51 protein-coding genes and 1 tRNA gene (2 of these 52 cut by a window edge) are annotated in these 56,635 nt (G+C 69.8%); 25 read left to right on the top strand and 27 right to left on the bottom strand.

All coding sequences use genetic code 11. From position 1 onward, the window contains the following. Positions 1–17: the start of a carbon-nitrogen family hydrolase gene (locus OG741_RS20795; protein ID WP_405600006.1), read on the bottom strand. Its footprint begins 781 nt before the window's first position; only the first 17 of its 798 coding nucleotides appear in the window; its start codon is at positions 15–17; its stop codon lies beyond the left edge, outside the window. Positions 18–180: 163 nt separating this feature from the next. On the opposite strand from OG741_RS20795, the gene OG741_RS20790 reads away from it, so the two are divergent. Then, the gene (locus tag OG741_RS20790; protein ID WP_405600004.1) at positions 181–1,005 is read left to right on the top strand and encodes a maleylpyruvate isomerase family mycothiol-dependent enzyme; all 825 of its coding nucleotides are present in this window, start codon (positions 181–183) and stop codon (positions 1,003–1,005) included. Between the two features lie 38 nt (positions 1,006–1,043). Here OG741_RS20790 and OG741_RS20785 read toward each other — a convergent pair whose 3' ends face one another. Both OG741_RS20785 and OG741_RS20780 read right to left on the bottom strand, forming a co-directional pair. Then, positions 1,044–2,345: a nitrate/nitrite transporter gene (locus OG741_RS20785; protein ID WP_405600002.1), complete on the bottom strand. Its 1,302-nt coding sequence runs from the start codon at positions 2,343–2,345 to the stop codon at positions 1,044–1,046. Continuing rightward, on the bottom strand, positions 2,342–2,983 hold the full coding sequence (locus OG741_RS20780) for a GntR family transcriptional regulator (RefSeq protein ID WP_405600000.1): 642 nt from the start codon (positions 2,981–2,983) through the stop codon (positions 2,342–2,344). The genes OG741_RS20785 and OG741_RS20780 overlap by 4 nt, the downstream gene beginning before the upstream one ends. Positions 2,984–3,230: 247 nt before the next feature. Between OG741_RS20780 and OG741_RS20775 the strand changes: the two genes are divergently transcribed. Further along, entirely contained in the window at positions 3,231–4,154 is a 924-nt protein-coding gene (locus OG741_RS20775; protein WP_405605677.1) for a D-alanyl-D-alanine carboxypeptidase family protein, read from the top strand. Between the two features lie 72 nt (positions 4,155–4,226). Here the strand turns inward: OG741_RS20775 and OG741_RS20770 are convergent, their stop codons facing one another. Genes OG741_RS20770 through pdhA (OG741_RS20760) form a run of 3 tightly spaced genes read right to left on the bottom strand, consistent with a single transcriptional unit; the run spans position 4,227 to position 7,770 of the window. Further along, positions 4,227–5,624, bottom strand: coding sequence for a dihydrolipoamide acetyltransferase family protein (locus OG741_RS20770; protein WP_405599998.1), 1,398 nt, complete (start codon positions 5,622–5,624; stop codon positions 4,227–4,229). 14 nt (positions 5,625–5,638) lie between these two features. After that, a complete protein-coding gene (locus tag OG741_RS20765; RefSeq protein WP_266480306.1) occupies positions 5,639–6,619 on the bottom strand; it encodes an alpha-ketoacid dehydrogenase subunit beta in 981 nt (326 codons plus the stop codon). Positions 6,620–6,621: 2 nt separating this feature from the next. After that, positions 6,622–7,770: a pyruvate dehydrogenase (acetyl-transferring) E1 component subunit alpha gene (gene pdhA, locus OG741_RS20760; RefSeq protein ID WP_324991173.1), complete on the bottom strand. Its 1,149-nt coding sequence runs from the start codon at positions 7,768–7,770 to the stop codon at positions 6,622–6,624. 561 nt (positions 7,771–8,331) lie between these two features. On the opposite strand from pdhA (OG741_RS20760), the gene OG741_RS20755 reads away from it, so the two are divergent. Next, entirely contained in the window at positions 8,332–9,339 is a 1,008-nt protein-coding gene (locus tag OG741_RS20755) for a phosphotransferase (protein WP_266480311.1), read from the top strand. A gap of 31 nt (positions 9,340–9,370) precedes the next feature. On the opposite strand, the gene OG741_RS20750 is transcribed toward OG741_RS20755, so the two are convergent. Further along, complete coding sequence (locus tag OG741_RS20750) at positions 9,371–10,888, bottom strand: protein kinase domain-containing protein (protein ID WP_405599994.1); 1,518 nt, start codon at positions 10,886–10,888, stop codon at positions 9,371–9,373. Positions 10,889–11,249: 361 nt separating this feature from the next. Between OG741_RS20750 and OG741_RS20745 the strand changes: the two genes are divergently transcribed. The 5 genes from OG741_RS20745 (at position 11,250) to OG741_RS20725 (ending at position 18,845) form a co-directional block, all read left to right on the top strand. Then, positions 11,250–12,869, top strand: coding sequence for a protein kinase domain-containing protein (locus tag OG741_RS20745; RefSeq protein WP_405599991.1), 1,620 nt, complete (start codon positions 11,250–11,252; stop codon positions 12,867–12,869). Positions 12,870–13,782: 913 nt separating this feature from the next. After that, a complete protein-coding gene (locus OG741_RS20740; RefSeq protein WP_405599989.1) occupies positions 13,783–14,454 on the top strand; it encodes a PadR family transcriptional regulator in 672 nt (223 codons plus the stop codon). Positions 14,455–14,595: 141 nt separating this feature from the next. After that, positions 14,596–15,336 carry an ABC transporter ATP-binding protein gene (locus tag OG741_RS20735; RefSeq protein WP_324991218.1) on the top strand — a complete coding sequence of 247 codons (741 nt, stop codon included), beginning with the start codon at positions 14,596–14,598 and terminating at the stop codon, positions 15,334–15,336. After that, the gene (locus OG741_RS20730) at positions 15,333–18,194 is read left to right on the top strand and encodes an FtsX-like permease family protein (protein ID WP_405599987.1); all 2,862 of its coding nucleotides are present in this window, start codon (positions 15,333–15,335) and stop codon (positions 18,192–18,194) included. The genes OG741_RS20735 and OG741_RS20730 overlap by 4 nt, the downstream gene beginning before the upstream one ends. A 108-nt stretch (positions 18,195–18,302) precedes the next feature. After that, positions 18,303–18,845, top strand: a complete 543-nt coding sequence (locus tag OG741_RS20725; RefSeq protein ID WP_323136057.1) for a bacterial proteasome activator family protein — start codon at positions 18,303–18,305, stop codon at positions 18,843–18,845. Positions 18,846–19,546: 701 nt separating this feature from the next. Here OG741_RS20725 and OG741_RS20720 read toward each other — a convergent pair. From OG741_RS20720 to pdhA (OG741_RS20695), 6 genes are all read right to left on the bottom strand, one after another. Then, positions 19,547–20,533 (bottom strand): NAD(P)H-quinone oxidoreductase, encoded by a 987-nt coding sequence (locus OG741_RS20720; RefSeq protein ID WP_405599985.1) that lies wholly within the window; start codon positions 20,531–20,533, stop codon positions 19,547–19,549. Between the two features lie 59 nt (positions 20,534–20,592). After that, the gene (locus OG741_RS20715) at positions 20,593–21,975 is read right to left on the bottom strand and encodes a molybdopterin molybdotransferase MoeA (RefSeq protein ID WP_405599983.1); all 1,383 of its coding nucleotides are present in this window, start codon (positions 21,973–21,975) and stop codon (positions 20,593–20,595) included. Further along, on the bottom strand, positions 21,972–22,898 hold the full coding sequence (locus OG741_RS20710) for an NTP transferase domain-containing protein (RefSeq protein WP_405599981.1): 927 nt from the start codon (positions 22,896–22,898) through the stop codon (positions 21,972–21,974). Before OG741_RS20710 ends, OG741_RS20715 begins: the two co-directional genes overlap by 4 nt. Positions 22,899–22,993: 95 nt before the next feature. Then, positions 22,994–24,400, bottom strand: coding sequence for a dihydrolipoamide acetyltransferase family protein (locus tag OG741_RS20705; protein ID WP_405599978.1), 1,407 nt, complete (start codon positions 24,398–24,400; stop codon positions 22,994–22,996). Beyond that, a complete protein-coding gene (locus tag OG741_RS20700; RefSeq protein WP_328673802.1) occupies positions 24,400–25,404 on the bottom strand; it encodes an alpha-ketoacid dehydrogenase subunit beta in 1,005 nt (334 codons plus the stop codon). Before OG741_RS20700 ends, OG741_RS20705 begins: the two co-directional genes overlap by 1 nt. After that, positions 25,401–26,540, bottom strand: a complete 1,140-nt coding sequence (pdhA, locus tag OG741_RS20695; RefSeq protein WP_405599974.1) for a pyruvate dehydrogenase (acetyl-transferring) E1 component subunit alpha — start codon at positions 26,538–26,540, stop codon at positions 25,401–25,403. The genes OG741_RS20700 and pdhA (OG741_RS20695) overlap by 4 nt, the downstream gene beginning before the upstream one ends. Before the next feature lie 205 nt (positions 26,541–26,745). On the opposite strand from pdhA (OG741_RS20695), the gene OG741_RS20690 reads away from it, so the two are divergent. After that, a complete protein-coding gene (locus OG741_RS20690) occupies positions 26,746–27,267 on the top strand; it encodes an Lrp/AsnC family transcriptional regulator (protein WP_405605675.1) in 522 nt (173 codons plus the stop codon). A gap of 37 nt (positions 27,268–27,304) precedes the next feature. Here OG741_RS20690 and OG741_RS20685 read toward each other — a convergent pair whose 3' ends face one another. Then, positions 27,305–27,898 (bottom strand): TetR/AcrR family transcriptional regulator, encoded by a 594-nt coding sequence (locus OG741_RS20685; protein WP_361902197.1) that lies wholly within the window; start codon positions 27,896–27,898, stop codon positions 27,305–27,307. Then, complete coding sequence (locus OG741_RS20680; protein WP_405599972.1) at positions 27,895–29,412, bottom strand: 3-hydroxyacyl-CoA dehydrogenase; 1,518 nt, start codon at positions 29,410–29,412, stop codon at positions 27,895–27,897. Before OG741_RS20680 ends, OG741_RS20685 begins: the two co-directional genes overlap by 4 nt. Positions 29,413–29,535: 123 nt before the next feature. Between OG741_RS20680 and paaN the strand changes: the two genes are divergently transcribed. Continuing rightward, positions 29,536–31,212: a phenylacetic acid degradation protein PaaN gene (gene paaN, locus OG741_RS20675; RefSeq protein ID WP_405599969.1), complete on the top strand. Its 1,677-nt coding sequence runs from the start codon at positions 29,536–29,538 to the stop codon at positions 31,210–31,212. Positions 31,213–31,323: 111 nt separating this feature from the next. Here paaN and OG741_RS20670 read toward each other — a convergent pair whose 3' ends face one another. From OG741_RS20670 to OG741_RS20660, 3 genes are read right to left on the bottom strand one after another with little or no spacing between them, the layout of a single operon-like run. After that, positions 31,324–31,977: a TrmH family RNA methyltransferase gene (locus OG741_RS20670; RefSeq protein WP_405599966.1), complete on the bottom strand. Its 654-nt coding sequence runs from the start codon at positions 31,975–31,977 to the stop codon at positions 31,324–31,326. Continuing rightward, positions 31,974–33,170, bottom strand: coding sequence for an HTTM domain-containing protein (locus OG741_RS20665; protein WP_405599964.1), 1,197 nt, complete (start codon positions 33,168–33,170; stop codon positions 31,974–31,976). The genes OG741_RS20670 and OG741_RS20665 overlap by 4 nt, the downstream gene beginning before the upstream one ends. Next, the gene (locus OG741_RS20660; protein ID WP_405599962.1) at positions 33,167–33,994 is read right to left on the bottom strand and encodes a DUF5819 family protein; all 828 of its coding nucleotides are present in this window, start codon (positions 33,992–33,994) and stop codon (positions 33,167–33,169) included. Before OG741_RS20660 ends, OG741_RS20665 begins: the two co-directional genes overlap by 4 nt. 114 nt (positions 33,995–34,108) lie before the next feature. On the opposite strand from OG741_RS20660, the gene paaA reads away from it, so the two are divergent. The 6 genes from paaA (at position 34,109) to OG741_RS20630 (ending at position 38,911) form a co-directional block, all read left to right on the top strand. Continuing rightward, complete coding sequence (gene paaA, locus OG741_RS20655) at positions 34,109–35,074, top strand: 1,2-phenylacetyl-CoA epoxidase subunit PaaA (protein ID WP_405599959.1); 966 nt, start codon at positions 34,109–34,111, stop codon at positions 35,072–35,074. Continuing rightward, positions 35,071–35,361: a 1,2-phenylacetyl-CoA epoxidase subunit PaaB gene (gene paaB / locus OG741_RS20650; protein WP_142214685.1), complete on the top strand. Its 291-nt coding sequence runs from the start codon at positions 35,071–35,073 to the stop codon at positions 35,359–35,361. Before paaA ends, paaB begins: the two co-directional genes overlap by 4 nt. Further along, positions 35,358–36,074, top strand: coding sequence for a 1,2-phenylacetyl-CoA epoxidase subunit PaaC (gene paaC, locus OG741_RS20645; RefSeq protein WP_405599957.1), 717 nt, complete (start codon positions 35,358–35,360; stop codon positions 36,072–36,074). Before paaB ends, paaC begins: the two co-directional genes overlap by 4 nt. Beyond that, on the top strand, positions 36,068–36,571 hold the full coding sequence (gene paaD, locus OG741_RS20640; protein WP_405599955.1) for a 1,2-phenylacetyl-CoA epoxidase subunit PaaD: 504 nt from the start codon (positions 36,068–36,070) through the stop codon (positions 36,569–36,571). Before paaC ends, paaD begins: the two co-directional genes overlap by 7 nt. Beyond that, positions 36,572–37,627: a 2Fe-2S iron-sulfur cluster-binding protein gene (locus OG741_RS20635; protein ID WP_405599954.1), complete on the top strand. Its 1,056-nt coding sequence runs from the start codon at positions 36,572–36,574 to the stop codon at positions 37,625–37,627. A gap of 126 nt (positions 37,628–37,753) precedes the next feature. Beyond that, the gene (locus tag OG741_RS20630; protein ID WP_405599952.1) at positions 37,754–38,911 is read left to right on the top strand and encodes an acyl-CoA dehydrogenase family protein; all 1,158 of its coding nucleotides are present in this window, start codon (positions 37,754–37,756) and stop codon (positions 38,909–38,911) included. A 16-nt stretch (positions 38,912–38,927) separates the two neighbouring features. Here OG741_RS20630 and OG741_RS20625 read toward each other — a convergent pair whose 3' ends face one another. The 3 genes from OG741_RS20625 to OG741_RS20615 all read right to left on the bottom strand — a co-directional run bounded on the left by OG741_RS20625 (position 38,928) and on the right by OG741_RS20615 (position 41,752). Continuing rightward, positions 38,928–39,272 carry a rhodanese-like domain-containing protein gene (locus OG741_RS20625; RefSeq protein WP_266480375.1) on the bottom strand — a complete coding sequence of 115 codons (345 nt, stop codon included), beginning with the start codon at positions 39,270–39,272 and terminating at the stop codon, positions 38,928–38,930. A gap of 74 nt (positions 39,273–39,346) precedes the next feature. After that, a complete protein-coding gene (locus OG741_RS20620) occupies positions 39,347–40,180 on the bottom strand; it encodes a hypothetical protein (protein ID WP_405599950.1) in 834 nt (277 codons plus the stop codon). Between the two features lie 33 nt (positions 40,181–40,213). Further along, positions 40,214–41,752, bottom strand: a complete 1,539-nt coding sequence (locus tag OG741_RS20615; RefSeq protein ID WP_405599948.1) for a DUF2252 domain-containing protein — start codon at positions 41,750–41,752, stop codon at positions 40,214–40,216. 209 nt (positions 41,753–41,961) lie between these two features. On the opposite strand from OG741_RS20615, the gene OG741_RS20610 reads away from it, so the two are divergent. Further along, on the top strand, positions 41,962–42,384 hold the full coding sequence (locus OG741_RS20610; protein WP_405599945.1) for a MarR family winged helix-turn-helix transcriptional regulator: 423 nt from the start codon (positions 41,962–41,964) through the stop codon (positions 42,382–42,384). A 223-nt stretch (positions 42,385–42,607) separates the two neighbouring features. Here OG741_RS20610 and OG741_RS20605 read toward each other — a convergent pair whose 3' ends face one another. Beyond that, entirely contained in the window at positions 42,608–43,276 is a 669-nt protein-coding gene (locus OG741_RS20605) for a response regulator (protein WP_405605673.1), read from the bottom strand. Between the two features lie 37 nt (positions 43,277–43,313). Further along, the gene (locus OG741_RS20600; protein ID WP_405599944.1) at positions 43,314–45,008 is read right to left on the bottom strand and encodes a sensor histidine kinase; all 1,695 of its coding nucleotides are present in this window, start codon (positions 45,006–45,008) and stop codon (positions 43,314–43,316) included. A 296-nt stretch (positions 45,009–45,304) separates the two neighbouring features. Here OG741_RS20600 and OG741_RS20595 point away from each other — a divergent pair, with 296 nt between their 5' ends. Both OG741_RS20595 and crcB read left to right on the top strand, forming a co-directional pair. Continuing rightward, entirely contained in the window at positions 45,305–45,652 is a 348-nt protein-coding gene (locus OG741_RS20595) for a DUF190 domain-containing protein (RefSeq protein ID WP_405599942.1), read from the top strand. Next, positions 45,649–46,023 (top strand): fluoride efflux transporter CrcB, encoded by a 375-nt coding sequence (gene crcB / locus OG741_RS20590; protein ID WP_405599940.1) that lies wholly within the window; start codon positions 45,649–45,651, stop codon positions 46,021–46,023. The genes OG741_RS20595 and crcB overlap by 4 nt, the downstream gene beginning before the upstream one ends. 54 nt (positions 46,024–46,077) lie before the next feature. Here the strand turns inward: crcB and OG741_RS20585 are convergent, their stop codons facing one another. After that, the gene (locus tag OG741_RS20585) at positions 46,078–46,977 is read right to left on the bottom strand and encodes an aminoglycoside phosphotransferase family protein (RefSeq protein ID WP_405599937.1); all 900 of its coding nucleotides are present in this window, start codon (positions 46,975–46,977) and stop codon (positions 46,078–46,080) included. Positions 46,978–47,316: 339 nt separating this feature from the next. After that, positions 47,317–47,400, bottom strand: a tRNA-Leu gene (locus OG741_RS20580). Between the two features lie 313 nt (positions 47,401–47,713). On the opposite strand from OG741_RS20580, the gene OG741_RS20575 reads away from it, so the two are divergent. The 6 genes from OG741_RS20575 (at position 47,714) to pknB (ending at position 55,754) form a co-directional block, all read left to right on the top strand. Next, the gene (locus OG741_RS20575) at positions 47,714–48,571 is read left to right on the top strand and encodes an FhaA domain-containing protein (RefSeq protein ID WP_405599934.1); all 858 of its coding nucleotides are present in this window, start codon (positions 47,714–47,716) and stop codon (positions 48,569–48,571) included. A gap of 10 nt (positions 48,572–48,581) precedes the next feature. Further along, a complete protein-coding gene (locus OG741_RS20570; RefSeq protein ID WP_266480513.1) occupies positions 48,582–49,094 on the top strand; it encodes an FHA domain-containing protein in 513 nt (170 codons plus the stop codon). Positions 49,095–49,223: 129 nt separating this feature from the next. After that, positions 49,224–50,723: a PP2C family protein-serine/threonine phosphatase gene (locus OG741_RS20565; RefSeq protein WP_405599931.1), complete on the top strand. Its 1,500-nt coding sequence runs from the start codon at positions 49,224–49,226 to the stop codon at positions 50,721–50,723. Between the two features lie 25 nt (positions 50,724–50,748). Beyond that, the gene (locus OG741_RS20560) at positions 50,749–52,164 is read left to right on the top strand and encodes an FtsW/RodA/SpoVE family cell cycle protein (protein WP_405599929.1); all 1,416 of its coding nucleotides are present in this window, start codon (positions 50,749–50,751) and stop codon (positions 52,162–52,164) included. Next, complete coding sequence (locus OG741_RS20555; protein ID WP_405599927.1) at positions 52,161–53,627, top strand: peptidoglycan D,D-transpeptidase FtsI family protein; 1,467 nt, start codon at positions 52,161–52,163, stop codon at positions 53,625–53,627. The genes OG741_RS20560 and OG741_RS20555 overlap by 4 nt, the downstream gene beginning before the upstream one ends. A gap of 168 nt (positions 53,628–53,795) precedes the next feature. After that, positions 53,796–55,754 (top strand): Stk1 family PASTA domain-containing Ser/Thr kinase, encoded by a 1,959-nt coding sequence (gene pknB, locus OG741_RS20550; RefSeq protein WP_405599925.1) that lies wholly within the window; start codon positions 53,796–53,798, stop codon positions 55,752–55,754. A 144-nt stretch (positions 55,755–55,898) separates the two neighbouring features. On the opposite strand, the gene OG741_RS20545 is transcribed toward pknB, so the two are convergent. Further along, positions 55,899–56,573, bottom strand: a complete 675-nt coding sequence (locus OG741_RS20545; protein ID WP_405599923.1) for a class E sortase — start codon at positions 56,571–56,573, stop codon at positions 55,899–55,901. A 56-nt stretch (positions 56,574–56,629) separates the two neighbouring features. Then, positions 56,630–56,635, bottom strand: the 3' portion of a protein-coding gene (locus tag OG741_RS20540; protein ID WP_405599920.1) for a class E sortase. 1,206 nt of this gene lie beyond the right edge of the window; 6 of the gene's 1,212 nt are visible here — the last part of the coding sequence; its start codon lies beyond the right edge, outside the window; it ends in the stop codon at positions 56,630–56,632.

Below are 56,635 nucleotides of genomic sequence, written 5' to 3'. Positions count from 1 at the left end.
ATGAGAGAGGCGCGCACACTACCACCGTCCTGGCATTCGAGCCGTCAACGCGGGCCTACGATCGTCACACGAAAGCACTGCCGGGGTGCCGTCCGGCAGCGTAACTTAACTGCCGAGCCTCCCACGCAGCCCAGCAGTCAGCAGCCCAGCCCGCGTACCGCAGAACCGCCGAGGGGTCCCGTGACCGTCCATCCCAGCCTCCAGACCTACGCCGACGCCTGGACCCACTCCATCGAATCGATAGCAGAGCTGGTGCAGCCGCTCGTGGAAGGCGAGTGGAACCGGCCGACGCCGTGTCCCGCCTGGTCGGTCCGCGATGTCGTCTCGCACGTCATCGGCATGGAGTGCGAGATGCTCGGCGATCCCCGGCCGATCCATACGCTGCCGCGCGATCTCTACCATGTGCAGAGCGAGTTCGCCCGCTACATGGAGATGCAGGTCGATGTGCGCCGGCACCACACGGCGCCGGAGATGACCTCGGAGCTGGAGTACACGATCATCCGGCGGGCCCGTCAGCTGCGGAACGAGAGCCGCGCCCCCGACACCATGGTCCGTGCCCCGCTCGGCGCCGAGCAGACCCTTGAACTCGCCATGCGGATGCGGGCGTTCGACACCTGGGCGCATGAGCAGGATCTGCGGGTGGCGCTCGGCAAGCCGGGCAACCTCGACTCCCCCGGCGCGTATGTCGCGCGGGACTGTCTGCTCGAAGCCCTGCCGAAGGTCGTCGCCAAGGACGCGGGTGCGCCCGCGAATTCGGCGGTCGTCTTCGATGTGCACGGTCCGGTGGAATTCCTGCGCACGGTCCGGGTGGACGCGGACGGCCGCGGCACGGTGGACGGCGCGCCCTCGCTCGGGCCCGTCGTGACCCTCGCCATGGACTGGGAGACCTACGTCCGCCTGGCATGCGGGCGGGTGCGGGCGGCCGCGGTGCAGGACCGGGTCAAGGTGGACGGGGACGCGGAGCTGGGCGCGGCGATCCTGCGGGAGTTCGCGGTCACGCCGTAGCCGAGGAGCCGGGCGCGCGCGGCAGGCGGTCCGTGCCGTCACGCCGGTACGTGCACGGCCTCCACCCGGCTCGCCACCAGCCGTTCCCGCTCCCGCCGCACCGTGCGCGCCCGCAGCCGCAGGATCTGCCCGATCCCGACGGCCTCCAGCACGAACACCGACGAGAACGCGATCCGGTAGTTGTCGCCGGTCGCGTCCAGCAGCACCCCGACCGCCAGCAGTGTCGTCATGGAGGCCACGAAGCCGCCCATGTTGACGATGCCCGACGCCGTCCCCTGCCGTTCCGGGGGATTGGCGGGGCGGGCGAAGTCGAAGCCGATCATCGACGCGGGCCCGCATGCCCCGAGCACCGTGCAGAGTGTGATCAGCAGCCACATCGGGGCAGGGTCGCCGGGGTACACGATGGTGGCGGCCCATACGAGTGCGGTCGCCCCGACTGTGCCGAGAGCGAGCGGGACCCGGGCCGCATGGTGGCGCGCGATGATCTGCCCGTACACCAGGCCCACCACCATGTTGGAGAGCACCACCAGGGTGAGCAGTTCGCCCGCCGTCTCCCGGGACAGGCCCTGTGCCTCGACCAGGAAGGGCATCCCCCACAGCAACAGGAACACCATCGCGGGGAACTGGGTGGTGAAGTGGACCCACAGGCCGAGTCTGGTGCCGGGCTCCCGCCAGGACAGGGCGATCTGCTTGCGTACGAAAGCAGATCCGGCGTGCCGGGCGGGCGGTGGCTCATGGCCCTCGGGGTGGTCGTTGAGGAAGAGCACGAGCAGGACGAGCACGACCAGTCCGGCCGCCGCGCTGCCCGCGAAGGTGGCGGTCCAGCCCAGGCCGTGGAGCATCCGGGCGATGACGATGGTCGAGACGAGGTTGCCCGCCATCCCGAAGAGCGCGGCGACCTGCCCGATGAGGGGTCCGCGCCGCGCCGGGAACCAGCGGGTGCCGAGCCGCAGCACGCTGATGAAGGTCATCGCGTCGCCGCAGCCGAGGAGCGCACGCGAGGCGAGGGCCGTGCCGTACGAGGGGGAGAACGCGAAGCCCAGCTGCCCGGCCGTGAACAGCACCACGCCGATGGTGAGGACCTTCTTGGTGCCGAGGCGGTCGACCAGCAGGCCGACGGGTATCTGCATCCCCGCGTACACGAGCAGTTGGAGGATGGAGAAGGTGGACAGCGCGGAGGCGTTGACGTCGAAGCGGTCGGCGGCGTCGAGTCCGGCGACGCCCAGGGACGTACGGAAGATGACGGCGACGAAGTAGACGGCGACGCCGATGCCCCAGACCGCGGCGGCCCGCCGTCCGCCGGGTGGATCCCCCGGCAGGGTGGCGGCGCAGGCGCTCACCGGACCTCGCCCCGCGCCAGGTTGCTGAACCAGCCGACGTGGCGGTGGACGAGGGCGGCCGCCGCGTCCGGGTCTCCGGCGCGCAGTGCCTCAAGGATCTCGCTGTGCTCGGCGACGTTCTTGGCGATCCGGTCGGGGTGGGAGTGCATGACGGCGACGCCCATCCTCAGCTGCCGGTCGCGGAGTTGGTCGTAGAGGCGGGAGAGGATCGCGTTGCCCCCGCTGCGGACGATCTCGGCGTGGAAGCAGCGGTCGGTGACGGCGACGGCGGCCAGGTCGCCCTCCTCGCCCTGTCGCTTCTGCTGTTCGAGGAGCTCTTCGAGGCGGGCGATCAGCTGCGGCGAGGCCGGTACGGCCTTGCGGGCGGCGTGCTCCTCGACCAGCATCCGGGTCTCGACCACATCGGCGATCTCCTGTGCGGAGACGGCGAGGACGAGGGCGCCCTTCTTCGGGTAGAGCTTGATCAGCCCTTCGACCTCCAGCTTGAGGAGCGCTTCGCGGACGGGGGTGCGCGATACGCCGACGGCGTCGGCCAGTTCGCCCTCGGTGAGGAGGGTTCCGCCCTCGTAGCGGCGGTCGAGGACGGCTTGCTTGATATGGGTGTAGACGCGGTCTGCGGCAGGGGCGGCGGCGGGCATGCGCACAGCTTAGATACAACACAGGTGCATCAGGAAGTCTGGTCCACGATGCAGGACGGGCAAGGGGTTTGGGCGCCTGGAACAAGAAGTTCGCAACTTCCGTACATCCATTCGCTCCGCTCACGAGTCTCATGTCGGGACCCTGTTTTCCCTGGGCCCCATCGACTGTGAAAGTCACGGGACTTAACGGACTTTCGCCGCAAACGCGACTATCGGAGCGTTCCCTTTGATACTCAAAAGCAAGGGCCTGCGCAGAGCCGCCGGCGTCGCCCTCGCCGGCGGCCTGCTGTTGGCGGCCTCGCCCCTGGCCACAACCGCCCAGGCGGCGGTGCCGATCCCGACGATCAGCGCCAAGGGCGGCTTCCTTCTCGACCAGGCGGACGGCAAGCCGGTCTACGGCAAGGCCAACAACACCCGCCGCCAGATCGCGAGCACGACGAAGCTGGTGACGGCCATCACGGTCCTCACCCAGCCCGGCGCGGACCTCACCAAGAAGGTCACCGTCAAGCAGGCGTACCGGGACTACGTCGTCCGGCAGGGCGCGAGCACCGCGGACCTGCGCACCGGTGACAAGCTGACCGTCCGTCAGCTGCTGTCCGCGATGATGCTGCCGTCCGGCTGCGACGCCGCGTACGCCCTCGCCGACGCCTACGGCACCGGAACGACGACCGCCGCCCGCACGTCTTCGTTCATCGGCAAGATGAACGCCAAGGCCAAGCAGCTCGGCCTGGTGAACACGCACTTCGACTCGTTCGACGGAATCTCCGCGGCGGGCGCCAACTACTCCACCCCGTGGGACCTGGCGAAGCTCGCCCGTCACGCGATGAGCAGCGCGACCTTCCGCGATGTCGTCAAGGCCACGTCGTACAAGACCGTCGCGACGACGAGCACCGGCGCCACCCGCACGTACACCTGGTACAACACCAACGCGCTCCTCGGCTCGTACAGCGGGGCCATCGGCGTGAAGACCGGCACCGGCACGGCTGCCGGCCCCTGCCTCGTCTTCGCCGCCACCCGCGGCACGAAGACCTACGTCGGCGTCGTCCTCGCCAGCTCCAGCGTCACCGAGCGCACCAAGGACGCGGCGAAGCTGCTGGACTTCGGTTTCGGCTCCACCACCGCCCAGACGATGACGGTTCGAACGCTCCCGGCCGGCGCGCAGCGCGACTGACGCACCGCTGAGAACACGAGGTCCCGTGACGCATCGCGTCACGGGACCTCGGTTTTCCGGGCCGTCGGGCCGTCAGGCCCAGGTGATCAGCCGCTTGGGCTGCTCCAGGATCGCCGCGACGTCCGCGAGCACCTTGGAGCCCAGTTCCCCGTCGACCAGCCGGTGGTCGAAGGAGAGCGCGAGCGTGGTGACCTGCCTCGGCTTGACCTTGCCCTTGTGGACCCAGGGCTGGAGCTTGATCGCGCCGACCGCGAGGATCGCGGACTCGCCCGGGTTCAGGATCGGCGTACCGGTGTCGACGCCGAAGACGCCCACGTTGGTGATCGTGACCGTGCCGCCCTGCATGGCCGCGGGAGTGGTCTTGCCCTCGCGGGCGGTGGAGACCAGCTCGCCGAGTGCCTGCGCCAGTTCGGGCAGGGTCTTGTCGTGCGCGTCCTTGATGTTCGGCACGATCAGACCGCGCGGCGTGGCCGCGGCGATGCCCAGGTTGACGTAGTGCTTCTGCACGATCTCCTGGGCGGCCTCGTCCCAGGCCGCGTTGACGGCGGGGTTGCGCTTGATCGCGACCAGCAGCGCCTTGGCGATCAGCAGCAGCGGATTGACCCGCAGCCCCGCCATGTCCTTGTCGGCCTTGAGCTCGTCGACGAGCTTCATCGTCCGTGTCACGTCGAGCGTGATGAACTCCGTGACATGCGGCGCGGTGAAGGCGCTGCCGACCATCGCCGCCGCGGTGGCCTTGCGTACTCCCTTGATGGGGATACGGGTCTCCCGGGCGCCCGCCACGACAGGCTCGGGTGGGGGCTGCGCGGCGGGCTCGGCCCGGACCGGCGCGGGCGCCGGAGCCGGGGCGGCCGCCGCGTGGACGTCCTCCCGCGTGATGACTCCGTCGGGCCCGGTCGGGGTGACCGTCGCCAGATCGATGCCCAGGTCCTTGGCGAGCTTGCGGACCGGGGGCTTGGCGAGCGGGCGGGCCGGGCCGGTGACGACGCCGTGGCCGTTCATCTCGGCCTGGATCGCGGACGCCGCCGCGGCCTGCTCCGGGACGGCGGGCGTGCCCTTGCGGGCGCGGCGCTTGGTGGAGGTCTCGGCGACGCCGTAGCCGACGAGGACGGGCGTACGGCCCTTCGGCTCGGCCTCCTCGGCCGGCGCCTCGGCGGGCGTCTCGACGACGGGGGCGGCAGCGGCGGCCGGGGCCGCGTCACCGCTGCCCGGCGCCACGTCGATCGTGATGATCGAGGTGCCGACATCGACGGTCGTGCCCTCCTCGAAGCGGAGCTCGTGCACCACGCCGTCGTACGGGATCGGCAGCTCGACGGCCGCCTTCGCCGTCTCGACCTCGCAGACGACCTGGCCGTCCGTCACCGTGTCTCCGGGCTGGACGTACCACTTGAGGATCTCGGCCTCGGTGAGTCCCTCGCCCACATCGGGCATCTTGAACTCTCGGAAGCGGAGCGAAGTGTCTTGAGTCATGGTCACGGCACTCCTCAGTACGCGAGCGAGCGGTCGACGGCGTCCAGCACCCGGTCAAGTCCCGGAAGGTACTCCTCCTCGAGCCGTGCCGGCGGGTAGGGGGCGTGGAAGCCTCCGACCCTCAGCACCGGGGCCTCCAGGTGGTAGAAACACCGCTCCGTGATGCGAGCGGCGATCTCCGCGCCGGAGCCGTAGAAGACCGGGGCCTCGTGGACGACGACGAGCCTGCCCGTCTTCTCCACGGAGGTCTGGATGGTGTCGAAGTCGATCGGGGACATCGAGCGCAGGTCGATGACCTCCACCGACTTGCCCTCGTCGGCGGCCGCGGCAGCCGCCTCCAGGCAGACCTTCACCATCGGACCGTACGCCACGAGCGTGAGATCCGATCCCGCCTTGACGACGCGGCCCTTGTGCAGCGGGCCCGGGATGGCCTCGGTGTCGACCTCGCTCTTGTCCCAGTAGCGCCGCTTCGGCTCGAAGAAGATGACCGGGTCGTCGCTCTGGATCGCCTGCTGGAGCATCCAGTACGCGTCGGAGGAGTTGGACGGCGAGATGACCTTGAGGCCCGCGACATGCGCGAACAGAGCCTCGGGGGACTCGCTGTGGTGCTCGACCGCGCCGATGCCGCCGCCGTAGGGGATGCGGATGACGACCGGCAGCTTGATCTTGCCGAGCGCGCGGGCGTGCATCTTCGCGAGCTGCGTGACGATCTGGTCGTACGCGGGGAAGACGAAGCCGTCGAACTGGATCTCCACGACGGGCCGGTAGCCGCGCAGCGCGAGACCGATCGCCGTGCCGACGATGCCGGACTCGGCGAGCGGGGTGTCGATGACCCGGTCCTCGCCGAAGTCCTTCTGCAGTCCGTCGGTCACCCGGAAGACGCCGCCGAGCTTGCCGACGTCCTCACCCATGATCAGGACCTTGGGGTCGGTGTCGAGTGCCTTGCGCAGCGACTCGTTGAGCGCCTTGGCGAGGGGAAGCTTCTGTACGGCCATGATTAGTTGCCCTCCTCGGCGAAGGACGCCTGGTACGCGAGGAACTGGGCGCGCTCCTCGTCGACGAGGGCGTGCCCGTCGGCGTAGACATTCTCGAAGATCGCCAGATGGTCCGGGTCGGGCATGGCCCGCACTGCCTCACGCACCCGCTTGCCGAGCGTCTCGCTCTCCTCCTCCAGGGAGGTGAAGAACGCCTCGTCGGCGTGGCCGGCGTTCTCCAGATACGTACGCAGCCGCAGGATCGGGTCCTTGGCCTCCCAGGCCTGGCGCTCCTCGTCCGCACGGTACTTCGTCGGGTCGTCCGAGGTGGTGTGCGCGCCCATGCGGTAGGTGAACGCCTCGACCAGGGTCGGGCCCTCGCCGCGGCGGGCACGCTCCAGCGCGGAGCGGGTCACGGCGAGGCAGGCGAGGACGTCGTTGCCGTCGACGCGGACGCCGGGGAAGCCGTAGCCCTGGGCGCGCTGGTAGAGCGGCACACGGGTCTGCTTCTCGGTCGGCTCGGAGATCGCCCACTGGTTGTTCTGGCAGAAGAAGACGACCGGGGCGTTGTAGACCGCGGAGAACGTGAACGATTCCGCGACGTCGCCCTGGCTGGACGCGCCGTCACCGAAGTACGCGATCACGGCGGAGTCGGCGCCGTCCTTGGCCACGCCCATGGCGTAGCCGGTGGCGTGCAGCGTCTGCGAGCCGATGACGATCGTGTACAGGTGGAAGTTGTTGGTGGTGGGGTCCCAGCCGCCGTGATTCACACCGCGGAACATGCCCAGCAGATTGGTCGGGTCGACCCCGCGGCACCAGGCGACGCCGTGCTCCCGATAGGTCGGGAAGACATAGTCGTCGTCGCGCAGCGCCCGGCCGGAGCCGATCTGGGCGGCCTCCTGGCCCAGCAGCGACGCCCACAGACCGAGCTCGCCCTGCCGCTGAAGAGCGGTGGCCTCGGCGTCGAAGCGCCGCGTCAGGACCATGTCCCGGTACAGCCCGCGCAGCTCGTCCGGGGTCAGGTCGATCTCGTAGTCCGGGTGCTCGACGCGCTCACCCTCGGGCGTCAGCAGCTGTACGAGCTGGGGCTCAGAACTCTGCGGCTTCTTCGCGGCGCTCACGCGCTTGCTGCTGCGTCGCGGTTTGCGCGCGGCAGTGCTCTCCACGGTCACGTGCGTGCTCCTCCGTCGGTCCGGCCCCCGGGGTTGCCGGTGTGGCCAGTGCGGCTCGCCTATTTCCGTACCCGTGCACGGGGTGGGTGCCGCTCGGCCGGGAATCAGGCGTGACAGGTGCCCCGGCGAGCGCCTGCCAAAGGCACGTTACCCAGTGGGTCGCACTCCTGCGAAACCCCACTTGACCTGCGATTTTGCTTGGATTTCCAAGTAAATCGAGAAATGCGGGAACAACCACTGGTCACAGCCTTGCAGGCCGCCGGAACACCGGCACGTTATCCCGGGCACCCCGGGCACGGGAAGAGTAGATGTGTGACACCCCTTTCGTACGCGAAGAGGTAAAAATCATCGTATTCCAAGGCAATGAGCTGCTGACGGCGCACGGGACGTGGCGGCCTTCCGCCGCGTACGCGGCCGGCGCCCGGTGCCACCGACGCCCTCCGGTCAGGGGGTCACCCGTTCGGGTTCCCATACACCGAGCCACGGTTGTCCACCGCACAGATGCTGGATTATCCCGAAGAGCATCCCGCCGGCCACGCTGCGTGATCTAACATCTGGCGAGTGCCGCGCTCATCTGCAACTGCCCCACCCGTCGGTGTCCTGCTGCGCCGTTACGAGAACCCGGGCGAACCACTCTCCTGCGAGCCCGTCACACAAGGGCTCCTCAACCGCGGCTACCGGCTCGCCACCACCCGTGGCGCGTACTTCCTCAAGCACCATCTCGACGGCGACCACGAGGCCATCGCCCGCCAGCACCGGGCCACCCAGCGGCTGCAGGAGCTCGGCGTCCCGGTCGCCCCGCCCGTCGAGGACGCCCACGGCGACACGGTCGCGGTGATCGGCGGACGGTGCTACGCCCTGCACCCGTGGATCGAGGGACGGCACCGCGACGGCGCACAGCTGACGACACCCCAGTCCCGGCGGCTCGGCTCCCTCCTCGGTCTCGTCCACACCTGCCTGGAGCGGGTCATGGAGGTGGACGCCACCCACCGCGGCCGGCACGAGAGCGCCGACCCCGAGGAGACCTTCGCCCTCATCGACGAACTGCTGGCCCTCGCGCGCGCCGCCCGCCCCCGGGACGCCTTCGACAACCTGGCCGAGCGCAGGCTCCTCGAACGGCGCGCGCTCCTGGAACGCCATGCCGACCGCAGACCGCCTCCGGCCTCCCCGGGCTGCTGGGTGCACGGCGACTTCCACCCGCTGAATCTGCTCTACCGGGGCGCGGAACCGGCCGCGATCGTCGACTGGGACCGGCTGGGGGTGCACCCGCGCGCTGAGGAGGCGGTGCGGGCGGCGGCGATCTTCTTCGTCCAGCCGGCCGGTGAGCTGGAGCTGGGGAAGGTACGGGCGTACGCGCGCGCCTACCGCCGGGCGGCGGGCGCGGACGCGGCGGAACTGGCGGCGGCGGTGCACCGGGTGTGGTGGGAGCGGCTCAACGACTTCTGGATACTGCGCTGGCGCTACCAGCTGCACGACCGAAGGGCCGACCCGCAGTTTCCTGCGGCGTCGGCCCTGGCGGTGTGGTGGACGAGGGAGTACGAGGCGGTACGGGACGCCTTCGCCGGCTGAGGCCCCGCGAACGAAGCCCCCTGAGTGTCCGTCAGCCGGATCCCGGGTCGGCCGGGTTCCCCGTCTGACCGTCCGTCGGATCCGCGGTCGTCGGCTGATCCGTGGGATCTGTCGGCTGATCCGTCGGATCCGTCGGCTCGTCCGTCGGCTCGGTCGTCGTCGGCTCCTGCGAAGGCGTCTCCGGGTCGCTGGGCGTGACCGACGGCGTGTAGGAGGGCGACCACGACGGCTGCTGCTCGTCGCCCGTCGGGTCGGTCTCCTCGCTCTGCTCGGTGTCCTCCTCCGTCGGCGTCGGCGTGGTGTCCGGCGTCGACGGGGTCTCGGAGACCGTCGTGGTGGGCTTCTGGTCCGTGCCGTTGCCGTTCGCCTTGTTCAGCGCGAACGCGACACCACCGGCGATCGCCAGCACGGCGAGCACCGCGAGAAGCCACATCTTGCCCCGGCCGCCGCGGCGGTCCCGGTCGTCCCTACCGCCGTCGTAGCCGCCGTCGTTCGGGTTCATCGGAGGCAGGATCGGACTCTGCGAGGTCTCGCCGTGCACCGGGTGGTGCACCGCGGTCGGCGCGGTCGTCCCCATCGCCGGCGTGAATCCGCCCTCGTGCAGGTCGACGGGTCCGGTGTTCCAGGTACCGGTGTGGCTGCCCTGCTGGTGAAGCATCTGCAGCCCGTACTGCACCAGGCCGCGCATCTCCTCCGCACTCTGGAACCGGTCGTCCGGGTCCTTCGCCAGCGAGCGCATCACCAGTCCGTCGAGCTCCGGCGGCACCACGTCCGAGACCTCGGACGGCGGCGACGGAATGTCCTGGACGTGCTGATAGACCACCGACAGCGGCGTCTCACCGGTGAACGGGGGCCGCAGAGCGAGGAGTTCGTAGAGCAGACAGCCCGTCGCGTACAGATCGGACCGGTGGTCGACGGCCTTGCCCAGCGCCTGCTCGGGGGAGAGGTACTGCGGCGTGCCCATGACCATGCCGGTCTGGGTCATCGTCGACTGCGCGCCGTGCAGAGCGCGCGCGATACCGAAGTCCATCACCTTCACCGCGCCGGAGTGGGTGATGATGACGTTCGCGGGCTTGATGTCGCGGTGCACGATGCCGTGCTGGTGGGAGTACGCGAGCGCCTCCAGCACACCGGAGACGATGATCAGCGCCTGCTCGGGCGGCGGGGCCTCCGCGTTGAGCAGCAGGTCGCGGATGGTGCGCCCTTCGACGAGCTCCATCACGATGTACGGGACGGTCTGCTTGCCGACCACATCCTCGCCGGAGTCGTACACCGCCACCACCGCATGGTGGTTGAGGCCGGCGACCGACTGCGCCTCGCGCGTGAAGCGGGCCTTGGAGACCGGGTCCTCGGCGAGATCGGAACGGAGCAACTTGACGGCGACCGTGCGGCCGAGCCGTACGTCCTCCGCCGCGAACACCTCGGCCATGCCGCCGCGTCCGAGCGGGTGCGTCAGGCGGTAGCGGCCGTCGCCGACCAGTCCGCCGACGCCCCAGTTGTCCGCCGCACCCGGCACTCCGCCGCCGCCTGCTTCGGGTTCGGGTGCCATCAGTCCTCGCCGTCGTATCTGTCCGCGTGCACTGTGTGTACTGTGCGTGCGGGTGTTCGCTGTAGTCCTCAGGGGTCCTCTGCCACGTCACGCTACAGCCTTCGCGGGGCGCGCCGGTTCGAGAGTGACCGGCCATCCAACCGCTGCCGCCGCGGCCGCGCAAATTCCATGCGGTTCCTGTAACGCTTCCGAGTCTCTTCTTGTGCGTACGGTCACGGAACGGGCACCCGGCTTGACGTGTCTGCGCCCTCGGGCAGACTTGGCCCGTAATTACGGATCACGGGAACGCGGATCGCAGGCATCGCGGGCATTGCGGGCAAACGCGGGCATCGCGGCCTTCGCGCCGAGGGGGAAGCAGAGCATGAGCCACGACGGCGCACAGGGCCGCTATGCGGGAGGTTCGGTCGCCGGCGGGCGCTATCAGCTCCGCGACCTGCTCGGCGAGGGAGGCATGGCCTCCGTATATCTCGCGTACGACGCGGCGCTCGACCGCCAGGTCGCCATCAAGACGCTGCACACCGAGCTCGGACGCGAGCAGTCCTTCCGTGAGCGGTTCCGGCGCGAGGCGCAGGCCGTCGCCAAGCTGTCGCACACCAACATCGTCTCGGTCTTCGACACCGGCGAGGACGAGCTCGACGGTTCGCTGATGCCGTACATCGTCATGGAGTACGTCGAGGGCCAGCCGCTCGGATCCGTACTGCAGGCGGACATCGCGCAGTACGGCGCGATGCCGGCCGACAAGGCGCTGAAGGTGACGGCCGATGTGCTGGCCGCGCTGGAGACCAGCCACGAGATGGGCCTGGTCCACCGCGACATCAAGCCCGGCAACGTGATGATGACCAAGCGCAATGTCGTGAAGGTCATGGACTTCGGCATCGCGCGCGCCATGCAGTCGGGCGTCACCTCGATGACCCAGACCGGCATGGTGGTGGGTACGCCGCAGTACCTGTCGCCCGAGCAGGCGCTGGGCCGCGGTGTGGACGCGCGGTCCGACCTCTACTCCGTCGGCATCATGCTGTTCCAGCTGCTGACCGGCCGGCTGCCGTTCGACGCGGACTCGCCGCTGGCGATCGCGTACGCGCATGTGCAGGAGGAGCCGGTCGCTCCCTCCACGATCAACCGCTCCGTCACCCCGGCGATGGACGCGCTGGTCGCACGGGCACTGAAGAAGAACCCGAACGAGCGTTTCCCCAGCGCCGCCGCGATGCGCGACGAGTGCGCGCGGGTGGCGAGCGCCGGGCAGACGGGCGCGCCGGTGATCATCGGCGGCGCTCCGACGACGAGTGGCGCGGGGGTGGGTTCGGCGGTCTTCCCGCCGCTGGACCAGTCGACTCCGGCACCGCAGAGCGTGCAGACGCCCTACCAGCCGGGCCCGTACGGCCCGCCGACTCCGGCACCCGCGCCTGCTCCGGCGCCGCACTACGGGTACCCGCAGACGCCTGCCCCGGTACCGGCCTACCAGGCGCCCGCTCAGGGGATCTCGACGCCGCCTCCGTACTCCATCGCTCCGCAGACCGCGGTCCCGGGCGGCAGCGGCGGCAAGCGGAACATGCCGGTCATCGTGGGCGCCATCGTGGTGTCCCTGCTGGCGGTCGGCGGCCTGATCACGGCGATCGCGCTGAACAACGGCGACTCCGGCGGCGACAACGCCGGCGGGGATCCGAGTGCGAGCGAGTCGGCGGATGCGGACGGGGCTCTGGCGCCGGACCGGACCCGGACGATCGACAAGACGAAGTGCTCGGACGCCTTGGAGGACGGCACCGACCCGTCGAAGGTCCAGGCCCCTCAGCTTCTCTACAAGGACATCCTCTCGGTGAAGGACTGTCTGCGGGCGGCCGGCTGGACCTGGAAGGTGATCGAGGAGGACAACCCTCAGTACCCCAAGGACGCGGTGATCACGCAGTACCCGAGCTCGGGCGAGGCCGTGGTGCCGAAGAGCCAGGAGTTCGAACTCACGATCTCCACGGGTAAGGCCGGCTGACCCGGACCTCAGCGCTCCACATCGCTTCACACCGCTTCACACCGCTCGACATCGCTCGACATCGCTCGACATCGCTCGACGGGAACGGCCCGGCGCGCACCATGCGTGCCGGGCCGTTCTCCTGGTGCCGTCGCGATTTCTCTCAAGATTCCCCGAGATTCCCCCGTGCGCCCGCCCGGGATGCCGGAATTGCCATGGTATGTGACGCTGAGTCCGACATCTCGGCGACTCGGCACGGGAGGGGGTCACCCGGTGACTCCAGCGCTCCGCACACACTGTGCGATCACAGTCGCCTCGCTCCTCCTGCTGGCCACGCCCGTCGCGTACGCCGAGGAGTCCGAGGCTCCCGAGCGGACTCCGGCGCCCACACCCGCCGCCTCCTCTTCTCTCGCGGGCCGCCCGGCCGGTGAGGGGCGCCCGCGGCCGGGACGCACGCCCGAGAAGCACAGGACCCACGCGTCGCAGGACCGGGACGAGCCTGGGGCGGCGGATCGCGAGGACCGGCCGGGCCGTAGGCCGTCCGAGTCACCCTCCCCTTCGGTTTCCGCGTCACAATCCGCTTCGGCCGCCCCGTCCCGTACGCGCCCGACCGAGCGGAAGCCCCCTCCCGCGGAGGACGAGGAACTCACGACGGACCAGCAGGAGGAGGCAGGGGCCTCTGTGTCGCCCGCGCCGATCCCCAGCGCGCCCGCGGCCGCACGTCAGCAGGCACCTCAGGCCCTCCCCCAGCCCGTCGCTCAGCAGATTTCCCCGATGTCGCTGGGGATCGGAATGGCCCTCATGGGGCTCGGAATCGGCTTCCTCGGGGTGCGGCTGCGGCGTCGTTGAACGCGCCGTCCTCCTCAAGACGGATGCACAGGCTCCACCTATCGAAGGGTTGCCGTGGGCGACATACTCGGTATACATACTGAGTATGTCCATCCGCCACGGGCTTCTCGCCCTCCTTGAGCACGGCCCTCGCTACGGCTCCCAGCTCCGTACGGAGTTCGAATCCCGTACCGGTGCCACCTGGCCGCTCAACGTCGGTCAGGTCTATACGACCCTCAGCCGCCTGGAGCGCGACGGCATGGTCGCCCAGAGCGGCGAGGACGGCGCCGGCCATGCGCTCTACGTCATCACCGAGGCCGGGCACACCGAGCTGCGGAACTGGTTCGCCACGCCCGTGGACCGCAGCAGCCCGCCCCGCGACGAACTCGCCATCAAGCTCGCCATGGCCGTGGGCGCGCCCGGTGTGGACATCCGCAATGTCATCCAGTCCCAGCGCCACCACACCGTGAAGGCGATGCAGGACTACACCCGGCTCAAGGCTCAGGCACTGGCCGCGATCGAGAACGGGGGCGCTGCCGAGCGCGACGACGTGGCCTGGCTCCTCGTGCTCGAGCAGCTGATCTTCCAGACCGAGGCCGAGGCGCGCTGGCTCGACCACTGCGAGGTCCGTCTCATCAGGCTCTCCGCGACGGCCGATCGGGGAGCCGAACGCCCGACGGCCGCTTCTCTGATGGGGTCTCCCGCGAAGCCCGCCTCGTCGTCGGCGCAAGGGCGGTCCGCGGCATCGGCGCCGGGGCGCCCCGCGCCGCCGACCTAGCGTCCTGCCTCTTTCAGCCTCTTCGCTTCTCGACTTCTTCGTACATCCGCCCTCTGCGTGAATCCGCGCTCTCCGCTCTCTTCGTACATCCGCTCGTTCGTTCGCCGTCCGTCCAAGGGGGACCCCTCCATGTCCGACCGCATGTCCCAGCAGTCACAACAGCCCGTACTGCAACTCCAGCAACTGACCCGAGTCCACGGCAGCGGCGCCACCGAGGTGCATGCCCTGCGCGGCATCAACCTCGACGTCTTCCCCGGCGAACTCGTCGCCGTCATGGGCCCGTCGGGCTCCGGCAAGTCCACGCTGCTGACCATCGCGGGCGGCCTCGACACCCCCACCTCGGGCCGGGTGATCGTCGAGAACACCGACATCACCACCGCCCACCGCAAGACGCTCGCCGCCCTGCGCCGCCGCAGCATCGGCTACGTCTTCCAGGACTACAACCTCATCCCGGCGCTCACCGCCGCCGAGAACGTCTCCCTGCCGCGCGAGCTGGACGGCATCTCCGCACGCAAGGCCCGCACCGAGGCCGTCGCCGCGCTGGAGGAGATGGACCTCGGTCATCTCGCCGACCGCTTCCCCGACGAGATGTCGGGCGGCCAGCAGCAGCGCGTTGCCATCGCCCGCGCCCTGGTCGGCGAGCGGCGGCTCGTCCTCGCCGACGAGCCGACCGGCGCCCTGGACTCGGAGACCGGCGAGTCCGTGCTCGCCCTGCTGCGCGCCCGCTGCGACGGCGGAGCGGCCGGCGTTCTCGTCACCCACGAGCCGCGCTTCGCCGCCTGGGCGGACCGAGTCGTCTTCCTGCGTGACGGCGCGGTCGTCGACCAGACCATCCGCAGCCAGGCCGACTCGCTGCTCTCGGGCCAGGCGGCCGAACTGTGAACAGCTGGTACCACTCCTGGCGGGCCGCGATCCGCATAGCCCGCCGCGACGCCCTGCGCTCCAAGGGGCGCAGCTTCCTCGTCCTCGCGATGATCGCCCTCCCGATCCTCGGCGTGAGCGCCGCGGATCTGACCCTGCGCAGCGCCGAGCTGTCGACCGAGCAGAGCCTTGAGCGCACGCTGGGCGCGGCCGACGCCCGGCTGGCCGACCCAGGTCTGGGCGGCGTACCCATCAAGCAGACGCCCGACGCCGAGAGCTACGTGCCGGTGGGGGACTTCGAGGGAAAGCCGTGGCCCGACGGCAAGACGGACATCGGCAAGGCGCTGCCCGCAGGTGCCAAGGCCCTTACGGACTCCCTGGGTTCGGGCAAGCTGCGTACCACGCACGGTCTGCTGAACACCGAGATCCGTGAGCTCAAGGCCTCGGACCCGATGGCCAAGGGCATCATGGTCGTCGACCGGGGCCACCTGCCCCAGAAGTCCGACGAAGTCGCCGCGACCACGCACTTTCTGGAGTCCAGCGGTCTGAAGGTGGGCTCCAAGCTCACGGCCCGCGGGCTGGACCGCGAGTACACGATCGTCGGCTCGTACGAACTCCCCGACGCGCTGAAGACCGACCAGGTCAACGCGCTGCCGGGCGCGCTTCTCGCGCCGCTCGACAAGGCTCTCGAAAAGGCCGAGTTGCCCGGCACCGCGACCAGCACCACGCATCTGGTGAGTGTCTCCGGTGGTTTCACGTGGAACATGGTCAAGGCGACCAACGCCAAGGGTGTGACGGTCAATTCGCGCGCCGTGGCCCTCGATCCGCCCGCAAGGGCCGATGTTCCGATCTACCAGGAAGAGGGCTGGGGCACCTTCGAGGACAGCACGGCCGCCAAGGCAGCCGCGCTCGCCGCGGCCGGCACTGTCGTCGGCCTCGCCATGCTGGAGATCTGCCTGCTGGCCGGGCCCGCCTTCGCGGTCGGCGCCCGCCGCTCGCGCCGCCAGCTCGGTCTGGTAGGCGCCAACGGAGGAGACCGCCGCCATATCCGCTCCATCGTCCTCGCCGGTGGTCTGGTGATCGGCTTCGCCGCGGCCGTGGTCGGCACGGTCCTCGGTCTGCTGCTCACCTTTGCGTTGCAGCCGGTCCTCGAGGACTACATGGGCAAGCGCTTCGGAAGCTTCGACATACGGCCGCTCGAACTGCTCGGCATCGGTCTGCTCGCCGTGTTCACGGGCCTGATGGCCGCGATCGTCCCGGCGATCACCTCGTCCCGCCAGTCCGTGCTGGCCTCGCTCACCGGCCGTCGTGGCGTACGCAAGAGCAACCGGGTGCTGCCGGTGATCGGCCTGATCGCGGTCCTGCTGGGCGCGGCGATCGCGCTCTACGGCTCGCTGATGACGGACCAGCCCATCGTCGTCGCCGGAGGCAGCGCCATCGCCGAGCTGGGCGTGGTCGCACTGACCCCCGCGCTGGTGGGCCTGTTCGGCCGGACAGGGCGCATCCTGCCGCTCTCGCCGCGCCTCGCGCTGCGTGACGCGGTACGCAACCGGGGCCGCACGGCTCCCGCGGTGGCCGCGGTACTGGCCGCCGTAGCGGGCACGGTGGCCGTGGCGACGTACACCGCGAGCAACGAGGCGCAGGGCAAGGCCGATTACGAGGCACGGCTGCCGCACGGCGCGGTCTCCGTGATGCTCGACGAGGCCGGCGGCAGGGACGTCCCCGCGGTGCGCGCCACCGTCCAGAAGCTGCTGCCCATCGATGTGCGGGCCGATGTGGACCGGATCTCGGTCGGCAAGGCCTCCTGCCCGATGTACAGCGGCAACGAGGGTTGCGGCCGCTACGAGGTCGTCGTGCCCAAGGCCAACCAGTGCCCGCTGTGGATGACCGACCCTGCCCACCCGGACGAGGACCCCACGGAGAAGTTCAGCAAGGAGCAGCGCCGCAAACTCGCAAAGGACTGGCGCTGCAAGGAACCCTCGGGCTCCGCCTTTGTCGACTCGGGTGTGGTGGTCGCTGACGCGAAGCTGCTGAAGGTGCTCGAGATCAACGACGCGGCGGCGGAGAAAGCGCTGACGGACGGGCAGATCGTCTCGTTCGACAAGCGCAATCTCGACGCCAAGGGCAAGATCAACATCCGCCTGATCACCGACCCGAAGAAGGCCGACGAGGCCATGGAGAAGGGCAAGGAGGCGCCGGGCGAGATCAAGTCGTTCACCGCGCACCAGGTATCCGAAACCGCCAATTCGTACGGCGTCGCCATGATCGTGCCGCCTGCGGCGGTCAAGGCCGCGGGTGTGACCACGGTGCCGTTCGGGGCGTACTACTCGACCGACAAGATGCCGAGCAGCGCCCAGCGCCAGCGGCTGGACGGCGAGCTCGACAAGACCGGCTCGGACATCAATCTCCATGTCGAGGATGGCTACACCAGCGAGAACAGCATCATCCTGCTGTCGCTGACCGTCTTCGCCGGGCTCATCACCATCGGCGCTGCGGGTATCGCCACGGGCCTCGCCCAGGCCGATGCGGAGGCCGACCTGAAGACCCTGGCCGCGGTCGGCGCCCCGCCGCGGGTCCGCAGGACACTCAGCGGGTTCCAGTGCGGGGTAGTGGCCGCGATGGGTGTGCTGCTCGGCTCGGCGGCGGGTGTACTCCCGGCGGTCGGGCTGCGGCTCACCGAGAGGCGCGATCAGATCAAGTTCCACGAGCAGGCGCTCGACCAGGGCTTCGGCTCGGCAGACTCGGTGCCGTACGTGCCGATCATCGTGCCCTGGCAAACCCTGGCCGCGCTGCTCATCGCGGTCCCGGTCGGCGCGGCGCTCCTGGCGGCACTGGTGACCCGCTCCCGCGGTGCGCTGTCCCGCCGAGAGGCGACCTGACGGTCACATCCGGCCATATCCAGCGGTTTTGTGCCCCCGTACGAGGGTGGATCACCCTCGTACGGGGGCACACCGTGTGGTGACGCACATGTGCGAGAGAATGGCGGCATGGAGATGCCGAGGAATGAACGGTCGCAGGAGAGCCCCCATGTCCTTGTCGTGGGACAGGACGGAATGGCACTCGGCGGCAGTCACAGTGACGACGAGTCGCGCGAGGTCCCGGTGACGGAGATGGTCGAGCAGCCTGCCAAGGTCATGCGGATCGGCAGCATGATCAAGCAGCTGCTGGAGGAAGTCAGAGCAGCACCTCTGGACGAGGCGAGCCGGGTCCGGCTCAAGGAGATCCACGCCAGCTCCGTCAAGGAACTGGAGGACGGTCTCGCCCCCGAACTGGTCGAGGAACTCGAACGCCTCTCGCTCCCCTTCACGGACGAGGCAATCCCCTCGGAGGCCGAACTGCGCATCGCGCAGGCCCAGTTGGTGGGCTGGCTGGAGGGCCTCTTCCACGGCATCCAGACGGCGCTGTTCGCCCAGCAGATGGCGGCCCGCGCCCAGCTGGAACAGATGCGCCGGGCGCTCCCGCCGGGAGCGAGCCACGAGGACGACGAGGACGGCCAGCACGGCGCGATCCGCTCGGGCCCGTACCTGTAACTCGAAGTCGCGAATCCTCGCGCGACACGACGGCGGACCGGGGGCACGGACACCTCGGCCCGCCGGTATTTTGCCCGCGGCTTGCCGGTGGGCGGGGAGGTCTTGCTCCGCGCGGCGGCGGTTGCGACGAAGCCGCGATGCGACCGCGCACGGGCCTCGCTGCGCAGGAACCCGGCGCGGCAACGCCCGGCACGCGCCCCGGGGCTCGTGTGCGGCGAAGCCCGCACACCGCGGGGCGACCGGGTACGCACTACCCCGGCTCCCACGCGTGGGTTACCCCCGGCGGAGCCGACAAGCGGCGCACCGGCGCGCAGCATGACCGTAGGAGCACCCCGTGCGGCGAAGCCCGCACAAGCGGGCGGGCGACGCCCGGGCACCCACCTCGGGGGCGCCGGGGGCGCACCCACCCGGTCACGACATCCCGTGCGGCACCAGCCCGCACGGCAGGGACAGGGTCGCTGGGGTCCGCAGTACCCCGGCTCTCACAGGCGCCAGCACGTGAGGTTGCCCCGCCTGAGCCGACAAACGGCGCACCGGCGCGCAGCGCCACCGCAGGACCAGCCCGTGCGGCGAAGCCCGCACACCGCAGGGGGCACGCGTGTACGCAGTACCCCCGTTCTCAAGGGCGGGCGGGTGGGCAACCCCCGCGGAGCGGGAACCGCCCCCGCGGCGGGGGCCGCCCGTACCGCACCCGCCGTCACTCACCCCGCAGGCGACACCAACAGCACCTTCCCCACATTCGCCCCGGACTCCAGCACCCGGTGCCCCTCCGCCGCGTCCGCGAGTGCCACCCTCCGGTCCACCACCGCCCGCACCCGGCCCGCTTCAATCAGTGGCCACACGTGCTCCCGTACCGCCGCCACGATCGACGTCTTCTCGCCCAGCGGGCGGCCCCGCAACGACGTCGCCGTCACCGCCGCCCGCTTGCCCAGCAGTGTCGCCAGGTTCAGTTCGCCCTTGACACCGCCTTGCAGGCCGATCACGGCAAGGCGGCCGTTCACGGCCAGCGCCCGCACATTCCGGTCCAGATACTTCGCGCCGACGATGTCGAGGATGACGTCAGCCCCCGCCCCCTCCGTCGCCTTCCTCAGCTCCTCCACGAAATCCTGCTCGCGGTAGTCGATGAGGATGTCCGCGCCCAGTTCCGCGCAGCGAGCCAGCTTCTCGGGCCCGCCCGCCGTCACGGCGACCCGCGCCCCCACCGCCTTGGCGAGCTGGATCGCCATCGTGCCGATCCCGCTCGCTCCGCCGTGCACCAGCAGCGTTTCTCCGGGCCGCAGGTGCGCGATCATGAACACGTTGGACCACACCGTCGAGGTCACCTCGGGCAGCGCCGCCGCCGTGACCAGGTCCATCCCCTGCGGCACCGGCAGCAACTGCCCCATCGGCACGACGGCCTTCTCCGCGTATCCGCCGCCGGCCAGCAGCGCGCACACCTCGTCGCCCACGGCCCACCCCGAGACCCCGGGGCCCAGCGCGGCAATGCGCCCTGAGCATTCGAGACCGGGATACGGGGACGCACCGGGCGGCGGGTCGTAGAAGCCCTGCCGCTGCAGCAGATCCGCACGGTTGACGGCGCTGGCCACGACGTCGACGAGGACCTCGCCCTCGCCGGGTACGGGATCGGGCACCTCTGCCCAGACAAGCGCCTCGGGACCACCAGGTTCGGGAATCGTGATCGCATGCATGGGCGCGAGGCTACTCCGCGACCTGGCCGTTCAAGCCATGGCGTCCCGGCCGGGACGTTTCACGTGAAACACCCTCCGTCGGCGATGGAAGGCGCCCAGGAGGTCCACGGCAGGTCGAGAACCTCCAGCTCATCACCGGCCCGCGCCCCGCCCGGCGGTACGACGGCCAGACCGTCGGCCGCGGCGATTCCGCGCAGCATGGCGGGCCCGTTGTAGTGCAGCGGCACCAGCCGGTCGGCGCGGTGGACGAAGGGCACAAGGCGGCTGTCGTACGGGTGCCCATGCACCTCATCACGTACCGGCGCGCGATACGGAACGGGCGCCGGACGCCCCCCGAGACCGCTCAACAGCGGCTCTGCGAGTGTCAGCAGCCCGGACACGGCAGCCAGGGGATTGCCGGGCAGCCCCACCAGGTGCCTGGACGGCAGTTCGCCGTGCGGCGCGAGCCGGGCCAGCAGCATCGGATGGCCGGGGCGCACGGCCACCCCGTCCACCAGCAGCTCGGCGCCCGTCTTCCGCAGGACCGGGTGGACATGGTCGACAGGACCCGCGGCCGTGCCTCCTGTGGTGACGATGAGATCGGCGTCGGAGGTCGTGACAGCGCGGTGCAGGGCTTCGGCATCGTCACCGAGGCGTCGGGTGGCGACAACATCGACGCCGAGGGCACCGAGCCAGGGCCCGATCATCGGCCCGAGGGCGTCGCGGATGAGACCTTGGTGGGGGAGTCCGGCGCTGAGCAACTCGTCGCCGAGTACGAGCACTTCGACGCGCGGCCGCGCAAGGGTGACCAGCTCGTCGTAACCGGCGGCCGCGGCGAGACCCAGCACGGCCGGGGTCACCCGGGAGGCGGCGGGCAGGAGGTGGTCGCCGGACCGGCATTCCTGTCCTCGCGGCCGGATGTCCTGCCCCTGGACCACCTCGCGCTCGGCATACAGCTGGCCCTCGTCCGCGTCGGTGCGGGCGTGCTCGCTGCGGATCACCGCTGTGGCTTCGGGCGGGATACGGGCGCCCGTGGCGATGCGTACCGCTGCACCGTCGGGGAGCGGCGGGGTTTCGCCGTGCCCGGCGAGAAGCGAGCCGCCGCTGCGAATGGTCCAGGGCCCGGGTCCGGCGACCGCCCAGCCGTCCATGGCGGAGGTGTCGAACGAGGGCAGATCGCAGAGCGCGGTGAGCGGCTCGGCCAGCACCTGGCCGAGGGCCTGATCGAGCCGGACCCGCCGGGTACGGGGCTGCGCCGCGCGCCCGATACGCGCGGCGAGAGCCCGGGCTTCGGGCCACGAAGTCGCGCGGTGCCGGTCCGCGGCCGCATCGCCCGTCGGTGCGGAGAAGGCGTCGGAGCCGTGAGCCGAACCGGGGGCATCTTCGTGCCGCGTGTGGCGGGCGACGAGCGCGAGGGCTTCCTCGACGCCGTCGGACTCGGGCTCCTGGTCCCGACCGTTCATCCGGTCCGCCCGGCTTCCTCGCCTGCGTCGCCCTCGTCCGGCCCGGCAGGCCCGGAAGCCTGGGCGGGACCCGCTCCCGGGGCTCCCTGTTCCGCCTCCTCCGCCCAGCGCGTGGCGAGCGCAGCCGCCTTGCGGGCGGCTTCGGCGACCGCCGCCGGGCCGCCGCTTCCTGCTTGGGCCGCCGCGTACCCCACCAGGAAGGTGGTGAGCGGTGCGGCGGGGCGGGCGACGCCGTGGGCGGCATCCCGCGCGAGGTCGAGCAGGACGCCGGTGTCGACGTCGAGTTCGATGCCGAGTTCGTCCTTGACTGCGGTGATCCATTCGTCCAGCACGTTCCCATGGTCCCTGATCCGGGCCCGAGCGGCGGAGATGTCCTCCCAGGTGTCGCAGTCGAAGGAGGCGAGCGGCTCCGAATCGATCCGGGCGAGATCCAGCTCCTCGGTCAGCAGACGCAACGGCAAGCCGGTCAGACTGCCGTACTCGGTGGCGAGAAGGGCGAGTTCACGGCGCAGCGGTTCGGTGCGGTACGCGGCGACGAGGGGCTGGTCGCGCCCGCCCGCATCAGTGAGCAGCGCCGCCTCGCGCCCGCTCGTGCCCAGGGTGCCGATCAGCTGCCGTACGGTCCGCTCCCCGAGGAACGGCAGATCGGCCGAGAGGACCAGGACGGCTCCTGCCTCGACCTGCCGCACTCCGGCGTCGAGCGCGGCGAGCGGCCCGCCGCCGGGGGGCTCTTCGCGGGCCCACACCACGGGGCGCGCCGTGGCCCGGCGCCCCCCGACCACGACGGTGCGCCCCGCGTCACGGCACACCCCGAGCACGCGGTCGAGCAGGGCGCGACCGCCCACTCTCACCGCAGGCTTGTCGGCCCCGCCCAGCCGCTTCGCGGCACCCCCGGCGAGCACGATGGCGTCATAGGCGGTCATGCCTGAAGTATGGGCCGCGATCGTCTGGGCGGGCAGCCCTCAGTGATCTCTCTCTCGTTCCCCGGGGCGTGCTCAGGGCCGTCGTACGACTGTCGCTACAAGCTGCGCAGCAGCACCGACGGGTGCTCGACGCAGTCGGCGACATAGCGCAGGAAGCCGCCCGCGGTGCCGCCGTCACACACCCGGTGGTCGAAGGTGAACGAGAGCTGCACGACCTGGCGTACGGCCAGCTCGCCCTGGTGCACCCACGGCTTCGGCACGATCCGGCCCACCCCGAGCATCGCCGCCTCCGGGTGGTTGATGATCGGCGTGGAGCCGTCGACTCCGAACACCCCGTAGTTGTTCAGGGTGAACGTCCCGCCCGTCAGATCGGCCGGAGTCAGCGTCCCCTGCCGCGCCGCCTCCGTCAGCCGCGCGAACTCAGCGCTCAGCGACTCGGCCGAGCGGCTGTGGGCATTCCGTACGACCGGAACGACCAGGCCACGCTCGGTCTGCGCCGCGAAGCCCAGATGCACTTCGGGAAGCCGCACGATCTCCCTGGCGTCCATGTCCACCGTGGAGTTGAGCTCCGGGTGGCGGGCGAGCGCGGCAGTACAGATCCGGGCGAGCAGCGCGAGCAGCGAGATCTTCGGACCGCCCGCCGCGTTCATCGAGGCCCGCGCGGCCATCAGCTCGGTCGCGTCCGCATCGACCCAGCACGTGGCGTCCGGTATCTCGCGCCGGCTGCGGGACAGCTTGTCGGCCACGGCTCCGCGTACGCCGCGCAGCGGAATCCGCTCGCCGCGCGTCACGGCGGTGGCCGCGGCGGCGACAGGCGCGGGCGCGGCCGGTGCCTCTGCGGCCCGCATCGCGCGCTCGACGTCGGCGCGCAGGATCAGGCCGTCAGGCCCGGAACCGGTCAACGTGCGCAGATCGACGTCGTGTTCACGGGCAAGACGGCGGACGAGCGGCGAGATGACCGGCACGGGCCCGCTCTGCGCGGCCTCATCGACCGCCACCGCACCGACCGGCCGGCGCTCGGGCGCGGGAGCAGCGGCAGGAGCCGGAGCGGACTTGGGCGCGGGAGCGGGCGCCGCGGGAACGGACACGAGGGGCCCGGCAGGCCGAATTCGCCGGCGACGGGCCGCGGGCGCACCCGTCCCGTAGCCGACGAGCACATTGCCCGAAGACTCCTCCGCGGCCCCGGCAGAACCGGCGGCCTCAGCGGTACGGGACGAGCCGGAGGAGCCGTTACCGCCGACCCCGGTCAGGTCCGCCGCCCCCACCGCAACCGTCAGCAGCGGTGCTCCGACGGGAAGTTCCGTGCCTTCCTCGCCGAAACGCGCGGTCACCACGCCCCCGTAGGGACACGGCACCTCCACCATCGCCTTGGCCGTCTCGACCTCGACGACCGGCTGGTCGATCGCGACAACGTCGCCCACCGCCACCAGCCAGCGCACGATCTCCGCCTCGGTCAGGCCCTCACCGAGGTCCGGAAGCTTGAATTCGAGCACCTGAGCCATCAGCTCCCCGCCTCCCACTGCAGCCGCGCCACCGCGTCCAGAACCCGGTCCACTCCCGGCAGATGGTGCCGCTCCAGCATCGGCGGGGGATACGGAATGTCGAAACCGGCCACGCGCAGCACCGGAGCCTCCAGATGGTGGAAGCAACGCTCCGTCACCCGCGCGGCGATCTCCCCTCCAGGGCCGCCGAAACCGGTGGACTCATGGACGACGACCGCCCGTCCCGTACGCCGCACGGACGCGCAGACCGTCTCGTCGTCGAAGGGCACCAGCGAGCGCAGATCGACGACTTCCAGGTCCCAGCCCTCGGCCGCGGCTGCCTCGGCGGCCTCCATGCAGACCGGCACGGAGGGCCCGTACGTGATCAGCGTGGCGCTGCGCCCCGGCCGGCGCACCACGGCGCGGCCTATCGGCTCCACCGCGGACGGCGCTTCGGGCGACCACTCGGCCTTCGACCAGTACAGCCGCTTGGGCTCCAGGAAGACCACCGGGTCGTCGGAGGCGATCGCGGCCCTCAGCAGCCCGTATGCGTCGTCGACGGTCGCGGGCGTGACGACATGGAGCCCCGGAGTCGCCACGTAGTAGGCCTCGGACGAGTCACTGTGGTGCTCGACGCCGCCGATTCCGCCGCCGTACGGCACGCGCACGGTGATCGGCAGCGGCATCCCGCCCCGGGTCCGGTTCCGCATCCGCGCGACATGGCTGATCAGCTGCTCGAACGCCGGGTAGGCGAAGGCGTCGAACTGCATCTCGACCACCGGCCGCAGCCCGTACATCGCCATGCCGACGGCCGTGCCGAGGATGCCCGCCTCGGCGAGCGGTGTGTCCGTACAGCGGTCCTCGCCGAACTCCTTGGCCAGCCCGTCCGTGACCCGGAAGACTCCGCCGAGCGTGCCGACGTCCTCCCCCATCACATGGACGGTCGGGTCCTCGGCCATCGCGTCCCGCATCGCCCGCTGAAGGGCCTGCGCCATCGAGGCCGGTTTCACCGCTGCCGTGGTCATCGCGCTTCTCCCTCGGCGTCGAGCTCGGCCCGCAGCTGCGCGGCCTGCTCCCGCAGCTGGCTGGTCTGCTCGGCGTAGACATGCGCGAAGAGGTCCATGGGGTCGAGCACCGGGTCGGCGTTCATCCCCTCGCGCAGCTGGGCGGCCATCGTCTCGGCCGCGTCGGCAGCCGCTCGTATGCCGTCCTCGTCAAGCAGTCCTCGCTCGGTCAACTCCCGCTCCAGCAGCCGGATCGGATCGTGCGCACGCCAGGCCTCGACCTCGCTCTCGACCCTGTAGCGGGTCGCGTCGTCGGCGTTCGTGTGGGCGTCCATGCGGTAGGTCACGGCCTCGATCAGCGTCGGACCGCCGCCGCGCCGGGCCCTGGCCACGGCATCGGCGAGCACTTCGTGCACCGCGGCGGCGTCGTTGCCGTCGACGAGTCGGCCCGGCATCCCGTATCCCACGGCCTTGTGGGCGAGCGAGGGCGCGGCCGTCTGCTTGGCCAGCGGTACCGAGATCGCGAAGCCGTTGTTCTGGACCAGGAAGACGACCGGGGCCTGCCACACGGCGGCGAAGTTCAGTGCCTCGTGGAAGTCGCCCTCGCTGGTGCCGCCGTCGCCGACCATGGCAAGGGCGACGACGTCGTCGCCCTTGAGCCTGGCGGCATGCGCCAGTCCCACCGCATGGGGCAGCTGGGTGGCGAGCGGGGTGCACAGGGGCGCTATGCGGTGCTCGTGCGGGTCGTATCCGGTGTGCCAGTCGCCGCGCAGCAGCGTCAGTGCCTGTACGGGGTCGAGCCCACGTGCCACGGCCGCGAGGGTGTCGCGGTAGCTGGGGAAGAGCCAGTCCCGCTCCTCGAGCGCCAGCGCCGCCGCCACCTCGCACGCTTCCTGCCCGGTGCTGGACGGGTAGACGGCGAGCCTGCCCTGCTTGGTCAGGGCGGTCGCCTGGGCGTTGTACCTGCGGCCGCGCACCAGCTCCGCATACAGCCGCAGGAGCAGCTCGGGGTCGGCACCGGCGGCGGCGTCCGTGCCGAGCACGCGGTACGGCTCCGGGTCCGGGAGCAGGGGTGCGGGGTCGGTACGGGGCTTCCACGCCGGCGGCGGGGTGGGCCGATAGGCGGCAGCGGCACCGGGCAGCTCCTGGACCGTCATGCTGCTCTTCCTCAACGCGAGCACCTCCTCACGGGAGCGACGACGAAGCGGCACGACAGTGTGGCCCGCCTCCCTACCGATTGTTCGGTCGTGGACGCATTTTGGCTACAGGCACCTTCAGCCTGTGGACAAACGGTTCTCCACAGCCTGAGATGGAGACAGGTCGTCCATGCTGAGAAGGCGGGGGGATATGGCAGCTGAACAAATGGCCGAGGGCGGGGACCGGACGGAGCAGACCAATCCGGCGCGGCCCCTCGACCCCATCGACCGGGACATCCTTCGGATCCTCCAGACCGACGGCCGCGCCTCGATACGCTCCGTGGCCGAGCGTGTGCATGTCTCGCGCGCCAACGCGTACGCACGTATCAACAGGCTCATCGACGACGGCGTGATACGCGGCTTCAGCGCCCGGGTGAACCACGAGCGCGCAGGTCAGGGCGCCTCCGCCTACATCACGCTCAAGATCGTGCAGAACACCTGGCGCACGGTGCGCGAGCAGCTGCAGGCGCTGCCCGGAGCCGCCCACATCGCTCTGGTCAGCGGCGATTTCGACGTACTGCTGCTTGTCCACACCCCGGACAACCGCACGCTCCGCGAGCTCGTCCTGACCCGGCTCCAGTCCATCCCGGAAGTGCTGTCCACGCACACCCTGCTGGTCTTCGAGGAGACGGATCTCGACCCGGGGCCCGGTCCGGTCGCGCCACCGGACGTGGAGCCGCTGCAGTAGACCTGGCCGTTTCGTGGAGCTCGGGAGGCCTGAAGCTCTAGGAGTCCGTACGCAGCCCGTCGAAGGCGAGCCTGACGACCGCCTCGGCGACCTCTTCGCCCTCATAGCCGCTGCCGGGATGCGGGCGGTACCACTCGACCAGCGAGTTCACCATGCCGAAGAGGAGCCTGGTCGCCAGCCGGATCTCCATGTCCGCACGGAGATCGCCGTCGGCCGCGGCGGCCTTGAGCAGATCGGCCACCCGCTGGTCGAACTCGCGGCGCCGCTCCATGGCCCACCGCTCGGTCTTCGTGTTGCCCCGTACGCGCAGCAGCAAGGTCACATAGGGCAGCTCGGCCATCAGCACCTCTACGGTGCGCCGGGTGACGTACTCGACCCGCTCGATGGCCCGTCCGCGCAGCGCCCCCGGCTCGTCGAGGACGGCGAAGAGGGCGTCGAGCGCCCGGCTGACGGCCCGGCGCAGCAGCTCCTCCTTGCCCGCCACATGGTGGTATATCGAGGACTTGGAGATGCCCGCCGCCTTGGAGAGGTGCTCCATGGAGGTGCCGTCATAGCCGCGCTCGTTGAAGATCCGGACGGCGACGGTCAGCAGCGTCTCCGGCGTGTAGGTGTCCCGCTTGGCCGTGGTCATGTGCCTGCCTCGTCCTTCTCCAGCCGCACGTACGACTGCCGGTAGAGCCCCAGGGATGGGGCATAGCGCCCGGTGGGCACGCGCGCGTGGAGCTCGTCCAGCAGCTCGTGAGCCCAGGAGCGGCCGAGTCGGCGGCCCCATTCGACCGGCCCCAGCGGATAGTTGACGCCGAGCCGCATCGCCGTGTCGATGTCCTGAGAGGTGGCGACTGACTTGGCGACGGCGTCGGCAGCGAGATCCACGAGCATCGCGACCGTACGGGCCACGATCATCCCGGGGACGTCCCCGATGACGCTGACCTTCTTGCCGAGCGCCTGGAAGAGGCCGATCGACTGCCTAAGCGTCTCCCAGCCGGTGACCTCGGAGGCGGAGAGCGCGATCCGGGTCGCTGTCCGGTAGTCGAGGGCGAGGTCGAAGTAGACGACATCACGGAACTCTGCCGAGGTCTGCCCGTCGGCGAGCACCAGCTGTCCGCCGCTGGGCAGAACGATCCTGGTGCCCTGGTCCTCATCCGCCTCGCGGACGCTGATGCCCGCCTCCCGGATCATCCCGAGCAGCTCGCGGGCGGGCCCGAGGCCGCCCTCCACGGTGATGTGGGACGGCGGCTCGGTGGCCGGTGCGGTGTGCGGCTCGGGGCGCGGGACGCCTTCCTCGTACGAGAACCAGCCGCGGCCGCTCTTGCGCCCGTGCAGGCCCGATTCGACGAGCCGGCGCTGGGCGAGCGACGGCGTGAACTTGGGGCTCTGGAAGAAGGACTCCCAGACCGAACGGGTCACGGCCTCGTTGACGTCCTGGCCGATCAGGTCGGTCAGCTCGAAGGGCCCCATCCGGAAGCCGCCGCTCTCGCGCAGCACGGCGTCGATGGTGGCCGGATCGGCGCCGCGCTCCTCGTACACCGCGAAGGCCTCGGCGTAGAAGGGCCGGGCAATGCGGTTGACGATGAAACCGGGGGTGTCGGTGCAGCGGACCGGGGTCTTGCCCCAGGCTTTCGCCGTCTCGTACGCGCGCGTAGCGGCCGCGTCCTCGGTAGCGAAGCCGCTGACCACCTCGACCAGCGGAAGCAGCGGCGCCGGATTGAAGAAGTGCAGGCCGACGAAACGGCCCGGATTCCTGAGGGCGCCCGCGATGGCGGTCACCGAGAGTGAGGAGGTGTTGGTGGCCAGTACGCAGTCGTCGGCGACGATCTCCTCGAGCGCCGTGAACAGGTCCTGCTTGACCGGGAGTTGTTCGAGGACGGCCTCGACGACGAGTGCGGCGTCGGCCAGCTCGGCCAGTTCCGCCGCGGGGCGCAGCCCGGCGCGGGCCGCATCCCTGGCGGCCGCGTCCATCCGGCCCTTCTCGACCAGCCGGTCGAGGCGCGCGCCGATGGCGTCCGCCGCCTCGCCCGCCCGTCCGGGGACGGCGTCGTAAAGACGCACGGGGTGGCCTGCGACGAGGGCGACCTGCGCGATGCCCTGCCCCATGGTGCCGGTGCCGACCACGGCGACGGTCCGGCTCTGATCGATGGCGGTCATGGGAGTGATCCTCCCCGATGAGTTGTCCACAGGTTTGCCAGGCCCCCTTGTACCGACCGATCGTTCGGTTACTCTAACTCTGTCATTCCTTCCCTGCCCAGCTCGACGAGGAGTTGGTCCTTCATGCAGCTGACCGAGACCCACCGGCCCACGCTCGACCAGGCCCTCGAGGCGATCCGCACGCGCGCTTACTGGTCGCCGCACGCCGAGCACCCCAAGGCGTACGGAGAGAGCGCGCCGGCCGACGGCCTCGCCGCGTTCGAGGCCCTGCGCAACAACCGCTTCGAGCTGGACCAGCCGGGCACAGACGGCTGGACCGGCGGCGAAGTCTCGCCGTACGGCCCGGAGTTGGGTATCGAGTACCCGCACCCGGATCTGGACGTCCTGCTGCCCGCGATGCGCGCGGGCATGACCGCCTGGCGCGAGGCCGGGCCCGAGACCCGTGCCCTGGTCTGCCTGGAGATCCTCTCGCGGATCAGTGCCCGCACCCATGAGTTCGCGCACGCGGTGATGCACACCAGCGGGCAGGCCTTCATGATGGCGTTCCAGGCGGGCGGCCCGCACGCCCAGGACCGCGGCCTGGAGGCCGTGGCGTACGCCTACGAGGAGCAGACCCGCACCCCCGCGGCAGCCGACTGGTCCAAGCCGCAGGGCAAGCGCGACCCCCTGGAGCTGCGGAAGACCTTCACGACGGCCGGCCGCGGCATCTCCCTGCTGGTCGGCTGCAACACCTTCCCCACGTGGAACGGCTACCCGGGGCTTTTCGCCTCCCTGGCCACCGGCAATCCCGTGCTGGTCAAGCCGCACCCCCGCGCGGTGCTGCCGCTCGCGCTCACGGTGCGCGTGGCCCGCGAGGTGCTCTCCGAGGCGGGCTTCGATCCGAATCTGGTCGCTCTGGCAGTCGAGCAGCCGGGCGAGGGCATCGCCAAGACCCTGGCCGTCCGCCCCGAGATCAAGATCATCGACTACACCGGATCCACCGCCTTCGGTGACTGGCTGGAGGCGAACGCCCGCCAGGCGCAGGTCTACACCGAGAAGGCCGGCGTCAACACGGTCGTTGTCGACTCCACCGACAACTACAAGGGGATGCTGTCCAACCTGGCCTTCTCGCTGTCCCTGTACAGCGGCCAGATGTGCACCACCCCGCAGAACTTCCTGATCCCGAGGGACGGCATCACCACGGACGTGGGCCCCAAGTCCTACGACGAGGTCGTCACCGACCTCGCGGCCTCCGTGGGCGGCCTGCTCGGCGACGACGCCCGGGCGAACGCCCTGCTGGGCGCGCTGGTCAACCCAGATGTGAAGGCGCGCCTGGACGCGGCGGCCGGACTGGGCGAGGTGGCTCTGCCCTCACGGAAGATCGCCAACCCGGAGTTCCCGGACGCGGTCGTCCGTACGCCGGTCATCGTCAAGCTCGACGGCGCCAGGAAGCTCTGGGAGGGAACCGACGCGGATGCCGTGTTCCTCTCGGAGTGCTTCGGCCCGGTGTCCTTCGCGGTCGCCGTGGACTCGACGGCCGACGCGCTGGAGCTGCTGCGGCGCACGGTCCGTGAGAAGGGCGCGATGACGGTCGGCGCGTACACGACCTCGGAAGAGACCGAGCGCGCGATCGAGGACGTCTGCCTGGACGAGTCGGCGCAGCTCTCCCTGAACCTGACGGGCGGGGTGTACGTCAACCAGACGGCGGCGTTCTCCGACTTCCACGGCTCGGGTGGCAATCCGGCGGCAAACGCGGCCCTGTGCGACGGCGCGTTCGTCTCGAACCGCTTCCGTGTGGTGGAGGTCCGGCGCCAGGCCTGAAGCTCCTGAGCAGGCCGTGACCCGTGGGACGTACGGGTCACGGCCTTGCAAAGGGTCACGGCGGTGCGCGGTCCTCGGTTCAAGGCCTGCCGGATCGGCCTCGGCGGAGCACTACGGAGTGTGGATCTCCGCGTACCGCTGTACCCAGGCATGCATCGCGATCGCGGCCGCCGCTCCCGCGTTGATCGACCGCGTCGAACCGAACTGTGCGATCGAGCAGACCATGCTCGCGTGCTTGCGCGCCTCCTCGGTCAGCCCGGGACCCTCCTGGCCGAAGAGCAGGACGCACCGGCGTGGCAGCTCGGTCCGCTCCAGCGGCACCGCCCCGGGCAGATTGTCGATCCCGATGATCGGCAGGTCTTCCTCGGCAGCCCACGTGGTCAGTGAGGCCGTGTCCGGGTGATGGCGCACATGCTGATAGCGGTCGGTGACCATGGCACCGCGCCGATTCCAGCGCCGCCGGCCCACGATGTGGATCTCCTGGGCGAGGAACGCGTTGGCGGTGCGCACCACCGAACCGATGTTGAAGTCGTGACCCCAGTTCTCCACGGCCACATGGAAACCGTGACGCCGTGTGTCCAGATCGGCGACGATCGCCTCGCGCGTCCAGTACCGGTAGTGGTCGACCACATTGCGCCGGTCGCCCTCTGCCAGCAGGGAGGGGTCATAGCACTCGTCCTGCGGCCAGGGCAGGGGATGCGGCCCGACGCCGACCTCGGGGCTGTAGGCGTCGTCGTACTGAATCGGTTCTTCGGTGGTGCTCACCCAACGAGCGTACGGGGCTGGTCCTGACTCCCCTGCCGCTGCTCGGTCCCCTCCCCGCCCGCCCGGGAGAACAGCCGGTCCCTGCCGCGCGCCGCCCACCCGCCGAGCCGGACCAGGAAGCTGGTCGGCAGAAAGACGGCGTCGGCGGCAATCATCGCCAGCGAGAAGAACGGCAGTCCCAGCAGCAGGGCAATCGCCGCGTGCTCCATCATCATGGCCACGAGCAGGACGTTCTTGACGCGCCGATTGAAGAGCGTGAAGGGGAAGGCGACCTGCACGATGACCGTGCCGTAGGTCAGCACCATCACCAACACGCCGCCGGATGCGAGAAGGTCCGAAAGGGCCGGCCAGGGCGTGAAGTAGTCGAGCTTGAGCGGGTAGTACAGCGCGGTGCCATCCTGCCAGCGCGAGCCCTGGATCTTGTACCAGCCGGCGGTGGCGTAGATCACACAGACCTCAGCCATGATCACGACGAGGGCGGCGTTGTGCGCCAGGTTGGCCAGAACGTCCAGGAGGGCGCGTGGTTGGCTGTCCGGCGCGTACCGGACGGCCATCCACCACAGGCCCTGTCCCACCCAGAGCCCCCAGACAAGGAGCAGGACGTACCAGCCGGTCTGGTTCAGGAAGGTGGCTATCACCAGGGCGAATCCCAGCACGGCCCACAGTGCCGGGCCGACCCGGTCACGCGGCGGCACACCTCGCAAATCCGGGGCCGCCCGTGCCGCGCGCCGCCCGTCCAGCGACCAGACCTGTCCGCAGCGCGTCAGTACCAGATAGATCGCCATCAGGTGGATGACGTTGTCCCCGCCGTCGCCCATGAAGATGGAGCGATTCTGCAGCGAGAGCACGCCGATCATGAAGAGCACGGACATGGTGCGGGTCCGCCAGCCGAGCATCAGCAGCGCGCTGGAGAGCACGGCGAGGCCGTACACGACCTCGAACCAGACGGTGTTGTCCGCCCACATCAGCGCGGTAAAGGCGTCATTGCCCGCGATGAGCTGCCGCGCCATGTCCCAGCTCCAGGAGCCGTTGGGGCCGTACATCTCATGGCGGTTGGGCAGCTCGCGCAGCAGGAAGAGCAGCCAGGTGGCGGCGAAGCCGATCCGGATGACGGCGCTCTGGTACGGGCCCATGGCCGTCGAGGTGATGCGCTGGACGGCGCGGGCGGCCCTGCGGTCGGGAGTGTCGCTCACTGGCCCGCCTCCGCACGACCGTTGCGGACTCCCCCGGGCAGATCCGCCGCGGTGATCGTCCACCAGGGCAGAACGCGGTAGGCGGGGCGGGTGTCGATCTTCTCGTCGCTCCACTCCGGGGCCTTGACCGAGCGGGTCGACGACCTGAGCTGGATGCGCTCGACGGGGCCGCCCAGGTCGCGCTTGTCGAGCCGCGTCATCACGATGCGGCGGACATAGCTCTCCGAGAGCTGGCCGCGCAGGCCGTTGCCGCGGTTCTGGTTGTCGTGGGAATTGACATAGAAGTCCCAGGCTCTGCGCAGCTCGTTCTGCTGGACATGGCTGGGGAGGGGATTGCCGCGGATCGCCTCGCCGTCATCGGCCGTGAGGTCGATCCAGCCGGAGTTCTCGCGGCTGCCGTCGGAGGCCGTGAACTCGACCATGACCTCCACGTCTACATTCTGCTGGAGCGGGTTCGGGGCGAAGAGCTTCCAGTTCTGCTCGAACTCGGGATAGATCCAGCCGTCGACCACTTCGCCGTGCTCCTTGGTCACCGTGTTGGGCGGCGCGACGTGCAGAAACACCATGGTCAGGTGGATGCAGGCAAGCGCGGCGATGATCGCGAGCGAGACGGCGGCAGCCACTTGATACGGGAGGGAGAGCGCCGCGATGCCCCTGCCGGGCTCAGGGCCAGGGGCGGGCGCGGGCTGCGCCTGAGGTGCGAGCTCGGGCCGGCCGGCCGGCACCCGCCGGGCTGCTGGGACGGGCTCGGGACCGTGGCCCGCAGGCGGCTCGGAGCTCAGGCCCCCGGCGCCTCTGGCGTCCTCGTCCTCGTAGGAGTCCATCCCGCCCCGATCCCCATCGGTCCACCTCAGTTATCCACAGGGTTGACACCCTACGGGCCGTCGACTCACCATTGAAGTCAATGAACCGAACGATCGGTCGGTAGGGGAGTCCGGATGACGGCAGTGACTGCGGATACGTACGAGGCGGTTTTCGACGCCGCCGTAGCCGCCGACGAGCGCATCGAACCGCGCGACTGGATGCCGGACGCCTACCGGGCGACGCTGGTCCGCCAGATGGCACAGCACGCCCATTCCGAGATCATCGGCATGCAGCCCGAGGCGAACTGGATCACCCGGGCGCCCTCGCTGCGGCGCAAGGCGATCCTGATGGCCAAGGTCCAGGACGAAGCAGGCCACGGCCTTTATCTGTACAGCGCGGCCGAGACCCTGGGCACCAGCCGCGAGGAGCTGCTCGACAAGCTCCACGCCGGCCGCCAGAGGTACTCCTCGATCTTCAACTACCCGACGCTGACCTGGGCCGATGTCGGCGCGATCGGCTGGCTGGTGGACGGCGCCGCGATCACCAACCAGGTGCCGCTGTGCCGCTGCTCGTACGGTCCCTACGCCCGGGCGATGGTCAGGATCTGCAAGGAGGAGTCCTTCCACCAGCGCCAGGGCTACGAGCTGCTGCTCACCCTCTCCAGGGGCACTCCGGCCCAGCACGAGATGGCGCAGGACGCGGTGAACCGCTGGTGGTGGCCCTCACTGATGATGTTCGGCCCGCCGGACGACGAGTCGTCGCACTCCGAACAGTCGATGGCCTGGAAGATCAAGCGGCACTCCAACGACGAGCTGCGCCAGCGCTTCGTGGACATCTGCGTCCCGCAGGCCGAAACTCTCGGGCTCGCCCTCCCCGACCCCGACCTGCGGTGGAACGAGGAGCGGGGCCACCACGACTTCGGCGCGATCGACTGGTCGGAGTTCCAGGAAGTCCTCAAGGGCAACGGCCCCTGCAACGAACAGCGGATTACGCAGCGGCGCAGGGCTCACGAAGAGGGTGCCTGGGTCCGGGAAGCGGCCGCGGCCTACGCAAGCAAGCATGAAGCACAGCACGTGAAGACCGGGGAGGCGACGGCATGAGCAGCTCGACCGACTGGCCGCTGTGGGAGGTCTTCGTCCGCTCGCGCCGCGGACTGTCCCACACCCACGCGGGAAGCCTGCACGCCCCGGACGCGGAGATGGCTCTGCGCAACGCCCGCGATCTCTACACCCGGCGGAACGAGGGCGTGTCGATCTGGGTCGTCCCCTCCACCTCGATCACCGCATCCTCGCCCGACGAGAAGGACCCCTTCTTCGAGCCGGCCGCCGACAAGCCCTACCGCCACCCGACCTTCTACGAGATCCCGGAAGGGGTGAAGCACCTGTGACCACCACGGTGAACGCCGCGGCACTCGCCCTCGGCGACGACGCACTGGTGCTCTCGCACCGCCTGGGCGAGTGGGCGGGCCATGCGCCCGTCCTGGAGGAGGATGTCGCCCTCGCCAATATCGCGCTGGACCTGCTGGGGCAGGCGCGGGTGCTGCTCTCCCTCGTCGGTGACGAGGACGAGCTGGCGTATCTGCGCGAGGAGCGGGCCTTCCGCAATCTCCAGCTGGTGGAGCAGCCCAACGGCGACTTCGCGCACACCATCGCGCGCCAGCTCTACTTCTCCGTCTACCAGCGGCTGCTGTACGGGCAGCTGGCGGCCGGCGACAGCGAGTTCGCCGGGCTCGCGGCGAAGGCGGTCAAGGAGGTCGCGTACCACCAGGACCACGCCGAGCACTGGACGGCGCGGCTCGGCGACGGCACGGCCGAGAGTCATGAGCGGATGCAGCGCGCCTGCGACGCGCTGTGGCGGTTCACCGGCGAGATGTTCCAGCCGGTCGAAGGGATTGACATCGACTGGCAGGCACTGCAGTCCAGTTGGCTGGAGAGCGTCAGCGCCGTCCTGAAGCGGTCGACGCTGACCGTGCCCGACGGGCCGCGTTCGGGCGGCTGGGCCGCGGGGGCAGGCCGCCAGGGTCTGCACACCGAGTCCTTCGGGCGGATGCTGGCCGAGATGCAGCATCTGCACCGCAGCCACCCGGGGGCGTCATGGTGACCGACGTAACCGACACACGCCTCGAGGAGGAGCTGCGCAGGCTCGCAGGCTCCGTGCCGGACCCTGAGCTGCCGGTGCTGACCCTGGAGGAGCTCGGTGTGCTGCGCGGGGTTCAGATCCTCGGGCCCGGCAGGGTCGAAGTGGAACTGACTCCGACCTACACCGGCTGCCCGGCGATCGAGACCATGACCTCGGACATAGAACAGATCCTGCACGAGAACGGGGTGCCGGACGTCTCGGTCGTCAAGGTTCTGTCCCCGGCCTGGTCGACGGACGACATCAGCGCGGAAGGGCGGCGCAAGCTCGCCGAGTTCGGGATAGCACCGCCCCGCCCGCACGCTGCTGAGGGACCGGTGGCGCTCACGCTCTCCGTGCGCTGCCCGCACTGCGGCTCCACCGACACCGAACTGCTGAGCAGGTTCTCCTCCACCGCCTGCAAGGCTCTGCGCCGCTGCGTCAGCTGCCGCGAACCATTCGACCACTTCAAGGAGTTGTAGATGTTCCATCCGCTCCGGGTGAGCGAGGTCGAACAGCTCACGGACGACTCGGTGGCGGTCACCTTCCAGGTGCCGCCCGAGCTGCGCGAGACCTTCCGGCACACCCCCGGCCAGCATCTGGCCCTGCGCCGCCTGGTGCAGGGCGAGGAGATCCGCCGTACCTACTCGATCTGCGCCCCTGCCGCCCCGGGACACGCTGATCCGATGCTGCGTGTGGGCATCCGGCTGGTCGACGGCGGCGAGTTCTCGACGTTCGCGCTCAAGGAGCTCGCAGTCGGCGACACCGTCGAGGTGATGCCTCCGATGGGCCGCTTCCTCCTCGCTCCCCGCCCCGGGTATTTCGCGGCGATCGTCGGCGGCAGCGGTATCACCCCGGTGCTGTCGATGGCGGCGACGCTGCTGGCGACCGAGCCGGAGGCGCGGTTCTGTCTGATACGGAGCGACCGCACCGCGGCTTCGACGATGTTCCTGGACGAGGTCGCCGACCTCAAGGACCGCTTCCCCGACCGTCTGCAACTGGTCACCGTGCTCTCCCGGGAGGAGCAGCAGTCGGGGCTGCCGTCCGGACGGCTGGACCAGGAGCGGCTGACCGGGCTGCTGCCGGCGCTGCTGCCGGTGGCGGAGGTGGACGGCTGGTTCCTCTGTGGCCCCTTCGGCCTGGTCCAGGGCGCCGAGCGCGCGCTGCGCGGGCTCGGGGTGGACCGCAGCCGCATCCACGAGGAGATCTTCCACGTCGACGACGGCTCGGAGCCGAGCAAGGCCGCGGTGAGCGCCCCGGCCCACGCCGAGCTCACCGCGACCCTCGACGGCCGGTCCGGCAAGTGGCCCGTCCGGGAAGGGGAGTCGCTGCTCGAGACGGTTCTGCGGAGCCGCGCGGACGCGCCGTACGCGTGCAAGGGCGGTGTCTGCGGCACCTGCAGGGCGTTCCTGGTCTCGGGCGAAGTGCAGATGGACCGCAACTTCGCACTGGAGCAGGAGGAGACCGAGGCGGGCTATGTGCTGGCCTGCCAGTCCCATCCGGCCACGCCGGAAGTGGAGCTGGACTTCGACCGCTGAGCCGGGGCGCGCCGAGCGGGCGCGCCCTCGGTCCTCCCGCGCTGTGTTCTTTTTCCGGGACCTGTTCTATCTTGACGGTCCGTCAGATACGGATGAGGCAGCGCCGGTGCGTGGGAGGACAGGACAGTGGACTTCACCTTCACCGAAGAGCAGCAGGCAGCCGTCGAGGCGGCGAAAGCGGTCTTCTCGGGCGTCGCTCCCGACGGAGTACCGAGCCCCGCGCTCACCCCTGGCGCGGTGGCCGAGGAGTTCGACCGGCCGCTGTGGGCCAGGCTCGCGGGCGTGGATCTGCTGAGCCTGGTCCTGTCTCCGGAGTACGGCGGGGCGGGTCTCGACCCCATCGCGCTCTGCCTGGTCCTGCGTGAGTCGGCGAAGGTGCTCGCGCGGGTGCCGCTGCTGGAGACGAGCGCGGTCGCCATGGCCGTCGAGCGTTATGGCAGCGCCGAGTTGAGCGAGGAGATCCTCCCCCGGGTCGGCCGCGGCGAGCTGGTCCTCACTGTCGGGGCCAATGGCCGCACCGGTCACGACCCCGCCGAGCTCGCCGTCGCCGCCCGCCGGGACGCCGACCGCGGGGACGGCTGGGTGCTCGACGGCGTGCAGTCAGGCGTTCCCTGGGCCCAGTCCGCGGACCGCATTGCCATACCGGCGCACACCGATGACGGCCATGCCGTTGTCGCTCTGATCCCCCGGGACCGTGACGGTCTCGCTCTCGCCGAGCAGATCTCCACCAGCGGCGAGCGTTTCGCCGAGGTCAGTCTGGACTCCGTACAGATCGGGAGCCGAGAGCTGATCGACGCCGAGGGCGCCTGGGAGTGGCTGCGCCAGCTCCTGGCGACCGGGACCTGCGCGCTGGCGCTCGGTCTCGGTGAGGCGGTGCTCTCGATGACGAGTGAATACACCGGAAAACGGGAGCAGTTCGGATTCCCGGTCGCGACATTCCAGGCTGTCGCCGTCCAGGCCGCCGACCGCTATGTCGATCTGCGGGCGATGGAGGCGACCCTCTGGCAGGCGGCCTGGCGGCTGGGCCCTGCTCGGGGGAGTGCGGGTGTCGGCGGCCCACTGCCCGTGTCCGGCGATGTGGCGGTGGCCAAGATCTGGGCCTCGGAGGGCGTACGCCGTGTCGTACAGACCGCCCAGCATCTGCACGGAGGCTTCGGCGCGGACACCGACTATCCGCTGCACCGCTATCACGCCTGGGCCAAGCAGCTCGAGCTCTCGCTCGGCCCGGCAGCGGCCCATGAGGAGGCGCTGGGCGACCTGCTGGCAGCCCATCCCCTCGGCTAGGAACTCAAGCGGAAGCTCAGAGAACGAACGCCGGGCTGTCGTTGTCGGTGACCATCGGACGCCCGGCGCCGTCCCAGGCGAGCATGCCGCCGTCGACGTTCACCGCGTCGATACCCTGCTGCACCAGATACTGGGTGACCTGCGCGGACCGCCCGCCGACCCGGCACATCACATAGGCACGGCCCTTGTCCGCCACAGCCTCGGTCACCTCACCGAAGCGGGCCACGAAGTCGCTCATCGGCACATGCAGTGCGCCCTCGACATGCCCGGCCGCCCACTCGTCGTTCTCCCGGACGTCCAGCACAAGGCCCTCGGACGGTACCGCCGCGGCGTCCACCGAGGGCAGCGGGGCGAAATTCATGAGCTGAGCCTTCTCTCGTACGTACGGCGGCGGGGTTCGCCGGTATCCAGATCTCCCGGGACCCCTCGGAAAACCTACTGCACCAGTTTGGACAGTTCCGCCTCGCGCTCGGCGACCTGCGCGAGCAGCTGCTCGGCGATCTCCTCCAGCAGCCGGTCCGGGTCTTCGGGCGCCATCCGCAGCATCGCGCCGATCGCGCTCTCCTCCAGCTCCCTGGCGACAACCGTCAGCAGCTCCTTGCGCTGCGACAGCCACTCGAGCCGGGCGTAGAGCTCCTCGCTCTCGCTCAGCCGCTGCTCGGCCGGCACGGGACCGGCCTCCCACTCCGCGGCCAGCTCCTTCAACAACGCCACGTCGCCGAGCCCGTACGCGCCGTTCACGCGTGTGATGAACTCGTCGCGCCGCGTCCGCTCCTCCTCGTCCTGAGCCAGGTCCGGGTGCGCCTTGCGGGCCAGCTCGCGGTAGAGCTTGCGCGCCTCTTCGCTGGGCCGCACCCGTTTCGGCGCCCGCACAGGCTGGTCGGTGAGCATCGCGGCGGCCTCGGGGGAGAGGCCGTCGGCGTCCATCCAGTCGTGGAACAGCTCGTCCACGCCGGGCATGGGCATCACCATCGCCCGGGCCTCCTGCGCCTTGCGCAGATCCTCCGCGTCGCCGGTGCGGGCGGCCGTGGCCTCGGCGATCTGGGCATCCAGCTCGTCCAGGCGCGCGTACATCGGGCCGAGCTTCTGGTGATGCAGCCGGGAGAAGTTCTCGACCTCCACCCGGAACGTCTCCAGCGCGATCTCGAACTCGATCAGCGCCTGCTCGGCCGCGCGCACCGCCTTCTCCAGCCGGGCCTCGGGCCGCGCCTGCGCGTCCTGCTCTTCGTCGTTCCGGGTCGTCGGGCCCCCGGGTGCATCCTGGGTCACCCGCCCAGCCTACGGGCGCGGCCGAGCGTCCTGTCACACCCCCAGCTCAGCGGCTATCCGCCCGCTCTTGATCGCCGACAGCAGATCCGCGTGGTCCGCCTCCGTACGGTCCGCGTAGATCATGGCGAAGCCGGCCACCGCCTCGTCCAGCTCTTCGTTCTTTCCGCAGTATCCGGCGAGCAGCCGCGGGTCGGCGCTGTGCGCGTGCGCCCGGGCCAGCAGGGCTCCGGTCATCCGTCCGTAGTCGTCGACCTGGTCGGGCGCGAGGGCCGCCGGGTCCACGCTGCCCTTGCGATTCCTGAACTGCCGTACCTGGAAAGGCCGTCCGTCGACGGTCGTCCAGCCGAGCAGGATGTCGCTGACCACCTGCATCCGCTTCTGGCCGAGCACCACCCGGCGTCCCTCGTGCTCCACGTCCGGAACCGGGAACCCGGCAGCCGTCAGATACGGAAGCAGCACCGAGGACCGCGCCTCCTTCACCTGCAGCACCAGCGCATCGCCCCGGTGGTCGAGCAGCAGCACCACATACGACCGCGTACCCACGCTCCCGGTCCCGACCACCCGGAAGGCCACGTCATGGATCGAGTACCGGGCGAGCAGCGGCAGCCGGTCCTCGGACACCGTGTGCAGATACTCCTCCAGCGACGCGGCGACGGCCGCCGCCTCCGCGTCCGGTACCCGCCGCAGCACCGGCGGCGCGTCCACGAAGCGCCGCCCCCCGTCGCCCGCGGAGCCGCTCCCGGACACAGACTCGGTCGACTTGGCGGCGAAGCGCGCGCTCGTGTTGTTGCGGGCCTTCTCCGAGACCCGCTCCAGCGTGCCCAGCAGATCCCGCGCGTCCGTGTGGGAGACGAGCTCCTCGTCGGCGATGGCGTTCCACGCGTCCAGCGCGGGCAGCCTGGCGAGCAGCCGCATCGTGCGCCGGTAGGCGCCCACGACGTCGAAAGCGGCCGCCCGGCAGACGGTTTCGTCCGCGCCCACCACGCGCCCGGCCAGGACCAGCGAGACGGCGAGCCGCTTGAGGTCCCATTCCCACGGGCCGACGACGGTCTCGTCGAAGTCGTTCAGATCGATGACGAGGCGGCCGCGCGCATCGCCGTACAGACCGAAGTTCGCCGCGTGCGCATCGCCGCAGATCTGCGCGCTCACTCCGGTGACCGGAGTGCCCACCAGGTCGTGGGCCATCAGGCCGGCCGAGCCGCGGAGAAAGGCGAACGGCGAGGCGGCCATCCGGCCCACCCGTATCGGCGTGAGCTCCGGCACCCGGCCCCGGCTGGACTCCTCGACGGCCTGGACGGCGTCGGGCCGCGCCGCCCGAAGCACGAGTGAGTCGTGCGAGGCCCGCGGAATCCGGTCCCGCAGCGCCTTCCCCGCCTCCTTCGGCGACCTGGCGCCATCCTGAGCACCGGCCGTCCGCTGCCCCGGACGCATTGCGAATCCGGGCACCACCGGAATGCGTGCGCCCGCACCCGCCGCGTCCCCGGATGCCCTTGCCGCATCCCGTGACCCGTCGGCTCCCGCTCCGCCGAACTCCGCCTGCCGCACCGGCATCCCCGTCTCAGCCTCGCCCATGACGCGCTGCCTCCCCCGTCGTCGTACACGTACACGTACGCCTTCAACATCAACTGCTACTGACCGTACCGCCGCTCCCCGACAGCCGTCTCCCCCTGTGGATAACGTTCGCCGCCTCCACGGCCTGCGAAGATCTCCACTACCGAGCTCCCAGAGGCCCCCTTCACCTAAACGTTGTACTATGCAACCGAGATCGAGGAGGGTGAACCATGTCAGCCACACGTGACGAGTCCGTCGACACCATCGAGCGTGAACTCACAGCGTTCGCCCGCCGTGCCCGCGCCGCGGCCGCCCGACTCCACCCCGAACTGCCGCTGGTCTCCTACACGTTGCTGGCACACATCGACGGCCGACAGGGCTCCCGCGCCACCGACCTCGCGGCGCACTACATGCTCGACAAGTCAACCGTCAGCAGACAGGTCTCCGCCCTCGAAAAGCTCGGTCTTGTCGAGCGGCGGCCCGACACCGACGACCATCGCGTCCAGGTCCTGCACCCCACCGCGGCAGGAACCGAACTGCTCTCCTCCACCCACGCGAGCCGCCGCGCCGCCTATCAGGAGCGCCTCGCCGACTGGCCGACCGAGGATCTGACCCGCTTCGCCGCGTATCTGCTGCGCTACAACGCGCCCTGAGCAGACACCCCCTAGTAGCCCTTGCGGGAGGACCCGTCGGCAGGGCCCGAGCCCGTCGCCAGATACGCGCGTCGCCCCAACGCGCCCGCTCACCGATGCCCGGCGTTTCACGTGAAACAGGCAACCGGGATGTTCCATGTGGAAAAACGTCAATCACGCCACCGGTCCGCGTGGCAGCCAGCCGCGCGTGCCGAACGGTCCCGGCGGCACGCGCCCCCTCCCATCACCCCGCGTCCAGCCCCGCATCCCGCGCCAGAAGCGCCGCCTGCACCCGGTTCTCGCACTCCAGCTTCGCCAGGATGCGGCTCACATACGTCTTCACCGTGGCCTCGCTCATATGCAGCCGCCGCCCGGCGTCCGCGTTGGACAGCCCCTCCCCAAGCAGGGCGAGCACGTCACGCTCGCGACTGCTCAGCCCTGCCACCCTCGTCCGCGCCTGCTCACCGCGCACCGCCGCCCGCCCCGAGGCGAGCTGGTCCACCACATGCCGGGTCGCACCGGGCGAGAGATACGCATCCCCCGCGGCCGCCGCGCGTACCGCCCCGATCAGCTCCGCGGGCGCGGTGTCCTTCAGCAGAAAGCCCGCGCCGCCGTGCTCCAGCGCCCGCAGTACGTTCTCGCGCTCGCCGAAGGTCGTCAGCACGATCACCCGTGCCGCCGGCGCCGCCCTGCGCAGCTCTCCCAGAGCCGTGAGACCGTCCAGCACCGGCATCTGGATGTCGAGAAGCACCACATCGGCGCTGTGCGAACGTGCGAACTCGATCGCCTCGCGCCCGTTGGCCGCTTCCGCCACGACCTCGATCCCGCGGTCGGAGGTGAGGATCATCCGGATCCCGGCCCTGATGAGCGGCTCGTCATCAGCGATGACAACCCGGATCGGCGACTGTGTCACCTGCACCCCCCACACCCTGCCATGCGGCCAACTCCACCTATCGGCTGACCTCGTAGGACTTCTTCTCGATCAGCTTGCCGTCCTTGAAGCAGAACCGGAACACCGGCTCGGTGTCGAAGTTGTCTCCCACCTCCGAGGACATCAGCACCAGGCATTCGGAGCCCGCAGGCTCCTGGGGGCCCTTGCCGCTCAGCCCGGTGGTCGCGATCGTGTCCCCGCTCGGCAGCCGGTCACGCACCTCGTCCTCGGCGGCCCCGATCTTCACTTCCTCGTACTCGACCGGGTCGATCATCCCCTCATTCATCGAGCCCACCAGGAAGAACAGCCCGAAGACACCCGCTGCCCCCAGTACCAGCAACGCCGCCACAGCGATCCCGCAGCCCAGCGCCAGACCGCCGCCCCTGCTTCTCTTCTGTCCACCCATCGCCAGCTCCCGCTCCGAAACAGTCCAGCCCATGACCGGACCACCGTTCCCGAGTGCGGCCTGTGGCGACTGCTGGCGGAAGTCGTCCTCCGTCGCGACGAACGGCGCCGCCTCCACGACTCCGTACGGCAACACCCCCGCCACCCGGAAGCCCCCGCCGTCCGCCGGACCCGCGTGCACGATGCCGCCGACCAGCCGGGCCCGCTCCCGCAGCCCGGTCAGCCCCTGCCCGCCGCTGACCACCTCGCCCGGCGCCGGCGCAACCGGGGCCCCGCTGACGATCTCGAGGACGAAGGAGTCCGGCTCGTATCTCAGCTCCACGCCTATCGGGGCCCCGGGCGCGTGCTTGTACGCATTGGTCAGCGCCTCCTGCACGATGCGGTAGGCAGCATGGTCGGCCGCCGCCGCAAGGGGCCGCGCCCCGCCCGAGCACCGCAGCTCGACGGCATTGCCCGCCGCACGCGCCGCCTCCACGAGCCCCGCGATACCGGCCGTCCCGCGCGCGGCCCGCCCCGACTCGTCCACGGGCGGCGGAGCCTCGACGCCGTCCCGCAGAATCCCGACGACCTCGCGCAGCTCATGCATCGCGGTCACCGAAGCGTCCCGGAGCACGCCGACGACCTCCCGCTGCCGTGGTGTCAGCCCGGGGTCCACCTCGAGCGCCCCGGTGTGTACGGAGATCAGCGCCAGCTGGTGGCCGAGGCTGTCGTGCATGTCCTGGGCGATCCGCTGCCGCTCCAGCAGCCGCGCCTGCCCCGCCACCATCGCCCGCTCCCGCAGGAGCTGGCTGTTGCGCTCCTGCAGGGCGTGCAGCAGGGTCCTGCGCTGCGTCCAGTAGCGGCTGGCCAGTCCCGGCACGACCGTCGTCGCCAGGAAGTAGAGGGTGGAGAGCAGCACCGCCGTCATCTGCGCCTGCTGCGACCAGGAGTCCACGAGCGTGGTGCCGATGAAGAGGACGTACGCGACGGTGAACGCGGCCAGCGCCCGCCCGGCGCCCACGATCCTGCGCCCCGCCGACCACCCCACGACCATCAGCAGCGGCGCAAAGCCGCTCATGACCGGCGCCAGCGCCCCGGTTATCACCAGGACCGGCGTCGGCATCCGGCGCCGCAGCAGGGACAGCAGCGCGGCGGACACACCGACGAACAGCAGCCTCAGTCCCTCGCTGCCCAGCAGTTCCTCGGTCCCGGCGGCCATGAGGCCCAGCACCAGCGCGAGCACCAGCTCGCCGGCGGTCCGCCGCCTCGACCACAGCTCGGGCGCAGCCAGCCATGCCCAGCCCGCTCGGATTCTCGATGAAGCGTCCACGGTGGCACCCTAGTCAGCGCGCCCCGGCGCCCACGCCCCACTTTCGTCTTGCCGGGGAGCGACGAACGTCGCACCTTGCGAGGGAGCGCGTCCAGGTCCGGACGCCCTGCGCCGGGCGCCCTGCGAGTAGGCGTGTTGGGCGGGTTCACGACGAACTCGACGTATGCGGTGGATATTCGACGTCTGAAGGAAGGCGGCCAGGCCGGTTCAAGGCTGGCGTATCTGGGACCGACGCCGCTCGCGGCGGTGTGGAGTGCGGTGTGGGTGGCGCGCCGCGTACTGGCGTGGAGGCAGGGATGACCAGGCTGACGGGCACGGCAATGCGCGTAACGATCTTCATCGGGGAATCGGATCTGTGGCACCACAAACCCGTGTACACGGAGATCGTGCACCGGGCGCACAGGGCGGGTCTGGCGGGCGCGAGTGTGTTCCAGGGAATTGAGGGGTTCGGCGCCTCCTCGTTGATTCACACCGTCCGGCTGCTGTCCCTGAGTGAGGACCTGCCGGTGGCGATCGTGATCGTGGATGACGAGGAACGCATCCGTGCCTTCCTGCCGCAGCTCGACGAGCTGGTCACGGAGGGGCTGGTGATCCTGGACGGCTGCGAGGTCATCCGCTACGCGGGCAGGGAGACGTCCAAGTGAACTGGCTGCTGGTGGCGCTGGGGGCTGCGGTCGGCGCCCCGTTGCGCTTCCTGACCGACCGGGCGGTGCAGACCAGGCACGACTCGGTCTTCCCGTGGGGGACCTTCGCGGTCAATGTCGTTGGCTGTCTCGTACTGGGTGTGCTGACCGGGGCGGTGACGGCCGGGGCGGCCTCCTCGCGCGTGCAGCTGTTCCTGGGGACCGGGCTGTGCGGGGCGCTCACGACGTACTCGACGTTCAGCTACGAGACGCTGCGGCTGGTCGAGGACGGGGCGAAGTTCTACGCGGCGCTCAACGTGATCGCCGGCGTGGTCGCCGGGCTGGGCGCCGTCTTCGCCGGTGTGCTGTTCGGCGAGGCGCTCTGGGACTGACCCGGCGCGCCCACCCGCTCCTCCCGCTCCGTGCGCCACGACGTCATGCCGGTGTCATTCGCCGCGATCGTGGTCGGTGAGGACTTCCTCGACGACATGTCGAGCGATGGTCGCCATCACCGGGTTCGTGTGCCGGTAGTACCGCAGTTCCAGGAGCGCTATCGACAGCGCCCAGCCGCGACCTCGTGCCCAGGCCGCGTCATCACGTTCCACGGCGGCCCGGAAGGCGCCCCTCGTGTCGGCCGGCAGCAGGTACCACGCCGAGATCAGGTCGACTGCGGGATCGCCCAGCCCCAGACACCCGAAGTCGATGACTGCGCTGAGCCGTCCGCGGGCCATCAGCAGATTGCCCGGCTGCAGGTCCGCGTGAAGCCAGACTGCCGGGCCGGACCACTCCGGCGCCCGCAGGGCCGCTTCCCAGGCGGTGGTCGCCGCATCGGTGTCGACGATTCCACGCAGTTCCGCGATCGCGGCGCGTGTCGCGGTGTCCCGGTCGGTCAGGGGCTCACTCCGGTAGGAGGGTGGCCCGTCCGCGGGATCTATCCGGTGCAGCGCGGTGACGAACTCCGCCAGGTCCTCGGCGAGCAGGCCGGGTTCGGCGATGGATCCGACGCTGGGATTCTCACCGTCGAGCCATCGGTACACGGACCAATGCCAGGGATACGACACAGCGGGCGTGCCCTTGCCCAGCGGAACGGGAATGTCGCAGGGAAGCAGCGGGGCAAGCCGTGGCAGCCACCGGTGTTCCTTCTCCACGTCATGGGCGGCCCCCGCGAGGCGCGGCAGTCGTACGACCATGTCCCGGCCCAGCCGATACATGGCATTGGATGTGCCGGCGGAGTCGATCGGCTCGACGGGAAGGCCCGCCCACCGCGGAAACTGAGCGGCGATGAGCCGACGAACAAGAGCTGCGTCGGTGCTCACCTCGTCGGCATGCATCTTGCCGGCACACATAGAACCCGTCCTGAACAGAATTCCGCCATGTGGCATGGAGGACTTGGAGGGAAGGCCTGTCAACACAGGCGGGACCCCCGGGGAGCCGTCTGCGAGGCCTGCTGCCGACCACACTGCGCATCGTGGTCACCGCGACAGGCACCGGGTGACATCGCACACCACCGGAAGATCATCAAGCAAGCGGGACCGCACCGTGAGGCATGTCATGGTGTGGGCTCATTCACGTAAAAACCACCCGGTACGTACCGAACTCGGGCCGTCACGGCCCCACCAACGCGAAACGGGCCCCCGCCAGGACTTTCGTCTCTGGCGAGAACCCGTCTCGTCGGTTTCTCTCTGTGCGCGAGGGGGGAGTTGAACCCCCACGCCCTTTCGGGCACTGGAACCTGAATCCAGCGCGTCTGCCTATTCCGCCACCCGCGCATTGGGTGCTGCCGCCTGCCCCCACCTGTCGGTGTGAGCGCCTGGCGACATGCAGAAGATTAGCACGCAGCACAGGGTGGATTCACATCCGATTGTTTCGCGGACGGTGCCGGGGAACAGGGAACGGAAGGCGGCCGCCCCCGCTCCTCCTTGGAGCACCCCGTGTGCGGGACACTGTCAGGAGGCCGCCTCTACGATCCGTGTGAGAGGTGACACTCATCGACGGGGCAGACAAGGGGAACCAGCCGATTTCCCGACGCGTGGATACGATCAGTAAGCAGTACCAGGACGGCAACGACGGAGGAGGTGCCTCATGGGAGTCCTGAAGAAGTTCGAGCAGCGACTCGAAGGTCTGGTCAACGGCACCTTCGCCAAGGTGTTCAAGTCCGAGGTCCAGCCCGTCGAGATCGCCGGCGCCCTCCAGCGCGAGTGCGACAACAACGCGACGATCTGGAACCGCGAGCGGACTGTCGTCCCCAACGACTTCATCGTGGAGCTCAGCGCGCCCGACTTCGAGCGCCTGAGCCCGTACTCAGGCCAGCTCGGCGACGAACTGTCCGGACTGGTACGCGACTACGCCAAGCAGCAGCGCTACACCTTCATGGGGCCGATCAAGGTCCACCTGGAGAAGGCGGACGACCTCGACACCGGTCTGTACCGGGTGCGCAGCCGCACCCTGGCGTCGAGTACGTCACAGTCGCCCGAGCGGGCACCTGCCGGTCCCGGCCACGCCGCCGCCCCCCAGGGCGGCGCCCGCGGCGGCTACGGCTACCCGCCCACCGCAGCGCCTCCCATGCCGGCCGCGCCCCCTCCGGGAGCCGGCCGACCCGGCCCCGCGCCCGTCGCGGACCGCCGCCCGGCACCGGGCCCAGGCCCGATGCCGAGCACTCAAGTACGACGTTGGATCGAGATCAACGGCACCCGCCATCAGATCTCCCGCCCGACGCTGGTGCTGGGTCGCAGCACCGACGCCGATGTGCGGATCGACGACCCCGGCGTATCGCGCCGGCACTGTGAGATCCGGACCGGAACGCCCTCGACGATCCAGGATCTCGGGTCTACCAACGGCATCGTGGTAGACGGGCAGCACACCACCCGCGCTACGCTCCGCGACGGCTCGCGGATCGTCGTGGGCAGCACCACCATCGTTTACCGGCAAGCCGAAGGGTGAAGCGGGGGCAATGTCAGAGCTGACCCTGACGGTCATGCGGCTAGGTTTCCTGGCCGTACTGTGGCTGTTCGTTATTGTGGCCGTTCAGGTCATCCGCAGCGACCTGTTCGGGACGCGCGTCACGCAACGCGGTTCGCGCCGCAATGCCGACGCACGCCCCCAGCAGGCACGCCAGACCGCCGCGCCTCCGCAGCAGCGGCAGCAGGCGAGCGGCCGCCAGCGGCGCGGTGCGCCCACCAAACTGGTCGTCTCCGAAGGCACCCTCACGGGCACCACGGTGGCGCTTCAGGGGCAGACAATCACCCTGGGCCGGGCGCACGACTCCACAATCGTGCTGGACGACGACTACGCGTCCAGCAGGCATGCCAGGATCTACCCGGACCGTGACGGCCAGTGGATCGTCGAGGATCTCGGGTCCACCAACGGCACATATCTCGACCGGACCCGACTCACCACCCCGACACCGATTCCGCTGGGCGCGCCGATCCGCATCGGCAAGACCGTCATCGAGCTGCGGAAGTAGTACGACAATGAGCGAGCGGAGCGAGCGAGCCGCAGCGGTCCCGACAGCGGACCGGGACGGGCTCCCGACCGGAGGGTGGGCAGTGTGGCTCGAGACCGGCTGTACCCCGAGCCGACGGGCGAGGTGCGCATGAGTCTGTCTCTGCGTTTCGCCGCCGGATCGCACAAGGGCATGATCCGGGAGGGCAACGAGGACTCCGGCTATGCCGGCCCCCGCCTTCTGGCCATCGCCGACGGCATGGGCGGACAGGCCGCCGGCGAGGTCGCCTCGTCGGAGGTCATCTCCACGCTCGTCACACTCGACGACGACGTGCCCGGCTCGGACATCCTCACCTCGCTCGGCAGTGCCGTACAGCGCGCCAACGACCAGCTGCGGCTCATGGTCGAGGAGGACCCCCAGCTCGAAGGCATGGGCACCACGCTCACCGCCCTGCTCTGGACCGGCCAGCGCCTCGGCCTCGTACACGTCGGCGACTCCCGCGCCTATCTGCTGCGCGACGGCGTGCTGACGCAGATCACGCAGGACCACACCTGGGTGCAGCGCCTCGTCGACGAGGGCCGGATCACCGAAGAGGAAGCCACCACCCACCCGCAGCGCTCCCTGCTGATGCGCGCGCTGGGCAGCGGCGACCATGTCGAGCCCGACCTCTCCATCCGCGAGGTCCGCGCCGGCGACCGCTATCTGATCTGCTCGGACGGACTGTCCGGTGTGGTCTCCCACCAGACGATGGAGGAGACCCTCGCCAGCTACCAGGGCCCGCAGGAGACCATCCAGGACCTCATCCAGCTCGCGCTGCGCGGCGGCGGCCCGGACAACATCACGTGCATCGTCGCCGACGTCCTCGACACCGACTCCAACGACACCCTGGCCGGGCAGCTCAACGACACCCCGGTCGTCGTCGGCGCGGTCGCCGAGAACCAGCTCCAGCTGAACGACGGCGGCGCCATGCAGACCCCGGCGGGCCGCGCGGCCGGCCTCGGCCGCCCCGTACCCCCGCAGCAGCCCGGCGGCGGCTTCGGCCCGCCCGGCAGCGGCGACGACATGGGATACGGCGGGATGCCGCCCGAGGGCAGCTTCGGCGCGTACACCGACGACGACTTCATCAAGCCGCGCGGCGGCCGCAAGTGGCTGAAGAGAAGCTTCTACATCGTGCTCGCCCTGGGGGTCGTCGGCGCCGGCCTGTACGGCGGCTACCGCTGGACGCAGACCCAGTACTACGTCGGCTCCAAGGACGAGCACGTCGCGCTCTACCAGGGCATCAGCCAGGATCTGGCCTGGGTCTCGCTCTCGGACGTCGAGAAGGACCACCCCGAGATCGAACTCAAGTACCTCCCGCCCTACCAGCGCAAGCAGGTCGAGGCGACGATCACCGCCGAGAGCCTCAGCAAGGCCAAGGCGAAGGTCGACGAGCTCGCCGTGCAGGCCTCCGCCTGCAAGAAGGACGAGCAGCGCCGCGACGCGGCGGACCGCGCCAGCACTCCGCCACCCGGTGAGGGCCAGGCCGGCGGCACCACCGGCAAGCCGACCACCCAGAACGCACAGACCAAGCCGACCGCACCTACTCCCACTCCGGGCCCCACCCTCTCGGAGGAGGAGCAGAAGCTGGCCGCGAACTGCGGAAAGCAGTAATCGGCCGTAGGGGGCCTTCTCCACCATGAGCGTTGTCACCAACACCACCACGATCGGCGCGATCGAAGCACCGAGCCGCCGAAACACCGAGCTGATGCTGCTCGCGTTCGCCGTTGTCATTCCGGTGTTCGCCTACGCCAATGTGGGCCTCGCGCTCAATGGTGAGCTCCCGGCCGGCATGCTCGCCTACGGCCTCGGGCTGGGCCTGCTGGCAAGCATCGGCCACCTCGTGGTGCGCAAGTTCGCCAAGTACGCAGACCCGCTGCTGCTGCCGCTGGCGACACTGCTCAACGGCCTTGGCCTGGTCCTGATCTGGCGACTGGACCAGTCACCGAGACTGGCCTACCAGGGTGCCGCCGCCCCCAACCAGCTGATGTGGTCGGCGCTCGGCGTCGCCATGTTCATCGGTGTGCTGGTGTTCCTCAAGGACCATCGCGTCCTGCAGCGCTTCACCTACATCTCGATGGTCCTCGCGCTGATCCTGCTGGCAGCACCGGCATTCTTCCCCGCGGACAGCGCGAACTTCGGCGCGAAGATCTGGATCCGGCTCGGTCCGCTCTCGCTCCAGCCCGGCGAGTTCGTGAAGATCATCATCGCGATCTTCTTCTCCGGCTACCTGATGGTGAAGCGCGACGCCCTTGCCCTGGCCAGCCGTCGTTTCATGGGGCTCTACCTGCCTCGCGGCCGTGACCTCGGCCCCATCCTCGCCGTGTGGATGCTCAGCATCCTCATCCTCGTTTTCGAGACCGACCTCGGTACCTCACTCCTCTTCTTCGGAATGTTCGTGGTCATGCTCTACGTGGCCACCGAGCGGACCAGCTGGATCGTCTTCGGCCTGCTGATGTCTGCGGTGGGCGCCGTGGTCGTCGCCTCCTTCGAGCCGCACGTCAAGGCCCGTGTCGCAGCATGGCTCAACCCGATGGCGATCTTCCTGCCGCCCGACCAGCGGCCCCAGGGCCTGATCTCCGACCAGGCCGCGCAGGCGCTGTTCGCGTTCGGCTCTGGAGGGACCATCGGCACAGGCCTCGGACAGGGCAACTCGGATCTGATCAACTTCGCCGCGAAGAGCGACTTCATCCTCGGAACGGTCGGCGAGGAGCTGGGCCTCGCCGGAATGATGGCGATCTTCCTGATCTACGCGCTGATCGTGCAGCGCGGAGTGCGCACCGCGCTCGCGGCCCGCGACCCGTTCGGCAAGCTGCTCGCCATCGGCCTGTCCTCGGCCTTCGCCCTACAGGTCTTCATCGTCGCCGGCGGCGTCCTCAACCTGATTCCGCTCACCGGTATGACCATGCCGTTCCTCGCGCAGGGCGGTTCCTCCGTCATCACCAACTGGGCACTCATCGCCATCCTGATCCGGATCAGCGACACCGCGCGCCGACCGGCGCCGTCCCCTGCCCCGTCCCCCGACGCCGAAATGACCCAGGTGGTCCGACCGTGAACAAGCCCTTGCGCCGGGTCGCGATCTTCTGCGGCCTGCTCATCCTCGCCCTGCTGATCCGTACCAACTGGGTCCAGTACATGCAGAGCAAGGAGCTCAACACCCACGAGAACAACAAGCGCGTACTGATCGAGCGATACGCCTACGAGCGCGGCAACATCATCGTGGACGGCAAGCCGATCACGGGCTCCACGGCGACGAACGACAAGTTCTACAAGTACAAGCGCACCTACATCGACGGCGCCATGTGGGCCCCGGTCACCGGCTACGCCTCCCAGGCATACGACGCCAACCAGATCGAGAAGCTTCAGGACAGCATACTCACCGGTAACTCCGACCAGCTGTTCTTCGACCGCACGATGGCGATGTTCACCGGCGACAAGAAGAAGGGTGGCAACGTCGTCACGACGCTCAGTGGCGCCGCGCAGAAGGCCGCCTACCAGGGCCTGGGCAACAAGAAGGGCGCCGTCGCGGCCATCGACCCGCAGACCGGCAAGATCCTCGCGCTCGCCTCGACTCCTTCGTACGACCCCTCGACCTTCGCCGGCTACTCGGCCAAGGACGAGAAGGCATGGGTGACCCTCGAGAAGGACAAGAACAAGCCGAAGCTCAACCGCGCGCTTCGCGAGGTCTACCCGCCCGGCTCCACCTTCAAGGTGGTCACCGCGGCCGCTGCGCTGGAGCACGGCGTGATCGACGACATCAACTCGGCGACGGACACCCCGGAGCCGTACATCCTGCCCAACACCCGCACGCCGATGGTCAACCACGCCAACGGCTGCAAGAACGCCAGCCTGATGAAGGCGCTGGAAGTCTCGTGCAACTCCGTCTTCGCCAAGCTCGGTGACCAGGTCGGCCGGGACAAGATGCTGGAGACGGCGCAGAAGTTCGGCTTCAACAACGCCGAGATCGACACTCCGGTACGTGCCGCCGGCTCCGTCTACGACAAGAACATGGACCGGCCCGGCAACGCGCTCTCCTCCATCGGCCAGTTCAACACCGCCACGACGCCCCTTCAGATGGCCATGGTCGCGGCGGCGATCGCCAACGACGGCAAGCTGATGAAGCCGTACATGATCGACCAGCTTGAAGCGCCCAACCTGGACGTCATCGAGAAGACCGAGCCGCAGGAGATGAGCCGCCCGCTCTCCCAGAAGAACGCGCAGCTCCTCCAGGAAATGATGCAGAACGTCGTCGAGAGCCCGAACGGCACGGGCGGCAAGGCCAAGATCGACGGCGTCACCGTCGGCGGCAAGACCGGTACCGCCCAGCACGGCGAGAACAACAGCAAGAACCCGTACGCCTGGTTCATCTCGTACGCGAAGACCGCCGACGGATCGCCCGTCGCAGTCGCGGTCATCGTCGAGGACAGCGAAGCCAAGCGCGACGACATCACCGGCGGTGGCCTCGCCGGCCCCATCGCCAAGTCCGTGATGCAGGCCGTACTGGACAGCAAGAAGTGACGCGGATCACGTCCGGCGTCCATACCTGCACATTGCGATACCGGTCGGGTATCAGGTGACGGTCGCGGGCCGATCAGGTGGTGCGTGGCCGGTAGCGTATGCGCGAACAGCACACCGCCGGACCACACACGGGTGCGGTCGGGACTGACGGAGAGGGCTGGAACAGTTATGGAAGAGCCGCGTCGCCTCGGCGGCCGGTACGAACTGGGCTCGGTGCTCGGCCGTGGTGGCATGGCAGAGGTCTACCTCGCCCACGACACCCGGCTCGGCCGCACCGTCGCCGTGAAGACGCTGCGGGCCGATCTCGCCCGTGACCCGTCCTTCCAGGCCCGGTTCCGCCGTGAGGCCCAGTCGGCCGCCTCGCTCAACCACCCGGCAATCGTCGCGGTCTACGACACGGGCGAGGACTACGTCGACGGGGTCTCGATCCCGTACATCGTCATGGAGTACGTCGACGGCTCCACACTCAGAGAGCTGCTGCACTCCGGGCGCAAGCTGCTTCCCGAGCGCACGCTCGAGATGACCATCGGCATCCTCCAGGCGCTGGAGTACTCCCACCGCAACGGGATCGTCCACCGCGACATCAAGCCGGCGAACGTCATGCTGACGCGCACCGGCCAGGTCAAGGTCATGGACTTCGGCATCGCCCGCGCCATGGGCGACTCCGGGATGACGATGACCCAGACCGCGGCGGTCATCGGCACCGCGCAGTACCTCTCCCCGGAGCAGGCCAAGGGCGAGCAGGTCGACGCCCGCTCCGACCTGTATTCCACCGGCTGTCTGCTCTACGAGCTCCTCACCGTCCGTCCGCCCTTCGTGGGCGACTCCCCGGTGGCGGTGGCCTACCAGCATGTACGCGAGGAGCCGCAGCCGCCGAGCAACTTCGACCCCGAGATCACGCCCGAGATGGACGCCATCGTCCTGAGGGCCCTGGTCAAGGACCCCGACTACCGTTACCAGTCGGCCGACGAGATGCGCGCGGACATCGAGGCCTGCCTCGACGGCCAGCCGGTCGCGGCGACGGCGGCGATGGGCGCGGTCGGCTACGGCGGATACGCCCCCGAGGACCAGCCGACCACGGCGCTGCGCCAGGCCGACCCGGCGGGCCAGACGTCGATGCTTCCGCCGATGAACCCGGACGACGGGGGCTACGGCTACGACGACCGCCCGGACCGCCGACGCCAGAAGAAGTCGAACACCTCGACGATCCTGCTGATCCTCGCGGGCATCCTGGTGCTCGTCGGCGCGGTGCTGATCGGCAAGGCGGTCTTCGGCGGCGGTGACGGCGGCGGCGGCGATGTGCCGGTGCCGCAGCTCGTCGGTAAGACGCTGAGGGAAGCCCAGACGCTCGGGACGAACGCCGGCGTCAAGGTCGCCCAATCGAGTACGGCGCGCTGCGAGCAGCCGAAGGGCAGCATCTGCAGCCAGACACCGGCCAACGGGAATATGCAGCAGGGCGAGACCGTCCAGGTCGTCGTCTCGGAGGGCGCACCCAAGGTCGAGGTCCCCGATGTACTCGACAAGAAAGTGGAGCGGGCGAAGGAGATCCTAGAGGGCAAGGCCTTCCGGGTCGAAACCACGGAGATTGAGTCCGACGAGGAGCCGGGCAAGGTCCTCAAGCAAGATCCATCGGGTGGCACCGAGGCCGAGAAGGGCACCGAGGTCACGCTCACCGTGGCCAAGCAGGCCAAGGTCACCGTGCCTCCCGTCGTGGGTCGGCTGTTCGACGACGCCAAGAGCCAGCTCGAGACCCTCGAGTTCACGGTCACGCGGGTGGACGTGGACTCCGATCAGCCGGTGGGCACGGTCATCACGCAGGACCCGACGGGCAACTCGAAGGCCGCCAAGGGTGCCACGGTCACGCTGCAGGTCTCCAAGGGCCCGCAGCAGACCGCTCAGGTGCCTCAGCTGTTCAACAAGACGATCGGCGAGGCCAAGCAGATCCTCGCTCAGGCAGGTCTGCAGCTCGGCGCCGTCAACGGTCCGAACGACGACAGGGCCCGGATCATTGTTCAGGACCCGGCGGCCGGTTCACCGGCGACTCCCGGCCAGCAGATCAATGTGCAGACCATTGACGGCGGCGGGGGCGGCAACAACGGCGGGAACGACGGCGGAATCTTCGGCTAGCCCCGGACCGCAAAGCAGGAGGCCCCGGCACCCCTCATCGGGTGACCGGGGCCTCCTGCTGCCTGCCATCTGCTGTGCGCACCGAGGGCGGCATCACCGCCGTACGCCGAGCCCAGGACGGCTGAGCTCCTCCAAGGAGCTCAGTCAGCGCAGCTCCGCCGGCGGCGTACGGTCCGCGTCGACCTTCTGCGTGCGCACCAGCTCGCCCCACACGATGTAGCGGAAGTCCGACGTGTAGACGGGCGTGCACGTCGTCAGCGTGATGTACCGGCCGGACTTCGTCCTGCCCGACTCCTTCGGGACCGGCTGCAGCACGTTCACGTTGTACTTCGAGGTCTCCGGAAGCTCCTTGAAGACCTTGTAGACGTACCAGGTGTCCCGCGTCTCGAAGACGATCGGGTCCCCGTCCTTCAGCTTGTGGATGTTGTGGAACTTCGCTCCATGGCCGTCGCGGTGCGCTGCCAGCGTGAAGTTGCCCTTGCCGTCCCAGGGGAGCGCCGACTTGATCGGGTCCGTGTAGTAGCCCGCGATGCCGTCGTTGAGGCTTTGGGAATCGGTGCCCTTCTTCACCAGCACCTCGCCGTTGCTCATGGCGGGTACGTGGAGGAAGCCGATGCCGTCCTTGGTGTCGAGGGCGCCGGGGCTGCTCGCCCAGCCGTCGCGCATCTGGTCGCCCTGTTTGGAGGCCGCACGGTCGGCGAGGACGTTCGTCCACCACAGTGAGTAGACGACGAAGAGCCCCAGCACCACGCCCGCGGTGATCAGCAGTTCGCCGAAGACACTGATGACACCGGCGGCCCGGCTACGCGCACGTGACACTGCACCTTTTCCCGTCTTGAAGTCCCACCGCACCCACCGAACCGAACCAACCGTTTTCAGCC

It is taken from the genome of Streptomyces sp. NBC_01410, from assembly GCF_045040195.1.
Taxonomy (GTDB): Bacteria; Actinomycetota; Actinomycetes; order Streptomycetales; family Streptomycetaceae; genus Streptomyces.
The sequence above is the reverse complement of the archived record's forward strand: the minus strand, read 5'-3'. Positions and strand labels throughout refer to the sequence as shown.

What these genes read in the sequence shown, in the direction of transcription:
- OG741_RS20780 (WP_405600000.1), bottom strand. Translation starts at nt 2,983, where the DNA reads ATGCCCGCCGCCGCCCCTGCCGCAGACCGCGTCTACACCCATATCAAG.
- OG741_RS20770 (WP_405599998.1), bottom strand. Translation starts at nt 5,624, where the DNA reads ATGACTCAAGACACTTCGCTCCGCTTCCGAGAGTTCAAGATGCCCGAT.
- OG741_RS20765 (WP_266480306.1), bottom strand. Translation starts at nt 6,619, where the DNA reads ATGGCCGTACAGAAGCTTCCCCTCGCCAAGGCGCTCAACGAGTCGCTG.
- OG741_RS20750 (WP_405599994.1), bottom strand. Translation starts at nt 10,888, where the DNA reads ATGGCACCCGAACCCGAAGCAGGCGGCGGCGGAGTGCCGGGTGCGGCG.
- OG741_RS20745 (WP_405599991.1), top strand. Translation starts at nt 11,250, where the DNA reads ATGAGCCACGACGGCGCACAGGGCCGCTATGCGGGAGGTTCGGTCGCC.
- OG741_RS20740 (WP_405599989.1), top strand. Translation starts at nt 13,783, where the DNA reads ATGTCCATCCGCCACGGGCTTCTCGCCCTCCTTGAGCACGGCCCTCGC.
- OG741_RS20735 (WP_324991218.1), top strand. Translation starts at nt 14,596, where the DNA reads ATGTCCCAGCAGTCACAACAGCCCGTACTGCAACTCCAGCAACTGACC.
- OG741_RS20725 (WP_323136057.1), top strand. Translation starts at nt 18,303, where the DNA reads ATGGAGATGCCGAGGAATGAACGGTCGCAGGAGAGCCCCCATGTCCTT.
- OG741_RS20720 (WP_405599985.1), bottom strand. Translation starts at nt 20,533, where the DNA reads ATGCATGCGATCACGATTCCCGAACCTGGTGGTCCCGAGGCGCTTGTC.
- OG741_RS20715 (WP_405599983.1), bottom strand. Translation starts at nt 21,975, where the DNA reads ATGAACGGTCGGGACCAGGAGCCCGAGTCCGACGGCGTCGAGGAAGCC.
- OG741_RS20710 (WP_405599981.1), bottom strand. Translation starts at nt 22,898, where the DNA reads ATGACCGCCTATGACGCCATCGTGCTCGCCGGGGGTGCCGCGAAGCGG.
- OG741_RS20705 (WP_405599978.1), bottom strand. Translation starts at nt 24,400, where the DNA reads ATGGCTCAGGTGCTCGAATTCAAGCTTCCGGACCTCGGTGAGGGCCTG.
- OG741_RS20700 (WP_328673802.1), bottom strand. Translation starts at nt 25,404, where the DNA reads ATGACCACGGCAGCGGTGAAACCGGCCTCGATGGCGCAGGCCCTTCAG.
- pdhA (WP_405599974.1), bottom strand. Translation starts at nt 26,540, where the DNA reads ATGACGGTCCAGGAGCTGCCCGGTGCCGCTGCCGCCTATCGGCCCACC.
- OG741_RS20690 (WP_405605675.1), top strand. Translation starts at nt 26,746, where the DNA reads ATGGCCGAGGGCGGGGACCGGACGGAGCAGACCAATCCGGCGCGGCCC.
- OG741_RS20685 (WP_361902197.1), bottom strand. Translation starts at nt 27,898, where the DNA reads ATGACCACGGCCAAGCGGGACACCTACACGCCGGAGACGCTGCTGACC.
- OG741_RS20680 (WP_405599972.1), bottom strand. Translation starts at nt 29,412, where the DNA reads ATGACCGCCATCGATCAGAGCCGGACCGTCGCCGTGGTCGGCACCGGC.
- paaN (WP_405599969.1), top strand. Translation starts at nt 29,536, where the DNA reads ATGCAGCTGACCGAGACCCACCGGCCCACGCTCGACCAGGCCCTCGAG.
- OG741_RS20660 (WP_405599962.1), bottom strand. Translation starts at nt 33,994, where the DNA reads ATGGACTCCTACGAGGACGAGGACGCCAGAGGCGCCGGGGGCCTGAGC.
- paaA (WP_405599959.1), top strand. Translation starts at nt 34,109, where the DNA reads ATGACGGCAGTGACTGCGGATACGTACGAGGCGGTTTTCGACGCCGCC.
- paaB (WP_142214685.1), top strand. Translation starts at nt 35,071, where the DNA reads ATGAGCAGCTCGACCGACTGGCCGCTGTGGGAGGTCTTCGTCCGCTCG.
- paaD (WP_405599955.1), top strand. Translation starts at nt 36,068, where the DNA reads ATGGTGACCGACGTAACCGACACACGCCTCGAGGAGGAGCTGCGCAGG.
- OG741_RS20635 (WP_405599954.1), top strand. Translation starts at nt 36,572, where the DNA reads ATGTTCCATCCGCTCCGGGTGAGCGAGGTCGAACAGCTCACGGACGAC.
- OG741_RS20625 (WP_266480375.1), bottom strand. Translation starts at nt 39,272, where the DNA reads ATGAATTTCGCCCCGCTGCCCTCGGTGGACGCCGCGGCGGTACCGTCC.
- OG741_RS20615 (WP_405599948.1), bottom strand. Translation starts at nt 41,752, where the DNA reads ATGGGCGAGGCTGAGACGGGGATGCCGGTGCGGCAGGCGGAGTTCGGC.
- OG741_RS20610 (WP_405599945.1), top strand. Translation starts at nt 41,962, where the DNA reads ATGTCAGCCACACGTGACGAGTCCGTCGACACCATCGAGCGTGAACTC.
- OG741_RS20595 (WP_405599942.1), top strand. Translation starts at nt 45,305, where the DNA reads ATGACCAGGCTGACGGGCACGGCAATGCGCGTAACGATCTTCATCGGG.
- OG741_RS20585 (WP_405599937.1), bottom strand. Translation starts at nt 46,977, where the DNA reads ATGTGTGCCGGCAAGATGCATGCCGACGAGGTGAGCACCGACGCAGCT.
- OG741_RS20575 (WP_405599934.1), top strand. Translation starts at nt 47,714, where the DNA reads ATGGGAGTCCTGAAGAAGTTCGAGCAGCGACTCGAAGGTCTGGTCAAC.
- OG741_RS20570 (WP_266480513.1), top strand. Translation starts at nt 48,582, where the DNA reads ATGTCAGAGCTGACCCTGACGGTCATGCGGCTAGGTTTCCTGGCCGTA.
- OG741_RS20565 (WP_405599931.1), top strand. Translation starts at nt 49,224, where the DNA reads ATGAGTCTGTCTCTGCGTTTCGCCGCCGGATCGCACAAGGGCATGATC.
- OG741_RS20560 (WP_405599929.1), top strand. Translation starts at nt 50,749, where the DNA reads ATGAGCGTTGTCACCAACACCACCACGATCGGCGCGATCGAAGCACCG.
- pknB (WP_405599925.1), top strand. Translation starts at nt 53,796, where the DNA reads ATGGAAGAGCCGCGTCGCCTCGGCGGCCGGTACGAACTGGGCTCGGTG.